At 44.0% G+C, this 57,614-nt stretch carries 48 protein-coding genes, 1 tRNA gene, 1 pseudogene and 1 other annotated feature (1 of these 51 only partly in view); of the genes and pseudogenes, 8 read left to right on the top strand and 42 right to left on the bottom strand.

Translation table 11 applies throughout. The features are described from left to right. Positions 1-600: 600 nt before the first annotated feature. The 9 genes and pseudogenes from EAI83_RS08480 to EAI83_RS08440 all read right to left on the bottom strand — a co-directional run bounded on the left by EAI83_RS08480 (position 601) and on the right by EAI83_RS08440 (position 6,540). Positions 601-1,731 (bottom strand): DUF2971 domain-containing protein, encoded by a 1,131-nt coding sequence (locus EAI83_RS08480; protein WP_118514559.1) that lies wholly within the window; start codon positions 1,729-1,731, stop codon positions 601-603. Positions 1,732-1,825: 94 nt separating this feature from the next. Then, positions 1,826-1,975, bottom strand: a complete 150-nt coding sequence (locus tag EAI83_RS18015) for a DUF1810 family protein (protein WP_161206353.1) — start codon at positions 1,973-1,975, stop codon at positions 1,826-1,828. 29 nt (positions 1,976-2,004) lie between these two features. Then, positions 2,005-2,979 (bottom strand): bacteriophage abortive infection AbiH family protein, encoded by a 975-nt coding sequence (locus tag EAI83_RS08470; protein ID WP_129975082.1) that lies wholly within the window; start codon positions 2,977-2,979, stop codon positions 2,005-2,007. 41 nt (positions 2,980-3,020) lie between these two features. Continuing rightward, positions 3,021-4,373 (bottom strand): DUF3800 domain-containing protein, encoded by a 1,353-nt coding sequence (locus tag EAI83_RS08465; RefSeq protein WP_129975080.1) that lies wholly within the window; start codon positions 4,371-4,373, stop codon positions 3,021-3,023. 200 nt (positions 4,374-4,573) lie between these two features. Beyond that, a pseudogene (locus EAI83_RS08460) lies at positions 4,574-4,795 on the bottom strand (tyrosine-type recombinase/integrase); the annotation flags it as partial. 376 nt (positions 4,796-5,171) lie between these two features. After that, entirely contained in the window at positions 5,172-5,714 is a 543-nt protein-coding gene (locus EAI83_RS08455) for a YARHG domain-containing protein (protein ID WP_129975078.1), read from the bottom strand. Beyond that, the gene (locus EAI83_RS08450) at positions 5,707-5,991 is read right to left on the bottom strand and encodes a hypothetical protein (RefSeq protein WP_129975076.1); all 285 of its coding nucleotides are present in this window, start codon (positions 5,989-5,991) and stop codon (positions 5,707-5,709) included. The genes EAI83_RS08455 and EAI83_RS08450 overlap by 8 nt, the downstream gene beginning before the upstream one ends. After that, positions 5,939-6,193 (bottom strand): hypothetical protein, encoded by a 255-nt coding sequence (locus EAI83_RS08445; RefSeq protein ID WP_129975074.1) that lies wholly within the window; start codon positions 6,191-6,193, stop codon positions 5,939-5,941. The genes EAI83_RS08450 and EAI83_RS08445 overlap by 53 nt, the downstream gene beginning before the upstream one ends. Positions 6,194-6,207: 14 nt before the next feature. Further along, the gene (locus EAI83_RS08440; RefSeq protein ID WP_129975072.1) at positions 6,208-6,540 is read right to left on the bottom strand and encodes a hypothetical protein; all 333 of its coding nucleotides are present in this window, start codon (positions 6,538-6,540) and stop codon (positions 6,208-6,210) included. Between the two features lie 270 nt (positions 6,541-6,810). On the opposite strand from EAI83_RS08440, the gene EAI83_RS08435 reads away from it, so the two are divergent. After that, complete coding sequence (locus EAI83_RS08435; protein WP_129975070.1) at positions 6,811-8,199, top strand: helix-turn-helix domain-containing protein; 1,389 nt, start codon at positions 6,811-6,813, stop codon at positions 8,197-8,199. Positions 8,200-8,468: 269 nt separating this feature from the next. Here the strand turns inward: EAI83_RS08435 and EAI83_RS08430 are convergent, their stop codons facing one another. Continuing rightward, complete coding sequence (locus EAI83_RS08430; protein ID WP_161206352.1) at positions 8,469-9,755, bottom strand: recombinase family protein; 1,287 nt, start codon at positions 9,753-9,755, stop codon at positions 8,469-8,471. On the opposite strand from EAI83_RS08430, the gene EAI83_RS08425 reads away from it, so the two are divergent. Further along, on the top strand, positions 9,717-9,902 hold the full coding sequence (locus tag EAI83_RS08425) for a cyanase (RefSeq protein ID WP_330490083.1): 186 nt from the start codon (positions 9,717-9,719) through the stop codon (positions 9,900-9,902). The genes EAI83_RS08430 and EAI83_RS08425 overlap by 39 nt on opposite strands. Positions 9,903-9,951: 49 nt before the next feature. Here EAI83_RS08425 and EAI83_RS08420 read toward each other — a convergent pair whose 3' ends face one another. The 10 genes from EAI83_RS08420 to EAI83_RS08375 form a co-directional block, all read right to left on the bottom strand. Further along, positions 9,952-11,760 (bottom strand): Na/Pi cotransporter family protein, encoded by a 1,809-nt coding sequence (locus EAI83_RS08420; RefSeq protein ID WP_118608070.1) that lies wholly within the window; start codon positions 11,758-11,760, stop codon positions 9,952-9,954. 374 nt (positions 11,761-12,134) lie between these two features. Further along, complete coding sequence (locus EAI83_RS08415; protein WP_129975066.1) at positions 12,135-13,865, bottom strand: DNA cytosine methyltransferase; 1,731 nt, start codon at positions 13,863-13,865, stop codon at positions 12,135-12,137. 383 nt (positions 13,866-14,248) lie between these two features. Beyond that, a complete protein-coding gene (glmS, locus tag EAI83_RS08410; protein WP_015525228.1) occupies positions 14,249-16,087 on the bottom strand; it encodes a glutamine--fructose-6-phosphate transaminase (isomerizing) in 1,839 nt (612 codons plus the stop codon). Between the two features lie 107 nt (positions 16,088-16,194). Then, positions 16,195-17,406: a threonine ammonia-lyase gene (ilvA, locus tag EAI83_RS08405; protein WP_015525229.1), complete on the bottom strand. Its 1,212-nt coding sequence runs from the start codon at positions 17,404-17,406 to the stop codon at positions 16,195-16,197. Between the two features lie 6 nt (positions 17,407-17,412). Then, a complete protein-coding gene (ftsY, locus tag EAI83_RS08400; RefSeq protein ID WP_015525230.1) occupies positions 17,413-18,351 on the bottom strand; it encodes a signal recognition particle-docking protein FtsY in 939 nt (312 codons plus the stop codon). Between the two features lie 18 nt (positions 18,352-18,369). Next, entirely contained in the window at positions 18,370-21,930 is a 3,561-nt protein-coding gene (gene smc, locus EAI83_RS08395; protein WP_092069922.1) for a chromosome segregation protein SMC, read from the bottom strand. A 13-nt stretch (positions 21,931-21,943) separates the two neighbouring features. Continuing rightward, positions 21,944-22,624, bottom strand: a complete 681-nt coding sequence (gene rnc, locus EAI83_RS08390) for a ribonuclease III (RefSeq protein WP_022427036.1) — start codon at positions 22,622-22,624, stop codon at positions 21,944-21,946. Further along, positions 22,614-22,862: an acyl carrier protein gene (locus EAI83_RS08385; RefSeq protein ID WP_021652554.1), complete on the bottom strand. Its 249-nt coding sequence runs from the start codon at positions 22,860-22,862 to the stop codon at positions 22,614-22,616. The genes rnc and EAI83_RS08385 overlap by 11 nt, the downstream gene beginning before the upstream one ends. A gap of 48 nt (positions 22,863-22,910) precedes the next feature. Further along, complete coding sequence (gene plsX / locus EAI83_RS08380; RefSeq protein WP_092069919.1) at positions 22,911-23,957, bottom strand: phosphate acyltransferase PlsX; 1,047 nt, start codon at positions 23,955-23,957, stop codon at positions 22,911-22,913. A 230-nt stretch (positions 23,958-24,187) separates the two neighbouring features. Continuing rightward, positions 24,188-26,023, bottom strand: coding sequence for an ABC-F family ATP-binding cassette domain-containing protein (locus tag EAI83_RS08375; protein WP_129975064.1), 1,836 nt, complete (start codon positions 26,021-26,023; stop codon positions 24,188-24,190). Positions 26,024-26,520: 497 nt separating this feature from the next. Between EAI83_RS08375 and EAI83_RS08370 the strand changes: the two genes are divergently transcribed. Further along, positions 26,521-27,249 (top strand): LytR/AlgR family response regulator transcription factor, encoded by a 729-nt coding sequence (locus EAI83_RS08370; protein WP_129975062.1) that lies wholly within the window; start codon positions 26,521-26,523, stop codon positions 27,247-27,249. Here the strand turns inward: EAI83_RS08370 and EAI83_RS08365 are convergent. The 7 genes from EAI83_RS08365 to pta all read right to left on the bottom strand — a co-directional run bounded on the left by EAI83_RS08365 (position 27,188) and on the right by pta (position 34,589). Continuing rightward, a complete protein-coding gene (locus EAI83_RS08365) occupies positions 27,188-29,122 on the bottom strand; it encodes a GHKL domain-containing protein (protein ID WP_161206351.1) in 1,935 nt (644 codons plus the stop codon). The genes EAI83_RS08370 and EAI83_RS08365 overlap by 62 nt on opposite strands. Beyond that, positions 29,097-29,699, bottom strand: coding sequence for a hypothetical protein (locus tag EAI83_RS08360; protein ID WP_129975058.1), 603 nt, complete (start codon positions 29,697-29,699; stop codon positions 29,097-29,099). Before EAI83_RS08360 ends, EAI83_RS08365 begins: the two co-directional genes overlap by 26 nt. 235 nt (positions 29,700-29,934) lie before the next feature. Beyond that, on the bottom strand, positions 29,935-31,302 hold the full coding sequence (locus EAI83_RS08355; protein WP_129975056.1) for an MATE family efflux transporter: 1,368 nt from the start codon (positions 31,300-31,302) through the stop codon (positions 29,935-29,937). A 96-nt stretch (positions 31,303-31,398) separates the two neighbouring features. Next, complete coding sequence (gene rpmF / locus EAI83_RS08350) at positions 31,399-31,581, bottom strand: 50S ribosomal protein L32 (RefSeq protein WP_015525241.1); 183 nt, start codon at positions 31,579-31,581, stop codon at positions 31,399-31,401. A 3-nt stretch (positions 31,582-31,584) separates the two neighbouring features. After that, a complete protein-coding gene (locus EAI83_RS08345) occupies positions 31,585-32,112 on the bottom strand; it encodes a YceD family protein (RefSeq protein ID WP_129975054.1) in 528 nt (175 codons plus the stop codon). Positions 32,113-32,363: 251 nt separating this feature from the next. Next, the gene (locus EAI83_RS08340; RefSeq protein WP_118369303.1) at positions 32,364-33,554 is read right to left on the bottom strand and encodes an acetate/propionate family kinase; all 1,191 of its coding nucleotides are present in this window, start codon (positions 33,552-33,554) and stop codon (positions 32,364-32,366) included. Positions 33,555-33,581: 27 nt separating this feature from the next. Beyond that, positions 33,582-34,589 carry a phosphate acetyltransferase gene (gene pta, locus EAI83_RS08335; RefSeq protein ID WP_015525244.1) on the bottom strand — a complete coding sequence of 336 codons (1,008 nt, stop codon included), beginning with the start codon at positions 34,587-34,589 and terminating at the stop codon, positions 33,582-33,584. 399 nt (positions 34,590-34,988) lie between these two features. On the opposite strand from pta, the gene EAI83_RS08330 reads away from it, so the two are divergent. After that, entirely contained in the window at positions 34,989-36,263 is a 1,275-nt protein-coding gene (locus EAI83_RS08330; RefSeq protein ID WP_129975052.1) for a tRNA(Met) cytidine acetate ligase, read from the top strand. A gap of 75 nt (positions 36,264-36,338) precedes the next feature. Here EAI83_RS08330 and EAI83_RS08325 read toward each other — a convergent pair whose 3' ends face one another. From EAI83_RS08325 to EAI83_RS08280, 10 genes are all read right to left on the bottom strand, one after another. After that, positions 36,339-37,499, bottom strand: a complete 1,161-nt coding sequence (locus EAI83_RS08325; RefSeq protein WP_110103264.1) for a pyridoxal phosphate-dependent aminotransferase — start codon at positions 37,497-37,499, stop codon at positions 36,339-36,341. A 218-nt stretch (positions 37,500-37,717) separates the two neighbouring features. Then, positions 37,718-38,506 (bottom strand): ABC transporter ATP-binding protein, encoded by a 789-nt coding sequence (locus EAI83_RS08320; protein ID WP_015525247.1) that lies wholly within the window; start codon positions 38,504-38,506, stop codon positions 37,718-37,720. Between the two features lie 3 nt (positions 38,507-38,509). Then, a complete protein-coding gene (locus tag EAI83_RS08315; RefSeq protein WP_110103268.1) occupies positions 38,510-39,421 on the bottom strand; it encodes an ABC transporter permease in 912 nt (303 codons plus the stop codon). Between the two features lie 72 nt (positions 39,422-39,493). Next, entirely contained in the window at positions 39,494-40,522 is a 1,029-nt protein-coding gene (locus EAI83_RS08310; protein WP_021652537.1) for an ABC transporter substrate-binding protein, read from the bottom strand. A gap of 132 nt (positions 40,523-40,654) precedes the next feature. After that, positions 40,655-40,905, bottom strand: a binding site (T-box leader). A gap of 58 nt (positions 40,906-40,963) precedes the next feature. Then, complete coding sequence (locus EAI83_RS08305; RefSeq protein WP_129975050.1) at positions 40,964-42,328, bottom strand: PFL family protein; 1,365 nt, start codon at positions 42,326-42,328, stop codon at positions 40,964-40,966. A 70-nt stretch (positions 42,329-42,398) separates the two neighbouring features. Continuing rightward, positions 42,399-42,671 (bottom strand): ACT domain-containing protein, encoded by a 273-nt coding sequence (locus EAI83_RS08300; RefSeq protein WP_015525249.1) that lies wholly within the window; start codon positions 42,669-42,671, stop codon positions 42,399-42,401. 13 nt (positions 42,672-42,684) lie between these two features. Continuing rightward, positions 42,685-43,482: an MBL fold metallo-hydrolase gene (locus EAI83_RS08295; RefSeq protein ID WP_129975048.1), complete on the bottom strand. Its 798-nt coding sequence runs from the start codon at positions 43,480-43,482 to the stop codon at positions 42,685-42,687. Next, a complete protein-coding gene (gene coaE, locus EAI83_RS08290; RefSeq protein WP_129975046.1) occupies positions 43,469-44,068 on the bottom strand; it encodes a dephospho-CoA kinase in 600 nt (199 codons plus the stop codon). Before coaE ends, EAI83_RS08295 begins: the two co-directional genes overlap by 14 nt. After that, positions 44,069-46,708 (bottom strand): DNA polymerase I, encoded by a 2,640-nt coding sequence (polA, locus tag EAI83_RS08285; protein WP_129975044.1) that lies wholly within the window; start codon positions 46,706-46,708, stop codon positions 44,069-44,071. A gap of 2 nt (positions 46,709-46,710) precedes the next feature. Beyond that, positions 46,711-47,094: an anti-sigma factor family protein gene (locus EAI83_RS08280; protein ID WP_022427101.1), complete on the bottom strand. Its 384-nt coding sequence runs from the start codon at positions 47,092-47,094 to the stop codon at positions 46,711-46,713. Between the two features lie 194 nt (positions 47,095-47,288). Between EAI83_RS08280 and EAI83_RS08275 the strand changes: the two genes are divergently transcribed. After that, positions 47,289-48,158, top strand: coding sequence for a DegV family protein (locus EAI83_RS08275; RefSeq protein ID WP_129975042.1), 870 nt, complete (start codon positions 47,289-47,291; stop codon positions 48,156-48,158). A gap of 267 nt (positions 48,159-48,425) precedes the next feature. On the opposite strand, the gene ftsH is transcribed toward EAI83_RS08275, so the two are convergent. Then, entirely contained in the window at positions 48,426-50,291 is a 1,866-nt protein-coding gene (ftsH, locus tag EAI83_RS08270; protein ID WP_015525255.1) for an ATP-dependent zinc metalloprotease FtsH, read from the bottom strand. Between the two features lie 221 nt (positions 50,292-50,512). Between ftsH and EAI83_RS08265 the strand changes: the two genes are divergently transcribed. Then, positions 50,513-50,594: transfer RNA gene (locus tag EAI83_RS08265), tRNA-Leu, on the top strand. A 77-nt stretch (positions 50,595-50,671) separates the two neighbouring features. Beyond that, positions 50,672-52,048, top strand: a complete 1,377-nt coding sequence (locus EAI83_RS08260) for an MATE family efflux transporter (protein WP_118608058.1) — start codon at positions 50,672-50,674, stop codon at positions 52,046-52,048. A gap of 126 nt (positions 52,049-52,174) precedes the next feature. Here the strand turns inward: EAI83_RS08260 and EAI83_RS08255 are convergent, their stop codons facing one another. The 4 genes from EAI83_RS08255 to EAI83_RS08240 are packed head-to-tail and all read right to left on the bottom strand — an operon-like array spanning position 52,175 to position 56,843. Then, on the bottom strand, positions 52,175-53,464 hold the full coding sequence (locus EAI83_RS08255; RefSeq protein WP_059085911.1) for a diaminopimelate decarboxylase: 1,290 nt from the start codon (positions 53,462-53,464) through the stop codon (positions 52,175-52,177). A 52-nt stretch (positions 53,465-53,516) separates the two neighbouring features. Continuing rightward, entirely contained in the window at positions 53,517-54,953 is a 1,437-nt protein-coding gene (pyk, locus tag EAI83_RS08250) for a pyruvate kinase (protein WP_129975040.1), read from the bottom strand. Positions 54,954-54,980: 27 nt separating this feature from the next. Beyond that, positions 54,981-55,871, bottom strand: a complete 891-nt coding sequence (locus tag EAI83_RS08245) for a hypothetical protein (protein WP_059085913.1) — start codon at positions 55,869-55,871, stop codon at positions 54,981-54,983. A gap of 30 nt (positions 55,872-55,901) precedes the next feature. Continuing rightward, a complete protein-coding gene (locus EAI83_RS08240; RefSeq protein WP_129975084.1) occupies positions 55,902-56,843 on the bottom strand; it encodes a magnesium transporter CorA family protein in 942 nt (313 codons plus the stop codon). Positions 56,844-57,069: 226 nt separating this feature from the next. On the opposite strand from EAI83_RS08240, the gene aroC reads away from it, so the two are divergent. Then, a protein-coding gene (gene aroC, locus EAI83_RS08235; protein ID WP_129975038.1) for a chorismate synthase crosses the window boundary here: on the top strand, positions 57,070-57,614 show its 5' end (the start). 550 nt of this gene lie beyond the right edge of the window; only the first 545 of its 1,095 coding nucleotides appear in the window; it begins with the start codon at positions 57,070-57,072; its stop codon lies off the right edge, out of view.

Genomic DNA, 57,614 nt, shown 5'->3' with positions numbered 1-57,614 from the left:
AGAAAACGCATACCGCTAAATCAGAATGGATGTACCGCTAATTTCAGAATAGGCGTACCGTTCGAGCAGAATTTGCAGTTTCGTTCCGTCAAACGATGTGATCATACTTTCACCCATAATAAAAACCTCCCTTTTCTTGCTGCGAGATACATATCCCCATTATATGTCTCACGCTATCTGATAGGTTTATCATATCATGAAATCTGTATTTTGATAACTCCTATTACTAATTATCAGCAATTATATGATTTTTACAAAAAGTAATGAAAAATAGAGGAGTGACATATTTTGTTCTCTGAACTATACTCATCTCATATTGCGTAATCAAATTGATACAATTTAAAAATCGGAGCTATCGTTTTTTGAGTATACGAAAACGCCCATGGTTAGGGCGTTTTCTGTAATGCTGGATGCATCCTCGTAGGTGCGGTTATCGTTTTTCGAGTAGGGATTGTACCTTTTTCGTGAGTAGGAAGGCAAAAATTTAACGATACTATCGTTTTTTGAGTAGGAATCGTTAAATTTGCACCCTTGGAGTTGAAAATGCACCCTACCGTTAAATTTTAGAGTGGTAAATATTCCTCACTGTAAACATAGAACTCATTTATCGTGAAAATTGCTATTTACTACATCAATGATTTTCTCATAAGGTTCAGCACGTACTATAAACTCTTTTCCATGAAAATCTTGAAGCATTTTAAAACATTTAATTCCTTTATTCTTGCAAACCTCATATAGTACACTCTCATTTTCCTTAGTTATTTTTGCTCCCATATACAACGCTACTGGTCTAAGAGACGCAATTTTTCTATATGGTTTATACTCATCATTAAAATTGGGTGTAAATAATCTCCATTCATTTTCATACTCCCAATCTATTGATTTTGTAAGCATACATTTCGATACAATTAATATATCCTCATAATATAGATCCATAGGAATTTGATTTTTCTCATATAATAATGCTTGCATCACAGTTGAAAAATAAGCCGTTGCGTCAAAACGCTCTTTCGTATAAATAATTGGTGCAAGTGAATAATTCAACATAAAATTATTACAGCATCTAATATCTATACAATTTTGGGTACACTCCTTAAGTATTGACTGAAAATCATATTCTAAACAAAAACCCTTATGGCTATCTGCATAATGCCCCCACATAAGCGTTGAATTATTTTGTTCTGAGAAACATGCTATTTGCTTTTGTGCTTCTTCTGCCTGAATGCCAATATAAAACCTATGTACCATTTCCTCAAAACTGGTCCCTATAAATATACTCAAATATTTTTTTAATATATCTAATTTTTCTTTCACATCCTTTTCATCAATAACATCTGGAATATTTTTAATCATCTGTTCTATATCTATTGATGGATATGCCCTTTTAATCTCTGGCAGAATCCCCCCTTCTTTTAAAACGTTAATTAATTGAAAAAATTTCTGGCTTTCCAATGACTGGGTAATTTTTCCCCAAAGCGTTTCAAAATTGTAACAAGGCACACATTCATATGGATCGTTAAACTCCCAAATACTGGTCCCCCAGATTTGATCTTCTTTCAATGCTTCTATTGAATATTCATTACATCTTCTAAACCGGAACAATCTTTTGGGAGTATTTGCTAAAAGCCAGCCACGTATTTTACTCAATTTTTCAAACGCATTTTCCTTTGAATTTGTACTATTGATTATTGTTCCATATAATAATTCAGCAAATTCTTTTCTATCAACCATATTATAAATCCTCTTATACTCAAACTTTACCTCCAGCAAAACCTCCGGAATTACTACTTAGAGTATAATCTTCCATATTCTTAATAACATAATACTAAACAATCTCACTGTATCCATGCCCTACTTTGTGTGGAAAAACAAACCATCTCCAGCAGTTTCTTTTCTGCCCGGACTTTATCTCCTGAAAAGCAGTCTGATAATAGGTCTGTTGTACTATTGAAAAACATTCTAAATCATCATTCATTTTAGCTCCCATCTAAATATACCATCACTTTATTGCCAAAAACAGTCTGAGAGCAGTATTTCATAATCCCTTATGTCCAGTTCCAATTCATTAACCGCTTTTTTTGCAGCGTTATAATCTTCCGAACTGTGATAATAAAATTTCCACTTTGCATTCTTTGAAATACAGCATTTCAAATATGTAAAATATGGCATATCTACCTCTCCGAAAGAATGTCCAATAATTTCAACATTATTAACTCCCGTTAGTTGCCGAAAAAATTTTCCTCTGAAGGCCATACATTCATTTGTATTCTTAAAAGTTCGCTCATAATAGTTCGCAACTGCATTGTATATACTTTCTTTTCCTTCGTCATATTCTTCAGCAGCCCTTTCAGCTTTCTCACGATATTCTTCTATTTTCTTCACATTTCCATGTCCCAGAATTGGAGGTTCATCACAATATGGATATAATCCGCCATGAATATGTAATATATGGTTAGACGGTACACGATATATACGTTCCAATACGCTGGTATAATTAAATGTAAAAAAATAATCCTCGGAGTTATCAATAAAAGTAGCCTTCATTGGCGCTGCTTTGAATAAACGTACCTGCCTAATCCATTTGCCTACATATTCATTAAGTCCCTCAATAAATCTATATTGTTCTTCCCAATAATCATCCATTGTGTCTTTTATTCCAACCGGACCTCCATCTAAGTCCAAATCATCTACTATTGATTTAGAAAAGTCCAACATCTCTGCTTCATTCGCTTCGCCAAGCCCATATTCAAAATTTTTCCACAGTGTTTTATATATAGCGTCATCCCGGCGATTTTGAATGTTTTTATTCTTTTTGAATCGCTTATCCAGCCTTTCAAAAGGAGCAATACTATACAAATTCTCCATCTGTACGAGAAAATCTTCTGCATATTTTTCGAGATACTTTCTAAAATCCCAATACGATGTCTTCAACCCATGTGCTCTATCAAATCCATTTCCTATTACAAATAACGTAGACATCCTATCCTCCTTTCCAACCGATAAATCTAAATCATCATAATTTATAAATTACAATACTCCATCAAAAATTGTATACGTTCTATCTGCTGTAAATTCTTGCTCATATTATCAAAATACTTATTTTTTCTACTACTTATTTTTCTTAACTTCATAAACATTACTAAATTTCGATTTTGAGTTTCATCAAAATATCTAAGCCTTTCACGAATACTTCTAATATCATGAAGGTTAACATATGCCATAAGTGCACCGTTAATTCCTGAAACCATATCAGATAATTGTATCCATCTACTATTTTTAGAATTTAAAAAATCATAATTAGGGGCCTTATTAACGCAATATGTATCTATGTATGTTTGAATATTGCTCTCTACTATTCCGCATTTATCAAAATGAATATTAGAATTTGGAAAAGCAACTGCCCTCATTGCATATATGGGAACAAAATTTTCAATAAGTAATTTATCTGTATTATCTTCTAAAAATAACAAATGATTTATTCTGCGCGATGTTTTTGTTCCTTGTCGCAGCAATTCAAGCGCAAAATCTTCTTCTATACTTTGAGGAGTTAATGATTCAATCCAACAGATAAGTTGTTCACAAAAACTCGATATTTTATCTTCTTTTATATTGGGGTAATCATACTGAGCCAGCAAACTAAGTAATCCTTCTTGGTCATTTACAGCATAATTATATAATATATTTTTAACTTCATCATGTATAAACGGCAATTCTAAAACTGAATCCACAATGTCTACTAAAGAATAATAAAGAAGATTTTGTGTTGCCCAATGAATATAAACCCGATTAGACTGAAGTAAAGTTTCCAATAAAATCGAAACCTTGTCTGATTTTAATATATCAACAAAGCGTTCACTATCCTCTCCATTATAATTTGCGATATGCTTTAGCTTTACATCCGTAATATTTTTTTGAAGTTCAAATTTACGAAAAAGTTCTTCTATTCTAATCGGGTCAGAATCACCCTCAAAGGCTATTCCTGATAAAACAAAATCATTGTACCATTTTACATTTGTATTTCCTTTAATATCCTTGAAACGAAATTTTACACAGTTATTGCTTTCATCCAGATAAATCGTATAGCACTTAAAAAAAGAATCTATTATCCAAAGCAATTCTTGATCGCTTTGCCCGGAAAAGTCTTTAATAAACCAACTTATTACATCATATGAAATGCCTGTTTCCAACGCCCATATTAAAAAATCATTCGTTATAATTCCTTTATTACGATTATTATAATTCACAATTTTCTTTATATCTTCTGATTTTTTTAATTCATCTGGGATATTCTCAAAATATAGTGGAGCATTTCCAAATGTAAAATCTTGTGATGTCAAAAAGCTAAGTTGATTAAATTCATTTTTTTCTTCCAATTTTCAATCTCCTTAATAGTATCGTATCCGTCCTATCTAATTTGTAAATTAATTTTGGGGAATTATCATATACTACACGATTATACCACAGTTCACAGGCCATTACTATATAATGTCTTTCTGCCATTTAATCGCTATTCGTTTTCCTTCACACCCCAAAACGCTCTGCTGAAGCAGTGCGCCAATGTGTTTCTTTCATATTAAATTGCCCGGAACATTTTCTGTGTGGCAGGGGCACATTCTCTTGGCCTGCTCAGTTCATCCGCCGCATCCTCCAAACCAAGATGGGTATAGGCGTTGAGCATCACCTCGATGTCTGAATGCCCCATCAAATACTGAGGCGCCTTCGGATTCATGCCTGATTTTGCCATGTTGTTGCAACAAGTGTGGCGACAGACGTGTGGACCTGTCAAGTATGGAACAAAAAAATAATTCTTTTTTTCTTGCTAGAAAGTACCTGATCATTTCACTCAGATACCTCAGCACTTTGATTATTTTCCACAAAACCGCAGTTGTCCAGAACATTTTATCTCTACAAAAAAAGAATACGCTCCTCAATGGACCGTATCCCAGATGCATATAAGTATTCATCGTTACACTGATGACAGAATGACCCAACAGATACTGGAGTGTCTTTGAATGAGACAGCCATTAATAATCACATACATGAAGTCTTCCCTTACCTCATAAACATCTCTCCATATCTATAATTTTCATCATTTTCTCTATATATTACACACAAAAAAAGAAGAAGCTGTCCACACCGCGATAGCTTCCTCTCACTCATGCTGTTCTATTTTATCTGTATCCATACTCTTCTTCAATCGAGATTAAGAATCTCAGATTTGCTTTTTCAATATCGTTAAATTCGTCCCACTCAACGACGTGTTTATTAGTTTCTCTGTACCAGTTATATTTCTGGTAATGTATGTCATTTACCTCTCCAGCATTAAACATCTGACCATGTCTTGCATAGATTTCATTGATAGACATTCTTAAAAGCCTCTGAAATCCTACTGTCTCGTCATTGCTCAGAGCCAACACCATTTCTTCCGAAAGCACTTCGCTGCTACTCTTAGCAAATACAAAGCCTTCATCATCGACTGGGGATTGCATTTCATTCTGAGTAACTGTATCCTGTACCTCAGCTACGTTCTGCTCTGGATATACACTACTATAATAGCTTGTTCCACCCATGATTGCTACAGCACAAATAATTACTACAATCACGTACTTAAACTTTATTGTAACGTCAAGACCTACAAAAGCACCTTCTTCCTTCTGGAAAGAAATGCTTCTACCATCCTCACTTCCAACAGAATACCTTTCGCTACTAATCATCAAAGATCCCCCCTCTCGGAGTGAGCTTGGTAACTGTAGTGGTCTTCCAAGTGAGTCCCAGCTTAAATTTAATGCCAGTCGGTCCAACCTTTACGGAAGCCTCTGGTGATCTTTCCTTGCATACAGCCTGCTGCACTTCGTACTCAATTCCATTAGCAACAAACATATCTTTAACTGTCTGTGCTAATGCATATGCTTCATTCTTTGAAACATACGCTCCCTGATTATTCTTTACGATCCCGCATCTTGAAGGATCGATTAAGGATGTATTCTTCAACCTTGTTCTCTCCTTTTTCTTGATTTGATACCACGGACATAAAGAAGGCATATCTCTCTGGTGTCAATTCACCGAACTGTGCAAGAGACATCATAGTCTCAAACACTTTTTTGTTCTCATGTTGTTTCAAGGCCTTCTGGTATGATGCCAGATTGGATTCAGCCTTCTTTACACGCCGTCCAGTTGTCAAGCCAAATTCCATATAGCTACCTCCATTTAAATATTGGGATTTGCGTATGCAACCATAAACATCTGGAACATCTCTTTATCAAGTGCCTTATTCTTGGCAAGCTCAACCATAGTATCGCAAAGTTTGTCACGATCCATTGTACGATGCTCCAACTCTTTTGCGCGGTACTCCAATGTTTTGAGCGCCACCTCTTTTTTTACCTCCACTTCATGATATCTCTGAAATGGTGCTGCAACTGCGTTAGGAATTACAGCAACAAGCTGAGTAGCAATCTCAGTACCAGAAATCTGAATGTCATTAGATCTGGTATCAACAACTTCATAATCCATGATGTTCATAATCTCGTTCTTTTCTGCCATTGTTTTCTCCTCTCGTCAAATCGGTGTAATACCATTTGCTGTTACAAACATTAGTTGCTCATATCTGCCCCCCTTTCCGAGCACTAACATTCATACTATTCACATTATTTTCATACCAATATCCTACCATTTTTAAGCATTTTTAACAATAACAAGTCAAAATCACAAACTGCTTTGAAAATTGCGTTTTTGACATAATAGTATTTGTTTTCATTGAGTTTTTGACAAAGTTGGAATATACTATAACTATAATAGGAAGGGGGAGCCGTTATGGATAACAAGATTGAAAAAGATGTGCTGAAAAAATCGTTCACACAAATTTTCGCCTACCAACTGGATGAAGTGAATAAAGATGCAAGATATAACGCTTATCTTGTTCCTTTACGTTGGTTTGTGAAACTTTATACAAGAAGAACTCATAAAATAACGATGGGGGATATCGCTATGCAGATGGGGACCGACTTGGCCACATTTTCAAAAATGCTACATCATGGCGTTACCAAAGACAATCGTCGGATCACAGCTGAACATATTAATCGCATTTGTGAGATAATTGACATTCCTCTTTCGTCAATTCTTTTTTTATATGAATATAAGGAAGATGTTGAAAAAAAATTATGGCGTGATGACTTTGAAAAATTGACAAATTTACTCAGAGGAAATTTTGATGAAATCCTTTATCCAGCGATATTTTATGATATTAACAGTGGGAAAAAAGTGTCAAAACCAGCTAATACGAAGGACTCTACCAGCTCCTCAGTCTCTAAAAATTCTATCCTAGAACCGATTAGAGGGAAATGGTACTTTTATTTTCCAAGTAGCGACTCTGAAATAAAAAACCAGAGAGAAAAGACCCTAAAAAAGAATCCAAACCATGTACCGGAAAGTCCGGAGTTGGCTGAGCTATTTGACCTTTACTTACCAGACCATATTTATTGTGGTATAGTAAATATTGAATCCAAAAATGGCGAATACTATGCAGTACTAAAATACATGACAAATCCTTCCAAGCATAGAATACTATGCTATGAAGGCAGTGTCTCTTCTCCGGTCGATAACACTTCCATCTTCTGTTCCTTAACGAACCAGAGAAATGGTGATATCATGTACATGATAATGTCCAAACCTTCTGCTGAAATGAGACTGCAATACCTTATGGCTTCCGTTTTAACTTTATCTCATCATCAAGATGAAGAAAAACATCGTCCTTGTTCATTACGTATGGTTCTTAGCCGTAGACCAATCGAATTTGATTCGAAAGCTTATAAAGTAATGATCTCAAATTTAATGATGAACGAAGCGGTCATTTCGATAGACGATTATGGTTACAGCCAACTAAAAGAAAAGCAAAAAGAGTATGATTCATCTGCCCTTGACTACTTCCTTGAGAAATATCCGACTATTGACAGCCTTCCTAGAATACCAAAACGTTTGACTGTACGGGATTGTGCCTACATCAATGAAAAGTTTCTTGATAGTTTCGAAGATTCTTTTGAAGAAATAGATATCCTATATCTTGAGGCTCTACTGCGACGTCACTCCACTGCACTTTGGTATTCAAAAACTAAAGCCACGAAAATCAACAAGGTTCTAAAAAAGATTTCTGCTAAAAACATTAGCTTCAAAAAGAAGGGGCTGTCGGGAAATCAATGTCAATAAGTTAAGGACATTGCAATAGACTCCCGTATGAAATTTCAAATGGTTGAGAGCAAGAATTTCTGCTTTCAACCATTTTTTCGTATAGCAAATAAAGCAGTCTTATTTGACTGCATGATTCTATGCCTTTACAGTATTTTTTATAGTATCATAGAAGACCTTTTAAATCTTTATTTACAGAAAAACTTCATAGTCTCGGTTATTTTTATTGCAAATAAAATAAGCCCCGGAACCAGCATCTCCACACTGAATTCCGGGGCATCCGTCTCTTTCTATATTATTGTCTCAATCTCCGTACCGTTCCTGAACCGGAACACTATCCTTCCATCGTGGTACACCGTCGCATAATCCACCAGGCTGTGGAATAGCTTCACATCAAACTCCAGCGGTAACTCCTCCAGCTCACTCAGTTCAAACAGGAACCCGCTGAAAATATCAAACTTGATTTCCCGGCTCTCCCGGTCTTTCTTCAAACTATCCATCCGGCTCTCCAATGCCGCATACTTATTGACATATCCCTCATACTTCCTTCGGTAATCGTTCTGGTCCAGTTTCCGGGTTGCGTTCTCCACCACCAGCTTCTGGATCAGCCCGGTGACTACCTCCATCTCGCCGCTGACCGTTTCCAGCTCTTTTTCAATGGAACTGCAATCCCCAAGCACATCCATCACCGCCCGGCAGTCATCGATAATCGTCTCCCGGTTTTCCAGTAACCGCCCTAACGCCTCCAGAAATAATTCCTGTATCCGTTGTTCATACAAATGCGGGGTGGTACACTTGCTCTCGCCCTTAAATTTGGCATTGCACTGCCAGATAGTGCGTTTATACTTGCTGTTGGAATGCCAGACCTTGGAACCAAAGAATTCCCCGCAGTCCCCGCATTTCAGCTTTGCAGAAAACGGCCCGCAGCAGTTATGGCTCCGCCCCATATTCCTCCTGCGTTCCATCTCCAGCTGTACCATCTGCCACTCTGCAGGTGCGATGATGGCGTCATGGCTGCCTTCCACATAATACTGCGGAACCTCGCCCTCATTCACCTTCCGCTTCTTGGAAAGGAAGTCCACCGTATAGCACTTCTGGAGCCTGGCATCGCCCTTGTACTTTTCATTGGTCAGTATGTTCTCAATCGTCCGGTGCTGCCACCGCTGTTTCCCGGTCGGTGTGGGGATCTTCTTTTCCATCAGGTACTTGGCAATGGCGTAAGGCGTCTTTCCCTGCATGAACATCCGGTAAATAAGCCTTACAATTTCTGCCTCCTCCGGCACGATCTCCATCTGCCCGTCCTCCCCTTTCTGGTAGCCGAGGAAAGAACTGTAGGCGATGCTTACCTTGCCGTCTGCAAACCGTTTTCTTTGTCCCCAGGTCACATTCTCTGAAATGGACCGGGATTCTTCCTGCGCCAGGGAGGACATGATGGTGATCAGCAGTTCCCCCTTGGAGTCAAGGGTGTAAATGTTTTCTTTCTGGAAGTACACCTCCACGCCCTTTTCCTTTAGTTTCCGCACCGTAGTAAGGCTGTCATTGATACCTACGGTCCTGCTATCAAAGACATCATTCACGAACAGGGCGGAAACGCAATCATGAGCGCAATCGATTTCGGACTGGATGTAGATGTAACCGAAGATGCAGAAGGAAATCATCGTGTCATCATCAAATTCGATGGTAAACTTCTACCTTATGCCAAAAAGGGAAAATACCCGTGGTAGAAATAAAAAAGAAGAGGCTGTCAATAATCAGCCCCTTCTTTTTCATTTCTTATTCTACCTCTTCCGGCTCCATACTGAGCATATGGCCTTCCTGATTTCCAATATCATATTTCTGTCCGTATTCCTTGAAATACTGGTAGTAGTCCGCACTGTTTGTGGGATAGATCTTGGAATCGTGAATATGAAGATCAGATCCTGTCTCTCCGCTCTTCATAAGTGCCACCATAGCACTTGCACAGTGAGTTGCGATACGACAGAAACTGTTAAGGATATCACTAAATACCGTTCCCTCTTCCAGTCCGCATTTGCCCTGGCTCAGTCGCTCTGCATGACGCATCTTCAGTACATCACAAAGTCCTGTGATCACAGCTCCGAGAGGTGCTACTCTCTGTGCCATTTCTTTATCATCTTTCATGAAAGCATTGCAGGTTATATTGATATCCTCACGAACTGCCTCCATAACAACATTCAGCTCATCCCAGGCTTCCTGTGAAAAATTCGTATGGTTATCATGCATTTCATTGGACATATGAGCAATGTAAGAAGCATGATCACCGATACGCTCAAAGTCATTGATCGTATGCAGATACAGTGAAGTCTGTCTTGTCTGTGCAGAATTCATCTCTCTCTTTGTCAGCTGGATCAGATACTCTCCTAGACGACTTTCATACTTGTCGATCAGATCCTCTTTTCGCTGAACCTTATCATACTTATCCTGCTGATAATCATTCAGAAGATTCATGGCTCTGTTGACATTCTTACGGAGCTTCTTGGACATTCCGTTCATTACACGGTGACACTGTGCGATAGCAAGGGCCGGGTAATTCAGAAGACGCTCTTCCAGAAGATCAAAGTCTGCCTCATCTTCCAGATCTTCTTTGTCATCCTTCACAAGCCAGCATACCAGCTTCTCGATCTTTGGAATGAATGGAAACAGCACGATAACCGTTGCCAGACGGAAAACTGTGTTCAAAAGTGCGATCGCTACCGGTGTCATGGTCATATCCATAAATGTAAAATGTACAAACGCATTCACGGTATAAAAGATCACAGACCAGAGAATCAGACCAAACAGGTCATTGATCAGATATACAAGAGCCGTTCTTTTACCGTTCTTATTTGCTCCGATGGCTGAGATCAGAACTGGACATGCAGCACCAACACCGATACCAAGAACGATCGGAAATGCACTTGCAAATGTCAGGATACCGGTTACGGAAAGAGCCTGGAGCACACCGACTGTTGCAGACGCACTCTGGAGTACCGCAGTAAAAGCGATACCTACGAGAATACCTGCGATCGGATTGGAAAACATAGTCAGCATCTTGATGAACATCGGACTCTCACGCAATGGAGATACCGCACCACTCATCATCTGCATACCTGTCATCAGGATCGCAAAACCAAGCATGATATTTCCCACGTTCTTATGTAAGGTACGCTTACAGAACATACGGAAAATAATACCAACTACAGCCACAACAGCAGAAATAGTTGCTGTGGAAAGAACACTAGCGATTCCATTAGATCCTTCAATATAAGAAAGACATAAGATCCAGCCAGTAATACTGGTTCCGATATTGGCTCCCATGATGATACCGATCGCCTGTTTCAGTTTCATCATACCGGAGTTTACAAAACCGATCACCATAACTGTCGTCGCAGAAGACGACTGGATCACACTGGTAACACCAGTACCAAGTGCGACACCCTTCAGCGGAGTATTGGTCATCTTATAAAGAAATGCTTCCAGCTTATTACCTGCTGCCAGCTTCAGACCATCGCCCATTAGGGACATACCAAACAAAAATAATGATACTCCACACAACAAAGATAAGATCATTGAAAAAATTGCCATAATTTTCTCCTTTGTCATACTCGCTTCCTGTCATAACCTGTCAGGAGCCATGTTATCCTGAAAATGCGACTTTACATTTCCTTAATCTGGATTTTTCTTATTTTTAACATTTTCCCATTTATTATGCCACATCAATTTCCATATTACAACAACAGATTTATTTCGAAAATAAAAAAATTCGAAGGCAGCGGATTATCTTCCAAAACTCTGCCCTCGAAATGGGGATTTTTGAGTGATTTTTCACAAAATTTTCTATTTTTCCAGGCGCATCAGCATATCATCCAAAATATCTTCCAAATACCCTCCCGTTGTTTTTTCCCCTTCTTTTTTTATCTGGAGCATCGCTTTCAAATCTTCATCGGACAGGCAGATGATCAGTTTCCCGCTTTCCCGTAGACTTCCCCGTGCAGCCATTTTCGCATGTTTATCCGCTCCTTTTCTGGAAATAATGATCGCAACTTTACGGAGAGCTTTTCGTACAGATATTTTTCTGTAGTGTAAATTTCCCTCTGAGTAATAGGCTTTTCATAGTTTTTAAACTCGAACACGATATACTTCGTAGAAAAATACTTACAGATCGTGTCAAAAAAATCCTGTGTCACCCCGTTTTTGATCTTACAGCACATGTCAAAACGATACAGATCTTCCTCTGTTGTCTTCTGCTGCTCCCACAAAGTCAGATATTCTCCAAGGATATATTTCAGAATAGAAACACAAAGTTCCTCATATTTCTTGAAAGCTGCACTACCGGTCTCCAACACTTTTAACTGCGCTATATAGCTGTCAGCAACCGATTCCGGATCCGTATTCTCCATCTGGCTGCTTTCCTCAAAGATAAAAGGCTCCGGTCTCTCCGGTTCTATGTTTTCCACCGAATAATTCAGAATCGAGATCAGTTCGTTCTTCAGTTCCGGATAGTCCTCAAAGAGCCACAGCACATTTCGGATGTCCCAGACATATCCAAGCTTCGCCTCTTCGTACTTTCTCTTAGTCTCATCAGAGACCAGATTCGCCACTACACAGATATTTTGTAATGGCAGATCCTTTTTCTGATCTGACACTGCTTTTCCAACCAGACGGCTATAACTCTGCAACCGTTTAAGTGTAGCGATTTCTTTGGAATCACTGTACATTCTGGTCATAAAGACCCATTCATCGCTTTGGAAAGAAACCCCTTTATATGTAAGGTATTTTTCAAAAAGCTGCTTAAAGCGGGCCATATTTTCCCAGTTTTTCATCTGCACATCACCCTCTGAATTTATATAGGGTTCTACGCAGAGATTGCGAACGACCTGTTCTGTCACTTTTATGTTCGGCGCATATATCAGGCTTCTGTACATCCGGCTTTTGTTTGGCACAGAACGTGGAAAATCTTCCGGAAATCCCTTTAATCTGGCTATTTCTTTGTGTGTGATCTTATGATAGACGCCATGGATACGGATCAGCGGCATTTTTATCAGATTCAGACGAACCTGCCCGGATTCCCGATAACCGCCTTTTTCCCAACACAAAACGCTGTCACCGGCATGCGAAGCATCAATCTTCTCTTTCGCAAAATCAATTCTGTAATACCAGGAATCCTGTGGATTCATTTCCACCCAGCCATCCAACAGGATACTACTCTTATGGACCTGCACCGGCATGATCATATCCGAAGCATTCACTCTTTTTGAAACAATATATGCAAATTCTTCCCGCAGCGGAAATGCAGTAACCTCCGAACTCTGGATATTTTTATGCGTGATATGGTATCCATATTCTTGCAGCTGAAAAATGTGCTCCTTTATGAACCCTTTCCATAATTGCTTTTTCATAACAAAAAGAATGGCCGGCGGTCGTCTTCTTTGCACCAGGGTCAAACTATAAAACACCTCTTCTGCTTTCGACTGCGTCAGATCAAAAGCCCAGACATCACTGTCCGGAACTGTGGCAGGATCTATGGAAGAAAGGCTGCATGCAGTTACATTTTGACTTATATTTTCCTGATAGATCTCTATCACTTTTCTGTCCGGCTCATATGCTTTCAAAATCTCATAACCGGCATTTTGAAAACCAAGAGTCAGCGCACCGATACCGGCATTAAAGATCACCACTGTATTCTTCATATATTTTTTCCTATCTTATTATTTGTACTGTGACAGCAGCTCCAAAAGCTTACCACTGTTGATTGGTTTGTTATAATTGATCCCCACAAGCCAGGATATTCCCTGTACATTTCTGTAAAGACTCCGGATAATTTTTCTCCTTTATCTGCTCTATGGCTGTCCGGGCACTCTGGTTTCAGTTCAATCTCCTCTCTGGCACTACCGGCATAAGCATGTACCCGTCACCCCTTCTTAATATCCCCTGAAAAGCAAAATAATTTCACAGCATCATATGTCTATATGATACCATGAAACTATTTTTGCGTAAAGATTTTATAAAAAAGCCTCAGAGTATTTTCGCATATACATACTCTGAGGCTTTCTCTATAGTCCATATATATTTTTTACTCCACTGTCACGCTCTTCGCCAGATTTCGTGGTTTATCCACATCCAGTCCTTTGGCTACGCTTACGTAGTAGCCCAGAAGCTGAAGCGGGATCACTGCCAGGGATGTTGCAAAGTGCGGGTCTGTTTTCGGGATGTAGACGGTGAAGTCTGCGGTATCCTCGATATTGTAATTACCAAATGTGGTCAGGCCCATAAGGTAGGCGCCGCGGCTCTTACACTCAACCATATTGCTGACTGTTTTTTCGTAGAGATCCGGCTGGGTCAGCACACCGATCACAAGAGTCCCGTCTTCGATCAGGGAGATCGTTCCGTGTTTCAGCTCTCCGGCAGCATAGGCTTCAGAGTGAATGTAACTGATCTCTTTCATCTTCAGACTGCCCTCCAGGCTGATAGCGTAATCAATTCCTCTTCCTACAAAGAAAGCATCTTTTACATTTGCCTGTTTTGAGGCAAACCACTGGATACGTTCCTTATCTTCCAGGATCTTACAGATCTTATCCGGAAGTGTCTGCAGTTCACTGATATAATTGCTGTAGGCTTCTTCTGTGATCGTTCCTCTTACCATTGCAAACTGGATCGCCAGTGTATAAGCTGCGATCAGCTGTGTGCTGTACGCCTTGGTAGTAGCTACAGAAATCTCCGGTCCGGCCAGAGTATAAAATACATTATCAGCCTCACGTGCAATGGAAGATCCCACTACATTAACGATTCCCAGTGTACGAATACCATTTTCCTTGCATTTACGAAGTGCTGCAAGACTGTCTGCTGTTTCACCGGACTGGCTGATGATCACTGCAAGGCTGTTGGTGTTAAGGGCCATTTTTCGGTAACGGAATTCGGAAGCGAGCTCTACCCTTACCGGGATCTGTGCAAGATCCTCGATCACATACTGTGCTGCCATTCCTACGTGATAAGCGGAGCCGCAGGCTATGATATAGATCTGCTGGATGTTCCGGATGCTTTCTTCTTCCAGGCCAACTTCACTGAGGTCGATCTTTCCATCCTTGAGCACGGAATTCAACGTATCCAGTACTGCCTTTGGCTGTTCATGGATCTCTTTCATCATGAAATGCTCATATCCGGCTTTTTCCGCTGCTTCTGCATCCCATTCAATGGTTTTCAGCTCTTTCTCGATCTCATCTCCATCAAGATTGTAGAAGGTGACTTCGCCTTTTTTCACACGCGCCATCTCCAGATTGCCGATATAATATACATTGCGGGTGTATTTCAGGATCGCCGGTACGTCAGAAGCGATAAAGGATTCATCTTCTGCCACTCCAAGGATCATGGGGCTGTCTTTTCTGGCTACATATATTTCACCCGGATAATCCCTGAACATGATCGCAAGGGCATAGGAACCACGGATACGTACCATGGAATGTGTGATGGCATCCACCGGTGTTCCCTCATATTTCTTGTAATAATAATCGATCAGCTTGACTGCTACCTCGGTATCGGTCTCAGAATAGAAAGTATAGCCTTTACGGGCGAGCTTATTTTTCAGTTCCTGATAGTTCTCAATGATGCCGTTGTGGACTGCTACGATATTACCGTCGTCTGTCATATGCGGATGTGCATTGTTCTCAGAAGGTTCACCATGAGTTGCCCATCTGGTATGACCGATACCACAGGTTCCCGGTACAGTCTCTCCGCCGTTTGTCTTTTCTGACAGAACTTTCAGTCTTCCCTTGGCTTTGATCACTTCCGTCTCGCCCTCGCCGTCACGTACGGCGATTCCAGCGGAATCATATCCTCTGTATTCCAGCTTGGAGAGCCCATCTAAAAGGATCGGAGCTGCCTGGTGTCTACCTGTAAATCCTACAATTCCACACATATTTATCTGTCCTTTCTGTCTATGCAGGTATTTTCGCAAAAGACCGGGCTGTTACATCATATGCAACAGTCCGGTCAGAAGTTTCAGTTATTGCAATATAACATGTCCTACAGTATAGCACGTACCACTCTCGGTTTGCAACCCGCTTTTTCCAGAGCTGCAACGATCTGATTCTTATGATCTGTTCCGAATGCTTCCATAGTGATCCGAAGTTCTACGGCTGCATTTCGGTTGGTACTTACAAACTGGTTATGATCCAGTTTGATAACATTACCCTGATTTTCAGCGATCACACTTGCAACACGTACCAGTTCACCTGGCTTATCCGGAATAAGTACGGATACGGTAAAGATACGGTCACGCTGGATCAGTCCGTGCTGTACAACCGATGACATGGTGATCACATCCATATTTCCACCGCTTAAGATGGAAACGATCTTCTTATTCTTTACATCCAGATGACGGAGAGCTGCTACAGTAAGAAGTCCTGAGTTCTCTACGATCATCTTGTGGTTTTCTACCATATCCAGAAAAGCCACGATCAGTTCATCATCATCGATGGTAATGATATCGTCCAGATTTTCCTGGATATATGGGAAGATATTTTTTCCCGGAGTCTGTACTGCAGTACCATCTGCGATAGTATTTACGTGAGGAAGCGTTACGACCTCCCCTTTCTCCAGGGATGCCTTCATACATGCTGCGCCTGCCGGCTCAACACCGATGACTTTGATGTGTGGGTTCAGAAGCTTCGCAAGTGTGGAGACACCTGTAGCAAGTCCGCCCCCTCCGATCGGTACCAGAATGTAATCTACAAGCGGAAGTTCCTGTACGATCTCCATGGCGATGGTTCCCTGACCGGTTGCTACTGCCGGATCGTCAAATGGATGGATAAAGGTATATCCTTTTTCTTCTGCAAGGGCAAGTGCGTGTGCGCAGGCTTCGTCATATACGTCGCCGTGAAGGATAACCTCCGCACCGTAACTCTTGGTGCGCTCTACCTTGATCAGTGGTGTGGTAGTTGGCATGACAATGACTGCTTTTACTCCATATTTATGTGCAGCATAAGCAACACCCTGGGCATGATTTCCTGCAGATGCAGTGATCAGACCTTTGTTCCTCTCTTCGTCAGAAAGTGTGCTGATCTTGTAATATGCGCCACGCACCTTATATGCACCGGTACGCTGCATATTCTCTGGCTTCAGATAAACCTTATTTCCCGTCATATCTGAGAAATAACTGCTGTATATCAGCTTTGTTTCCTGTGTCACTTCTTTTACTTTTGCTGCCGCTTCCTCAAAGCTCTCTAATGTAAGCATTTGTATTTAGCTCCTTTCTTCTACGTCAAAGAGGGCGTTTACAAATGCGTCTGCATCAAATTTCTGCAGGTCATCGATACTTTCGCCTACTCCGATGTATTTTACTGGTATGTCAAGCTCAGACTGGATCGCTACTGCGATTCCGCCCTTGGCTGTACCATCAAGTTTGGTAAGAATGATTCCGGTAACGTTTGCGACCTCGGCAAACTGTCTTGCCTGGGAAAGCGCATTCTGGCCCGTGGTTCCGTCAAGAACTACCAGCGTTTCCAAATATGCTTCCGGATACTCACGTTCCAGAATACGGTAAATCTTGCGAAGCTCTTCCATAAGGTTTTTCTTATTATGAAGTCTTCCTGCGGTATCGCAGATCAGAATATCTGCATTTCTGGCTTTGGCTGCTGCCACGGCATCATAGACAACAGATGCCGGATCTGCTCCGTCCTGGCCGCCGATGATCTCAACGCCTGCACGGTTGGCCCACTGTGTCAGCTGCTCCCCGGCTGCCGCACGGAAGGTATCTGCTGCCCCGAGGATGACCTTTTTTCCCTGATCCTTTAATTTACCGGCCAATTTGCCTACGGAGGTAGTCTTGCCGACTCCGTTGACACCAATCACAAGGATCACGGATTTCCGATTCTCAAACTCATATTCTGTGCTTTCTACCTGCATCTGTTTTTTGATGCTGTCGATCAGAAGCTGTTTGCACTGGGACGGCTCCTTGATATGCTGCTCAGCAACCTGCTCCTTTAAATGCTCCAGAATGGAGGTGGTTGCATTAATACCGATATCTCCCATGATCAGGATCTCTTCCAGTTCTTCATAAAAATCATCATCAATACTGGAAAAACCGCTGAAAATGGAATCAAATCCGGCAACGATATTGTCTCGCGTTTTGGTAAGTCCGCTTACCAGACGTTTAAAAAATCCTTTTTTTTCTTCTGCCATACTGATTCATCCCCTCTGCTACTGGGTAAGCTGGTTCTCTACTAAATCTACGGATACCAGCGTGGATACCCCTTTTTCCTGCATGGTAATTCCATAAAGCCTGTCTGCTGCATTCATGGTACCACGTCTATGTGTTATTATAATAAATTGTGTGTTCTTCGTCAACTTCTGAAGATATCCCGCAAAACGTCCTACATTGGAATCATCCAGTGCAGCCTCGATCTCATCCAGAAGACAGAATGGTGAAGGCTTCAGATTCTGGATCGCAAAAAGAAGTGCAATGGCTGTCAGTGCTTTTTCTCCACCGGAAAGCTGCATCATGTTCTGAAGTTTTTTTCCGGGCGGCTGGGAAATGATCCGGATCCCTGCCTCAAGGATATCCTCGTCTTCCGCAAGTTCCAGAGTTCCCCGGCCTCCGCCGAACAGTTCTTTGAAGGCTTTGTCAAATTCTTTCTGGATCTCTCCGAATTTTTCGCTAAACTGCTTCCGCATGCCCTCATCCAACTCCTGGATGATCTGTTCCAGCGTTTTTTCCGCTTCCAATAGATCGTTGTACTGACCGCTTAAGAACGTATGCCGTTCCAGAAGTTCTTTGTAATCCTCAATGGCATTGACGTTGACAGAGCCAAGAGCTCGGATCTCGTCCTTTAATTTATGGATCTGCTGCTTCATCACATGCCTGTCATTCATTTCTTCTTTCCTGTACTGCAAGGCATTATTCGGAGTGATCTCGTATTCTTCCCACATATAGGAAATCCTTGCTTCCCGGTTCTCTTCGATCTTTTCTGCCTGAGTCTTCAGTCGGAAGCATTCTTTGTCCAGAAGACTGATCTGGCCGGACAGCTCATCACGCTTTTCAAAAAACTCCTTATGGCTTTTTGTGCGCTCTTCCTTTTCCTGCTGCCATTTTTCCAGCTGTTTTGCAGCCGCCTCTTCTTTTGCGGCAAAGCCTTCGATCTCCTTACGGACCTTGTCGATCGTCTTTCTCTTTTCTGCAGTTTCCTGGCTGCCTTTTTCCAGAGAATCCAGAATTTCTTCCCTCTCTTTCGAAAGAACTTCGATCTCCTCTTTCAGGCGCCGCAGATTTTCCTTTATGAAGCTTTCCTTCTGCTGGGATGCAGATGCGTCAAGACGGATCCTTTCCAGCTTCTCTGAAGTCTCCGCTTCGTCCTTTTTCCAGTCCTCCAGCTCCTTCTGCCGGGTCTCGATAAACGTTTCCAGCTCTTCCTCATCCCTTTTGGATGCTTCAAGTTCCTGCGTGATCTTTATGTTATCTGCCTGCATGTCTCTTGCCTGAAGACGGATCTCCTCCTGCTCCCTCTCGATCCTGGTATAACCGCCGCGGATCTCCTCCGCTTTTTTCTCCAGCTGTTCAATGTTCAACCTGGCTGTATTCTGCTGAATGGATTGTTCCTGAAATTTCTGCTGCAGCGCCGCCACAGTATCACGCATCTCATTTCTTCTGCTGCGGTTATCTTCCATGGACTGTCGGATCTCATGATACCCGGCTGCCAGCTCTTTTACCTTCTTTTCCAGTTCCTCGATCTCACGACGACGCCCAAGAAGATTGCTGTTGTTCTTAAAAGCTCCACCGGTCATGGAACCGCCTGGACTTAAGGATTCTCCCTCCAACGTTACCATACGGATACTGTGTCGGTATTTTCTGGCAATGGCAATAGCATGATCGATATGATCCACCACCAGCACTCTGCCAAGAAGATAACCGATCAGACCGTCATATTCCTTCTCTGCAGTTACCAGGCCACTGGCAAGACCAATAGCTCCCGGTTCGTTCAAAGCACCTCTTTGATTAAACTCGCCTCTTGAAGAAATGCTGTTTAACGGGAGAAAAGTCGCACGACCATACCGGTTTTTTTTCAGGAATTCGATCATCTGCTTGGCAGTCTGCTCGTTATCCGTAACGATATTCTGAATACTTCCGCCAAGAGCTGTCTCAATAGCGATCTCATAATTTTTTTCAACGTGAATGATATCCGCCACTACGCCACGGATCCCAGGAACATGATTCTTCTGTTCCATGACACGGCGGATACTGTTTCCATATCCATCATAACGTTCTGTGATATTGCGGAGGGATTCCAGTCTGGATGCCTCTCTATGATAGGACGTCTGTTCCTTTTCCAGCTGTGTATTCTGCTGTTTAAGGGTTTCCTGGATGGCATGTATCTCTTTTGTAAGACGGCTGCCTTCTTCTCTGGTTTCCTGAATGGCCTTCGTGATAGTGTCGTATTCCTTCTGTGCCTGATCGATCGCTGACTGCTGCTCCTCTTCCTGGGTTTTCAGGGAAAGGATCCTCTGACTGATCCCTGCTTTCCGGATATCCAGCTGCTCCTTCATGGCATCAAAACGCTGTGCCTTACCTTTGGTGTTTGCACGGGAATTAAGGATCTCAATGATCTCATTCTTACCATCTTCCACTGCCTGGGTGCATTCTTCGATGCTGCTCTGGATATTGTCCATTTTTTTCTGCTCGTCAGCAAGTTTTCTATCGATCTCCCGTAAATTTGCCTGAAGATCTGCTTTTTGCTCTTCCAGAGCCTCCTGGTCTGCAGATTTTTTCTCCGTATCTTCCTGAACTGCTAAAAGACGGCTGCGATAATGACTATCATTCTGCTCTCCTGCCAGGATCTGTTCATGAAGAACATTGATCTCACCGGACAGCTGTTGTTTACGGATAGCACGATCCCGGCTTTCTTCCCGCAACGCCTCCATCCGCTCATTCAGCTCTTCCAGTATTTTTTCCAGACGTTCATATTCATCCTTGGTACGACTATGAGCATCCTGGGCTTCTTTTAACTGATTTTCTGCGATCCTGGTTTTTTCTTCCAGCTCGCGGATCAGATTTCCGGTGTGTTCATATTCCAGGAGGAACATATTTATATCCAGCTCTTTCAGATTTTCTCTTTTTGCCAGATATATTTTTGCAGTCTCAGACTGACGTTCCAGCGGTTCCAGCTGCTTGGTCAGCTCACTTAAGATGTCCGTGACACGGACCAAATTCTGTTGTTCTTCCTCAAGCTTCTTCAGTGTGGTATTTTTTCGTCTTTTAAATTTGACGATCCCGGCTGCCTCGTCAAAAAGCTCTCGGCGTTCTTCGGGTTTTCCACTTAAGATCTTATCGATCTGACCCTGTCCGATGATGGAATATCCTTCTTTTCCGATACCGGTATCATAGAACATCTCATTGATGTCCTTTAAACGACAGGAGCTGCCGTTGATGCGGTATTCGCTCTCACCGGAACGATACAGTCTTCTGGTAACGGTTACTTCTTCAAAATCCACCGGGAGCTTGTGATCACTGTTATCAAGTGTAATAGCCACGGACGCAAAGCTCAGAGGCTTGCGAAGCTCCGTTCCTGAAAAGATAACATCCTGCATATTCCCGCCTCGAAGCTGCTTGGCGCTCTGTTCTCCCAGAACCCAGCGGACTGCATCGCCAACATTACTTTTTCCGCTGCCGTTAGGTCCTACGATGCCGGTGATCCCGTTATGAAATTCAAAATTTATTTTCTGTGCAAAGGATTTAAATCCCTGCACCTCTATATTTTTCAGATACATTGGCCACCTGCTGTTATTTTATACTGCGTATTGCCTCTAGAGCTGCAGCCTGTTCTGCTGCCTTTTTTGTATGGCCGATTCCGGTTCCCATACTTTTTCCATTGATCAGCGCCTCCACAGTAAAGCTCTTGCTGTGGTCCGGTCCCTCTTCTTTCAGAAGACGATATTCCACCGGATGATTTCCGCCTTCCTGTACCATTTCCTGAAGCACTGTCTTGCTGTCATAAAAAATCCTCTTATCCTCCAGATCGTTCAGGATAAATTTCATAACAAAAGCCTGTGCCGGTTCAAATCCACCGTCCAGATACATAGCCCCGATCAGAGATTCCAGGGCATCAGAAACGATGGAATCTCTTTTACGACCGCCCATCATTTCCTCACCTCTTCCAAGGAGGATAAACTCCGGAAGCCCGAATTCTCTTGCACAGTAGGCAAGACTCTTTTCACATACCATGCTGGCACGTTTCTTGGTCAACTCACCTTCCTGATTATTCCGGAATTTTTTGTACAGGAAATCACTGCTGATCAGCTCCAGCACCGCATCTCCAAGAAACTCCAGACGCTCATTGCATCCAAGCTTTCCAAGGTGTTTTTCGTTGGCATAGGAGCTGTGTGTCATTGCCTGCTCCAGTAAAGATTTTGCGGTAAACTGGTATCCGATAGTCTGCTCCAGCTTTTTTAAATTATTTTCCATTTCTTCTTCCCTTCGTTACCCGGCGAAGAGTCTCCACTGCATCGCCGACAGTAACGATCTCCTCGGCTTCCTCCGGGGCGATACGAACATCAAAAGTTTCCTCCAGATCAATAAGAATCTGAAAAAAATCCAGAGAATCCACTCCCAGATCATCCACAAAGGTAGTTTTTTCTGTAATGGCATCCATATTTCTTCCCAGAGTTTTTTCGATGATGGTCTTCAGCATTTCCAGTTCCACGACTGTTCGCCTCCTGTTCTGTCTGTAATATTTCCGGCAATCCCGGTTTTATTTTTTTTCGCTTTTTTCTTCTGCCTGTGCTTTCTGCTCGGCTGCTATAAACTCCTCGATCTTTTCATTGATTTTCTCTTCCTTAAACTGCTCGCACTGAAAGATCGCATGACGGATTTCTACGCTTTTGGCACTTCCGTGGCTTTTGACCACAAGACCTTTCAGACCAAGAAGCGGTGCTCCGCCATATTCACTGGCATCAAATGATTTTAAGGTTTTCTTAAGAGCAGGTTTTACCATCAGAGCTCCCATTTTACTGCGAATGTTTGTCATCATACCTTTTTTGATCATAGATATCAGAGTAGCTCCAACACCTTCATAAAGCTTGAGGATCACATTTCCTACAAAAGCTTCACAGACTACTACATCTGCATAACCTGACGGGATATCTCTCGCCTCAATACTTCCGATGAAATTGATATCCTTACATGCTTTTAACAGAGGGAAGGTAGCCTTTACCAGCGCATTGCCCTTTTCTTCCTCAGCACCGTTATTAACGATAGCAACTCTTGGTTTCTTAATACCCACTACATTTTCCATATAGATGGAACCCATCTGCGCAAACTGTACCAGATGATCTGGTCTCGCATCTACATTGGCACCACAGTCGATCAAAAGGGAAACGCCCTTTGCCGTAGGGATCAGCGGAGCAAGAGGTGGTCTCCGGATCCCTTGGATCCTGCCTACGATCACCTGGCCTCCTACCAGTACCGCACCGGTGCTTCCGGAGGAAACAAAGGCATCGGCCTCCTGTTTTTTTACAAGATTTAATCCCACTACAATAGAGGAATCTTTCTTTTTCTGGATAGCCATGACCGGAGGTTCCGCAGTCTCGATCACCTGAGACGCATGCACCACACGGATCCTGTCCTTAGGATAATCCGGGTATTTCCGAAGCTCTGCTTCGATCACATCCTGTACTCCTGTAAGGATGACCTGGATGTTCTCTTTTTCTTTCACAGCTTCCACTGCGGCTTTTACCGGTTCCTCGGGAGCATTGTCACCACCCATTGCATCTACAACGACTTTTACCATTTCTGACATATGTTGTCCTTTCTCTGTCCGAAATCTTTTCGGAATGCATATGGTACACTGTAGTGAAAATCCTCATACACATCCGTATAAGGATTTTCATTGCAGAGTACCAAAAGTTAAGCGGATATTCGAAATCCGCATTCGCTACCTACTCATAACCGAATAACTGCTTCGCAGTTTATCCGGTTAACGTACCGTTATTTATGATACTAGAGTTTTGCCTGAGAAGTCAATATCTTTTACTCTTTCTGATTTTCAATCTGCTCTGCAAGATCATTTAAATATACCCAGCGATCCATTTTTTCGTCCAGCTTCTGCTGGATTTCCTGCTGCTCGTCGGAAAGCTCCCGGAGTTTTCCCGCATTTGTGGCATTGGCAGCCATCTCTTTGTCAATCTGCTCCAGACGTTCTTCCAATGCTGCAATGTCATCGTCAATAGTGTCAAATTCTTTCTGTTCTTTATAGGTGAATTTCAGTTTCTGTTTCCGGTTCTGTTTCCAGGTATCTGCAGCAGATTTCTTTTTCTCAGGCTCAGCTGTTTCTCCCTGTACTGTACCGCCATTCATATCTGAACGCATTTCCAGAGACTGTCCCTTTCTTTCCTTTGCTTCCAGATAATCCGTATAACCGCCCTCATACTGGACAAGCCGGCCATCTCCCTCAAATGCCATAATACGGTTCACCACATTATCCAGGAAATAGCGGTCATGGGACACCGTGATCACGATGCCGGAAAAAGAATCCAGATAGTCCTCAAGAATGGTCATGGTGGGAATATCAAGATCATTTCCGGGCTCATCAAGAAGAAGAACATTTGGCGCCTCCATCAGAACCTTCAAAAGATACAGTCTTCGCTTCTCACCTCCGGAAAGCTTCTCCACCGGGGTGTACTGCATGGCCGGATCAAAAAGAAATCTCTCAAGCATCTGGGAAGCTGTGATCCTTCCTTCTTTTGTCGGAACATATTCCGCCACCTCACGGATATAATCGATCACTCGCTGTCTTCCATCCATATCCGGAACGTTTTGGGCAAGATACCCGATACGGATCGTTTCTCCGATCTGAATCTCTCCGGAATCCGGCAAGATCAGTCCATCTGCCATTTTAAGAAGTGTGGACTTACCGCAGCCATTTGGTCCGATGATCCCGAGACGCTGATCACGAAGAACAATATGATCAAAATCATTGATCAAAAGACGACCTTCGATGGTTTTACTTACATGATGAAACTCTATGGTTTTCTTTCCCATACGGGTCTCAATGGAATCCATTTCCACATTCTGCTCTTTCAGCGGGGTTTTTCCCGCCTTCAGTGCTTCCAAACGGTCAAGCCTTGCTCTCTGTTTTGTACTTCTGGCACGACAGCCTCTTGCTGCCCATTCCAGTTCCATCCGAAGTACACTGCGGCGCTTCCGGTCACTGGCAAGCTCCATTTCCTCTCTCTGCGCTTTCAGCTCCAGAAATCTGGAATAATCTCCTGCATAGGAATATAATTTTCCGTGGCTGATCTCCAGGATCCGGTTTGCCACACGATCCAGGAAATAACGGTCATGAGTGACCATGATCACCGTCCCACGAAAATTCCGGAGAAAATCTTCCAGCCATATGACCATTTCTCCGTCCAGATGGTTGGTAGGCTCATCCAGGATCAGAATGTCAGCCGGATTTAAAAGCATCCTTGCCAGCGCCACTCTTTTCTTTTCACCACCGGAAAGATTATCCATATTGATATTCTGATCGGTAATACCAAGTGTATTCAGCATGCGTCTGGCCTCACTTTCGGTACTCCAGTCCTTCTGCCATTTGCCTTCTGCCACATAATCCAGAATGGTCATATGCTGCGGAAATTCCGGAGTCTGGGGAAGCCAGCTGATCCGGATCCCGTTCTGGGTGATCACCTGCCCTTCGTCCGGTTCTTCCTCTCCGGCGATCACGCGGAGCAAAGTAGTCTTACCGGTTCCGTTTACACCGATGATACCTATTTTTTCTCCCTGATCGATGCCGCAGGAGATATCATCAAATATCACCTTATCTCCAAAAATTTTGTGGATATGTTCTATATTAAGAATGTTCATGCGCATTTTCTCCGTTTTCTTCCAAAGTATATAAAAATCATTTCCATGATAGCGAATTTCCACGATTCCGTCAAGAATCACTGTTATGACAGGGGAAAGGGCTGTACCTCAAATCTAGAAGTACAGCCCTCTTGGGGGATTGTTTTTTATCTGGATCTTGGTCAACAGTTTCTGGTGTCGCCAGCTGCTGCCCTTATTTTTCGTATATCCACCGCCTTTCGTATCTTTTGACGCTATTGTAAAAAAATTATCAGGAAATGACAACAGACCTGTGACAAAATGACAGTTTCCATGAAATATGACATTTTTATGGTCAAACGGATATTTTCAATAAAAACAGGTGACTTGATCTATTTGATCAAATGATCCTCAATTTTTTATTTCTGATAATTTTCTACATAATACGTCATTTCGGGCAAAAAACCGACATTGGATATGCGCCAAAATTATGATATACTATTTTTACTACTCTTTTATAAACCGGAGGTTATATTGTTTTGAATATTGCAATTATTGATGACATCTCAACGGATGCAGAAGCCCTGAAGAATATCGCTGTTTCCTATTTTGAGAAAAAACAGATCCGGGCAGAAATCTGTCATTTCTTCAGCGCAGAAGAATTTTTTGAAGATTATCAGCCCGGAAAATTTCAGATCCTGTTCCTGGATATTTATATGGACGGAATGACAGGTATGGAAGCTGCGCGCAGGATCCGAAGACAGTCCGATAGCTGCATCCTTGTTTTTGTCACTACCAGCAGTGATTTTGCTGTGGAAAGCTATGATGTAGGAGCCTCCTATTATCTTCTGAAACCATTTCAGCCAGAAAAACTCTGTTCCATTCTGGATTCCTTTCAATCCAGGCTTTTACTGGCATCCCGTTACATTGAAGTCGTTTCTGACCGGGTTCCCATCCGGGTCCCTCTGCGCAGTATTTTATATGCAGATACATTCCGAAATGCAGTGTGCCTTCATACCGACGCCGGTCCGGTCCGTTCTTATCTTACCTTTCACAAATTTGAGGAGCAGATCCGGGACTGTCCTAATTTTCTCTCCTGTTATCGTGGCTGTGTCGTCAATATGGATCGTATACAGGAAGCTTCTGAAGAAGGCTTCCTTCTGGACAACGGGGAGGTCGTCCAGATCCGGAAACGTGGCTCTTCTGCTATCCGTAAAGCCTATCTTCAGTATCTCTTTGCGTCAGATGAAGAAATATCTCAGCTTTGAAAATGCCATTTTCAGACTGAAAATCCGCAAACCCTCCATAACGTGCCGCAATTTCCATGATCGACGCAGTTCCGATCCCCTGTCCGGAATGCTTACCTGAAAAAAATCCTGTTTTATTTCTGCGTAAGGGATCTGTGCAGCTGTTTTCTTCTTTTATAAGAAGTTTATTATTTCTGGTACGTATCTGTACACGGACAAATCTGGAACTGCCTTTCGGACAAAGCTGTGCCGCTTCTATGGCATTTTCCAGAAGATTTCCAAAGAGACGACAGAAATCTGTATCCTGGATCCCTGTTTTTTCCGGTGCCTCTACCTGACACTGAAAAACGATCCCGTTTTTTCTGCATAGTTCTTCATAATAATGTAAGATCGCATCGGCAACCTGATTTTTACAGTAAGAATGATAGGTCAAACGTTCCTGGAATTCACGGGTATACCGGCAAAGGTATTTCTGCATTTCTCCATACTGCTCACGTTCCAGTAATGCAGACAGAACACGAAGGTGCTGACGCATATCATGACGGACACGGCTGGTTTCTTCCATCTGTTCTTTTAATCGGTCGTAATGATTTTTCTGGGCAAGGAGACGAAGTTCAGTCTGATGACTATATACCTCATAAGTCAGACTGATCTTATATGCTTCTGACAGATCTCTCCACAGAACACAGCCAAACGCAGCTGTCAGTATCAGCCCACCTGTCTCCGGGAAACCTCCTCCCAAAATCGGCTCATAAAGATACCCTATCCGATCTGCCACAAGGGAACAGGCATAAATCGTTGTTCCCACCAAAACGATCTTTCCATATCTGCAATCTGTTTCTCCAAAAGTATTGAGCAGCATATAGATCGCTGCCACCCATTTGACTGCCTCCCTGATCCAGACAACATCATAAAGAAGCCTGGCTGAAGGAAGTATATCCGCAAAAATCTCCAGAAAGAAAGCTACTACGATCCAGAGATCGATCAAAAGAAACAGATATATGCCCCTTTTTTTTCCTATAATACAATCCTCAAGCCGGATCATGCAGGAAAGGATCAGATAATAGATCATAGTTTCCAGGGCATACCAGGGCCTTGTGGGAAGAAGAAAAAAATTATGTACCAGGGAGCATAATGAATATCCTGCCACACAGAGACAGACCAGATTAAAAATAGCAAATTCTTTTGTCCTGGTTCTGACATGTACCATAAGAGTCCCAAACATGATACAGATACAGAACGCAATGGCACAGCCGCTTCCGAGTACCCGCAGTCCTCTCTGTATGCTTACACGGACCGGAGATCCCAAAACCGGAATAGCCTGGATTCCGGATCTGATATGGCTTTTGTCTGCTACTGCTATGACAATCTCTACAACCCCGGATCCCTGAAACGTAAAAACACGGTTCATGACCCGGTCCATATAGGTTTTTTCGTCAGGATCCCCCACTTCCCCGGCCAGTTCTCCATTGATATAGATTCGGTATGCGGAAAAAACCTCCGCCATAGATATCGCCCAGATTTTTTCCTCTTCGGGCAGGATCAGAAACATCCGGTATGTCCCACATCCATACGTAGAAGCCTCTTTATTCCCCAGTTCCATTTCATTACGTTCTCCGATCGAAATATAACAACTGTAATATCCTGGATCCTTTTTCAGCATCTCAGGTGTAAGCAGCTTTCCCGGAAAATATTGCCATTCCCTGGCAAGATAATGTAGCTTTGCCGCCGCATCTTTATCATCCAGACAAAGGATTCCCTGAATGGGCTGCTCGCCTTTCGCTGTATATTCATTATTTATGAGATACATCATAAAAAAAGCAGTCATAGATAACACCACAGTAAGTCCAAAGATCAGGGTCCATTGCCTACTTTTCTCCTTTATGACTGTCACCTCGCTTTCCGGATCTGCTTCGGATTCCTACGATCAGCACTGTTATCATTGTTGCTGTCGTCAGGACTGCCACTGCAAAAGGATTCTCTTCTATATCATCTATTTTCCGACCTCTTACGCAGAAGATTCCTGTCTCGTCCGTGTCAACGATCAGAAGATCCTGCTTTTTATCCAGGAATGTCTTTAGTTTTCTTCCTCGGGAATCCGTAATTTCCATAGTTTCCGGATCTCCGTTGGGAAACATCTCTTTTACCGGTATCATGATCCGGCTCCCCGGAATATCCGTGATCTTCTGAGTGCCTTTATAGATCTTTATTTCATATGAATGATTGGAAACCTTTTGTACCAGTGCCTGTATTGTACCATTCTCTGCTACCTTCCAGCTTTGTGCCACAGAAGCAGGGATACGAAGACTGATTCCTTCTTTTTCAAAATTTATATCTCCCATATATTTCAGGATAAGATCCAGACGTTTTCCACTGATCACAGTCCATTTTTCAGTAACAACTTCTGTTACTTTTCTGGCCGGCTGCTGTACTTCAGGTTCAGCCCGTACAGTCCTCGTGCTATAAATCATACCGACACACAGCGCAATAACTTCAAGTATCAACCAAAAACCATATCGTATTGTTTTTTGCAGATTATACATATCTGGTCATCCCCATTACATATGTTTCATCTATCTGCATCCAGAATACCTCTTTTTCAGCTTTCAGGCAATCAAATCTATACGTAATAAATCGACATCTTTCGAACAAAACAAAGGTGCTGATCACTGCTATTGCACAGAATCAGCACCTTTTCATATATCGTTATTTCTTTTTCTGCATACCTGGAAATCGCCGAAAATAATAGATGACAAACAGTACCGCAGTAATTATCCAGGACACCGGATAACTGAGCATGATACTGTCGATCCCCGGATGAGATCTTACAAAAGCAAACAACCAGATGATACGTAAAAGACAGACTCCTCCACAGGTCAAAATCATAGGAACCAGTACTCTTCCGGCACCACGCAGCGCTCCGGAAAGAATTCCGATCACAACATAAATAGCATAGGACGGAATCAGGAAACGGATCATATGCACCCCAATGTCTACAACCACCTGATCTGTTGTAAACAAATGGTAGATCGGATTTGCGAACAGAATAAGTGCTCCGCTTACAATAAACGCCGAAATGTATGCCATCACCATACAGACGCGGACACTTTTTCGCATGCGGTGGTATTTTCCGGCACCATAATTCTGTCCCACAAAGGTGGTAATTGAGATGGCAAAAGCATTGCATACCATCCAGAACACCGCATCAATCTTTCCCATAGTTCCCCAGGCTGCAACTGTGTCAGTCCCCAGTTCATTGACAAAAATCTGAATGGTGAGATTGGCAATATTATACATCACCGATTCCAGTCCTGCCGGAAGTCCAATCCTGAGAACTGCCCCAAAAGACCGGAGATCAAAACGAATCTCATGAAATTCCAGACGATAAATATCCTCTGCGCGCATCAGGAACCAGGTTACAAGGATGGCACTGACTGCCTGGCAGCTGACTGTTGCAAGTGCAACACCGAGGACTCCCATATGGAAGATCACTACAAATACAACATCCAGCAAAATATTCAACAAACAGGTAATGATCAGCACATAGAGCGGTCTTTTGGAATCCCCCACTGCTCTTAAGATACTGGATACCATATTATAGACCAGATTAAAAAATGTTCCCGCAAAATAGATATGCAGGTACAACACAGAATCCGGTATTACTTCTGCCGGTGTTTTCATCAGGTGAAGGATCGGCTCAGCCAGGATAAAACCTGCTGTTCCCACAATAATACTGGCAGCCAGGCAGAAGATCATGGATGTGTGAAGTGCTTTTTTAAGGTTTTTGTGGTCTTTCGCTCCGTAAAACTGAGAAATCACTACAGACGCACCGGAACATAAACCTACAAAAAAACCTACGATGAGATTCACGATCATACTGGATGAGCCTCCTACTGCTGCCAATGCTTCTTTTCCCACAAAGCGGCCTACTACAACTGTATCGGCAGTATTGTAGATCTGCTGGAACAGAGTTCCAAACAAAATCGGAAAAAAGAATATCAGAAGCTGCTTCCAGATCACACCCTCTGTGATCTGGTTCACGGCGGTATTTTTCTGATTCTTGTTCTGTTTCATATTTTTTTATTTCCCCCCAGAGTATAAAAAAAGCCGGTATACTTATCTCAGCATACCAGACTCTTTTCGCATCATATATTGACTGTCTAATTAAAATTAGTCCTCAACTTTGATGATTTCCTTCTTATTGTAGCTTCCGCAAGCTTTGCAAACTCTGTGTGGCATCATAAGTGCTCCACATTTGCTACATTTAACAAGGTTCATAGCGCTCATTTTCCAGTTCGCTCTTCTCTTGTCACGTCTAGCTTTGGAAGATTTGTTCTTAGGACAAATGGACATAGGTTACACCTCCTTAAATTTACTGAATATATCACTGATAGCTGCCATGCGGGGATCCTTAGGCTCCTCCTTGCATCCGCAGGGACCTTCGTTTAGGTTCTTCCCGCAGCGGCTGCAGATACCTTTACAGTCTTCTTTACATAAGACCTTTAAAGGCCAGCATATCAATACCTCAAGATAGACCAACCGGTCCACATCCAGGTTCATACCTGTGAGATAGCTGCTTTCATCCAGATCATTGACACGCTCTTCATCAGAAAGCTTCATATCAAGCTTCTTCTTAAATTCCAGCGGTATCTCGACGACTACTGTCTCAAGACAGCGGTCACAGGGAATGCCCACTGTAATCTTACCGGTTCCTGTAAGCTCAAGAACCTTATCACCGGTATTGGTGATCGTAAGCTCTACCGGTTCCTTCGCAAGTACCGGAAAACTTCCCATCTGAAAATCAATCTTCTCCAGTTCAGGAATAACTGATTCCTGGATCGTCTTGCCATCACAGGAAGAAATGTCTAATAAATGAATCTGCATAAGTCTCTCCTATCCACACTCAATCCATTATACATATGGTCTTGTGATTTGTCAACGTTATTTTCGGGAAAATATTACATTTTTTTAATTTTTTATTACTGTTGGCTTAATCAGAAATTCGGGGTAAATTACGGGGGTGGACCTTTAATTGTCCGCCCCCCGAATGTATACTGCTGATCCACAGTAATATATAATTCTGCCTGATTACCGATCATGCCCGAACGGTTCTGTACCGGTACTGAAACAGCTGATTATACCAGTGCTACAGTCTCACGGCAGATTGCAAGCTCCTCGTTTGTCGGGATAACTGCAACCTTAACCTTGGAATCCGGTGTGGAGATCACGATTTCCTCGCCACGATGTCCGTTAGCATCTTTGTCAAGTGTTACGCCAAGGTATCCGAGATAGCTGACAACCTTCTCACGTACCGGGATCGCATTCTCACCGATACCTGCTGTGAAGACGATCGCGTCAACACCATTCATTGCTGCAACATATCCGCCTACGAATTTAGCGATGCCATAGCAGAGAACGTCGATGGCATTAGCTGCATCCTCGTTTCCGCCTTCAGCTGCCTCGTTGAGGTCACGGAAGTCGCTGGAAAGTCCGCCGGAAAGTCCGAGAAGACCAGATTTCTTGTTGAGTACGTTCATAACGCCCTCAATGTCCAGGTTCTCTTTCTTAGCAATGAACTCCATGATAGCCGGATCGATGTTACCGGAACGAGTTCCCATAACAACACCTTCAAGTGGTGTAAGACCCATTGTTGTATCTACACATTTGCCATTTACAACTGCGCTGATGGAAGATCCGTTTCCAAGGTGGCAGACGATAACTTTGGAGTTGTCTTTGTCAAGGCCAAGGAAATCAACAGCTCTCTTGGATACGAAGCTGTGGGATGTTCCGTGGAAACCGTATCTTCTTACTTTATATTTCTTGTAGAAGTCAAGCGGAAGTCCATAGAGATATGCTTTAGCAGGCATTGTCTGATGGAAAGCGGTATCAAATACGCCTACCTGCGGTACGCCTGGCATAAGCTCTGCACATACACGGATACCAATGAGGTTAGCCGGGTTGTGGAGCGGTGCAAGGTCATTGCACTCTTCTACTGCTTTGATCATCTCGTCTGTGATCACTGCGGAAGAAGCAAATTTCTCGCCTCCGTGTACGACACGATGTCCGATCGCATTAACCTCTTTAAGGCTTCCGATTGCACCTGTCTTATCGTTTGTAAGAGCATCCAGTACCATCTGGATTGCTTCTTTATGTGTTGGCATAGCTGCCTCTGTGATCTCTTTGTCACATCCGGCTTTCTGGTATACCAGTCTTCCGTCAATACCGATTCTCTCGCAGAGACCCTTTGCAAGTACATTCTCTGTCTCAGAATCGATTAACTGATATTTTAATGAAGAACTTCCACAGTTGATAACTAATACGTTCATGATTTAACTCTCCTGATCTTTTAATAATTATTTATCCTCTGCCTGGCACTGTACTGCTGTGATCGCTACAACACCTACGATATCATCTGCAGAGCATCCGCGAGACAGGTCATTTACAGGTTTTGCGATACCCTGTGTAACAGGTCCGTATGCTTCTGCTTTACCAAGACGCTGAGCAAGCTTGTATCCGATGTTACCTGCATCAAGGTCAGGGAATACCAGTACGTTAGCTTTACCTGCTACTTCGCTTCCCGGTGCTTTGGATGCGCCTACGCTTGGAACGATAGCTGCATCAAGCTGGAACTCTCCGTCAAGTTTAAGCTCCGGATGCTCCTCTTTGGCAATTCTTGTAGCCTCTACGACTTTATCTACGTCAGGATGCTTTGCACTTCCCTTAGTGGAGTGGGAAAGCATAGCTACGATCGGCTCCTCCTGAACAAGAAGCTTAAAGGACTCAGCAGAAGATGCTGCGATCGCAGAAAGCTCATCCGGAGTCGGGTTCTGGTTCAGACCGGAATCAGCAAATACGAATGCACCGTTTGCACCATACTCGCAATCCGGAACAACGATCAGGAAGAATGCGGATACAAGCTTGGTTCCCGGTTTTGTCTTCAGGATCTGAAGGCATGGACGAAGTGTATCTGCTGTAGAATGGCATGCACCGGATACCATACCGTCTGCATCCCCCATCTTAACCATCATTACGCCATAGTATGGGTACTGAGTATGAAGGATCTCTTTCGCTTTCTCAGGTGTCATTCCCTTCTTTGCTCTCAGCTCTACAAATTTATCAATATATGCCTGAGTTCTGTCAGATTTCTCCGGATCTACGATCTGTGCACCGGAAATATCAAAGCCGCCCTCTGCAGCTTTCTTGTTGATCTCTTCCTCATTACCGATGAGGATGATCTTTGCAACTCCCTCTTTCAGAATCTTGTCAGTTGCCTCAAGAGTTCTCATATCCTCTGTCTCTGGCAGTACAATTGTTTTTACGCTTTCTTTTGCTCTTTTTTTAAGCAGTTCAACAAATCCCATGATTAAATGGCTCCTTTCTTGATGTAACAAAAACGCTAGTGTCTGTTCGGGCACTACACTATGTTTATTATACCCCCTTACCCTTTTCTTTTCAAGCGTTTCATTGTCAGAAAATGGCTATACTGCGTATTTTTTGAAGTGCAATTGTTACTGTTTACCGACAATGTTCTGCGATGTGTTTTTTGTGGATAAAGATCACAGATGGCCCGAGGATTTCGGCGCATGATCATAAATTTGCGTGATTTCTGTATCTCACAAAGGGTGTTGCCGGGCCCAGAGCGGACAGCAACATTCGGTTTTATGGCAGCAAAACAGATTTCGAATGCCGCTTAACTTTTTACATTGCTTATGTTAAAATAGCACCATTATAATTTTCAGAAACGGCAGGTACTTTTTTATATGAAAGTTGTTGGAATCATTGCAGAATATAACCCATTTCACAAAGGTCACGAATACCAGATCCGCTATGCCCGGGAGATCCTTGGTGCCGATTATATTGTGATCGCCATGAGCGGAGATTTTGTCCAAAGAGGGGCTCCTGCTCTTATGGAAAAACATCTCCGGGCTGAGATGGCTCTTCTTGGAGGCGCCGATCTGATCCTGGAAATGCCGATACAGACAGCAACGGCCAGTGCGGAAGGATTTGCCGCAGGTGGCGTAAGCCTTCTTGACGGGCTTGGTGTTGTAGATGAGCTATGTTTCGGAAGTGAATGCGGAGATACAGAGACTCTTATGAATATTGCACAGATTCTTGTAAAGGAACCGTTTGAATACCGCAAACTCCTTCAGCAGAATCTTCGTACCGGAATGAGTTTTCCTGCTGCAAGAAGCAGTGCTTTGATCCGTTACATGCGAGAAAAAGCCACTTCCGTGCATAACACATTCGGCGTTTCATCAGAACATATTGAACTCATTCTTTCTTCTCCCAATAACATCCTGGGAATCGAATACTGCAAAGCGCTTCTCCGTCTTAACAGCCATATCCTTCCTCATGCACTTTTAAGAAAGGGAAGTGGTTATCATGATACGGATTTTTCTCTTCTTTCCGACGAAGAATTTCCCTCTGCTTCCGGCATCCGGAGCCTTATGAAAAAATCCGAAGGAACTGTGCAGTCTGCTGATCTTTCCCGGTTGATCCCTTCTGCTTCCCTTCCCGGATTCCTGGATTCTCTCAAAAAAGGAGCATGGCTTTCTGACTCAGCACTGGATCTTCCTCTGCATTACAAACTGCTTCTGGAATCCGAAGAAACTTTAAAAATGTATCCGGAGCTTTCGGATGCACTGATCCGGCGTATCCTGAAATCCCGAAATCAATATGAAGGTTTTTCCCAGTTTGCGGATCTTTTGAAAACACGGGATATTACCCGTTCTGCTATCTGCCGCAGCCTTGTCCGGATCTTTCTTGACCAAAAAACAAAAGCACCCGGACACATTCCCTATGCCCGGGTACTTGGCTTTCAAAAAAACAGCGCTCCGCTTCTCAGCCAGATCAAGAAAAACTCCTCGATCCCGCTGATCACCAAAGCCGCCGATGCATCTGCGATCCTCGATGAAACTGCGCTTCGACTTTTTAATGAAACCTGTGCGGCTTCCAATCTTTACGAAATGCTTCTCTGCCACAAAACAGGTCAACCTTTCATCCACGAGATGAAAAAGCCGCTGCGGATCATTTAAGATCCACAGCAGCTTGAACGCTGATAAGTAATCTTTTCATGGCTTGAGATCGGATTTTGAACAACTTTCAGTTATTCAGTTTAATCCGCTTTTTCGGATCGCTTCCACTGCTTCCCGGATCTTCTCCGGCGGAAGTACCAGGGCGAAACGTACGTAGCCCTCTCCATGGGGACCAAAGCTTGCTCCCGGAGTCACGATGACGCCGGCCTTTTCCATCAGTTCCATACAGAATGCCATGCTGTCGGTGCGGCCACCCGGGATCTTCGCCCAGACAAACATGGTGCCTTTTCCATTTGGAAGTTCCCATCCGATATCACGAAGTCCCTGGCAGAGAGCATCTCTTCTCTCCTGGTACTTCTGACACTGTTCTTTTACGCTGTCCAGCGGTCCCTGAAGTGCTGCAATAGCTGCTTTCTGAAACGGCAGGAACATGCCGAAGTCGATCTGGCTTCTCAATTTGCGGAGCGCTGCGATCACATCCGACCGGCCTACCAGAAAGCTAAGTCTTGCGCCTGTAACATTGAAGGATTTGGAAAGACTGAAAAATTCCACTCCAATATCTTTCGCTCCCGGAGTGGCCAAAAAACTTCCTCCAAATGCCCCGTCAAAAATAATATCGCTGTACGCATTATCATGAATGATCAGAATATCATATTTTTTCGCAAATTCCACGATTTCTTCGTAAAGTCCCGGAGTGGCAATGCTTCCTACCGGGTTGGACGGCAGGGATACTACCATATATTTAGCCTTATTCGCTATTTCTTCCGGAATTCCCTTTACATAGGGAAGGAAATCATGCTCTGCAACCAGCGGATAATAGTAAGGAACTGCTCCTGCCATCAGACTTCCTGCTGCAAATACGGGATAGCACGGATCCGGAAGAAGTACTGTATCTCCCTCATCACAAAGCGCCATGCCAAGATGCCCCATTCCTTCCTGGCTTCCATAAACAGTCATTACCATGTCCGGTGTCAGTTCCACATCAAAACGTTTCTTATAATAAATACAGACTGCATCCAGAAGCTCCGGCAGATCACGGAGACTGTATTTCCAGTTGTTGTCATCCATAGCTGCTTCCGCTACAGCTTTCTTGATATATTCCGGAGTCTTGAAATCCGGAGTTCCCACACTCATGTTATAGATCTTCATGCCCTGTGCTTCCAGCTCCATACGTCGGTTGTTCAGAGCAGCAAAAATTTCATCTCCAAATCGGTCCAATCTTTTTGAAAACTGCATATCATTCGTCCCTCTTCCATAATAAAATCAAACGGATATTCGCAATCCGCTTCGCTACTTGCTCATAAATGAAATCACAAAGTGATTTCATTTATTTTATCACGGTAACGTGACATACTCAAGAATTTTCATAAAAAAAGAACCATCACCTGTGTAAAGCAGCTATTCATTTTCCACTTTACACATGATCGGTAACGGTTCTTCATTATTTATTCCGTTTATTCAGACAAAAGAATACGGTCATTATCCAAAGCCTTGCCCACTCCCGTTTTAAATTTCTCAAGAAGGCCATCCACGGTCATATCCTTCTTCTCTTCCCCTCCGATATCCAGCACGATATTGCCGGAGTCCATCATCAGGATACGGTTACCAAGATCAATTGCTGACTGCATATTGTGTGTGATCATCAGACAGGTCAGCTGATTTTCTTCCACGATCCGTCTGGTGAGATTAAGGACTTTCTCAGCAGTTCCCGGATCAAGGGCTGCAGTATGCTCGTCCAGAAGAAGTAATTTCGGCGGATTCATGGTTGCCATCAAAAGCGTCAGCGCCTGTCTCTGTCCACCGGAAAGGAGACCTACCGGATGACTCATCCGCTCTTCCAGTCCAATGTCCAGCTTCTTCAGTTCTTCCCGGAAACGTTCTTTTTCCTGCCGGGTCGTGCGGGAAAGCCACCCACCCTTGCCGGCTGCAAGTGCAAGATTCTCTTCGATCGTCATTCCCGGTGCAGTACCACGCATCGGATCCTGATAAAGACGTCCGATCTCTTTTGCGCGTGCATGCTGCGGCATAAATGTGATATCCCTGCCATCCAGCTCGATCGAACCGGCATCTGTAAGAAAATCACCGCAGATTGCATTAAAAAGTGTTGATTTTCCTGCACCATTGGAACCGATGATCGTAGCAAAGTCGCCTTTTTTCAGTTCCAGGGAAAGATCTGTGATTGCCTTTTTTTCGTTTACGGTTCCCGGATTAAATGTTTTTGAAATATGGCTGATTTTTAACATAGATCATCTTCCCCCTTTTGCATGAGTCATTCTTCTTCGGATCTGCGGCCACTGTTTCTTAAGATACGGACCGGAAATTGCAAGAACAACGATCACAGAGGATACCAGCTTCAGCATAAATGCCGGCATATTGAACCGAAGTGCGATGGTATACACAAGGCGGAAGATAAAGGAACCAAGCACCATTCCCACCGCTCTCACAAAAATTCCTCCATGTCCGAGAAGGGTACCTCCGATCAGCAAGGATGCCAGTGCGATGGTGACCATACCCTGACCGATGTTGATATCTACGGATTTCTGTGACTGAGACAGAAGGCATCCGGAAAGTGCGGTAAATGCATTTGCCACGCAAAGGCCGATCACCGTTGTAAAGACCGGATTGATGGAGGAAGATTTTACCATATCGGAATTATTTCCGGTTGCCCGGATCGCAAGACCAAGTCTTGTTTTCAGAAAGAATACCAGAAATACGATCACGAGGATCACTGCGATAGCTGCAATGAGGATATCTTCCCTACCTTTTAACGCTGTACCTGCAAGCGCATCCTTCATCATGGTAAATACTGTGGTCGTCCGATTCATATTGATCAGGGATGACCCTCCCATGACCGCGATATTTACGGAATATAATGCAGTATTTACAATAATACCTGCAAGCAGGCTGTCTACCCCCAGCTTCGTCTGCAGGATAGCCGTTACAAATCCTGATGTAACACCTGCTGCCATGGCTGCCGCAATGGACAGAAACGGATGTCCGCTTACAGCAACTACGGCTCCTACAGCGGCCCCGAAGGTAAAGCAGCCATCTGTAGAAAGGTCGCAGACATTCAGCATGGAATAACTAAGGAACAAAGCAAGAACTGTCAGAGAACAGATCAGTCCAAGCTTCAGGGCAGTCTCCCCGAGGGAGAGCATAGTTGCAATCGTCACAGTGATTTCCTCCAATTGGATTTATTTCATAACTGCTCACAAAAGTGAGCGGTTAATTTATTTTGATTCTACTTCATCAAAGCTTTCTGCAGTTGTGATCTCATTTACCTGTGTGCAGAGAGGCTCAAATGCCTTCTTTACGGTATCGAAATCAAGTCCAAGTGCCTTGCAGGTTTCTGTATTAACTGTTGCAGTACCATTGTCAAAGGTTTCAACAGCTGTCTTAGACGGATCCGCATTATCTATCAGGATGTCAGCGATCATATCGGCTGTTTTCTGTCCCAGATTTGCATAATCAACACCATATCCTACAAAGGCACCATTTAATGCAAAGGAGTCGGCACCTGTGTAGTGCGGGATTCCTGCGTCGATGAATTTTTCATAAATAGAAAGCTCTGCTGTCATGATGGTGTTGTCCGTAGGTGTAAATACGGCATCCACACCGTCAGCGATCAGTGCATCTGCTGCGAGCTGGACTTCATCGGTAGTGGTTCCGGTACGCTCTACATATTCGATTCCCTCTTTATCCAGATAATCTTTTGCTTCCTGGATCGCTGTTGTGGAGGAATCCTGTCCGACATCATAGAGAAGACCGATCTTCTTTACATCCGGATTCTGTGCCTGGATCAGCTTCATGATAGAAGAAGTATCCAGGTAATCGCTGGTTCCTGTGATATTTGCACCAGGAGCATCCAGAGAATCTACAAGACCGGAGCCAACCGGATCAGATACTGCGGAGAAAACAACCGGTGTATCGCTTCCCTCTGTAGCGGACTGCATACGCATTGCCACCGGTGTAGCCACACCAACCATCAGGTCAACCTTATCCGCCTGAAAATCTGAAATGATCTGTTCCATAACACTGGCATCTGCATTACAGTTATCATAAGACACATCAAATGTGACACCCTTTTCTTTGCCAAGCTCCTCCAGACGGGACTGGATGTTGTCTACGATCTGGTTCAGGGAAGCATCATCTACATAATTGCAGATGCCCACTTTAAAATCCTCCGCCATAACCGGGCTTGTCATCATCATAGTTGTTGCTGCTACTGCTGCTGCGATCACTAACATTCTTTTTTTCATGGTTTTGTTCTCCCTTCTTATTTCCGCTTATGATTACCTTTTGTACACCTTGCGGTCTGCTTTTCCGGAACAACTTTCATGCAACAGAATCGCTTTTCCTGTAACACAAAAACCGTCCCAAGCTTATATCATGCTTGAGACGGTAATAAAAGTTCTTTATTATCGCGGTACCACTCAAATTGACGAATCGTCCACTTTCCGGTGTACTAACATACACTCCTCATTGGTAACGGGTTCGGTTCCCGTCGGCGCCTACTGTACAGATAAATAGTTCGGGCCGCCCTCGAAAGTCCATTCAACATCTGGTCCCCTGCGGATTTCCACCATCACCGCTCTCTGTGAAGCTTCCTGAAATGTTTACTTCTCTTTCTCACTGGTTTGTTTTTTAAGTTGTGTTTACTTTAGCACATCAACGTGAGTCTGTCAAGTCCAAAAATAAAATTAATTCTTAAAGCTGTGGATTGGTGCCGGGATCCTTCCACCTCTCTGTACAAATGCATCACAGGAGAAGGAATTTACTGGCATGATCGGAGCATAGCCAAGAAGACCTCCGAACTCAACCGTTTCGCCCACACCCTTACCGATAACCGGGATGAGACGTACTGCAGTTGTCTTCTGATTTACCATACCGATGGCAGACTCATCTGCGATGATACCTGCCAGTGTAGTCGCCTTGGTATCTCCCGGAACTGCGATCATATCCAGACCAACAGAGCATACACAGGTCATGGCTTCCAGCTTCTCCAGAGTAAGAGCTCCCTCGTTTACCGCATCGATCATTCCCTGATCCTCGCTGACAGGAATAAAGGCACCACTTAATCCGCCCACAGCAGCTGCTGCCATAACGCCGCCTTTCTTCACCTGGTCGTTGAGAAGTGCAAGCGCTGCAGTTGTTCCAGGTGCACCGGCTCTCTCAAGGCCGATCTCTTCCAGGATCTCAGCTACGGAATCACCGATAGCCGGTGTCGGTGCAAGAGAAAGATCCACAATACCAAACGGCACGTCAAGACGTTTGGATGCCTCACGTGCAACCAGCTGTCCAACTCGTGTAACTTTGAATGCGGTACGTTTGATCATCTCGCAGAGAGTTCCGAAGTCCTCGCCACGAACCTGCTCCAGAGCCTTCTTTACAACTCCGGGGCCACTGACACCTACGTTGATGATGCAGTCCGCCTCTGTGACACCGTGGAACGCGCCTGCCATAAACGGGTTATCATCCGGTGCGTTACAGAATACTACCAGCTTGGCACATCCAAGAGAATCCTGGTCCTTAGTAGCCTCTGCTGTTGCGAGGATGATCTCGCCCATCAGCTTTACGGCATCCATGTTGATACCGGTCTTGGTGGAACCAACGTTTACAGAACTGCAGACGCGCTCTGTTTCTGCCATTGCCTGAGGAATGGAGCGGATAAGAAGCTCCTCTGCCGGAGTCATTCCTTTGCTTACCAGTGCAGAATATCCGCCGATAAAGTTAACGCCAACTTCCTTGGCACATTTATCCAGCGTTCTTGCGATGGTCACAAAATCCTCCGGTTTCTTACATGCAGCCCCGCCAACCAGAGCAATGGGTGTTACGGAAATTCGTTTATTTACAACCGGGATACTGTACTCGGTTGCGATCTCATCACCGGTAGCTACCAGATTTCTGGCCTTTGTGGTGATCTTTTCGTATATTTTCTGATTCAGTGCATCCAGGTCAGGATCGATACAGTCCAGAAGGCTGATCCCCATGGTGATGGTACGCACATCCAGATTCTCCTGCTCGATCATTTTATTTGTCTCGTTTACCTCAAAAATATTGATCATTTTATTTTCTCCCTGATGATTGATGTAAAGTAGATATCATATGCATTGGCAATCCGCATTCGCTGCTTGATCATACTCGATGCATCATGTTAAAAATATCTTCATGCTGGCAGTGGATCACAACACCGATCTCCTTACCCAGATTTTCAAGCTCTTTTGCAAGTTCACCGCCATCCTTTTCACATTTTGCTGTGTCTGCGATCATCATCATGTTGAAGTAACCCTGAACGATGGTCTGAGAAATATCCAGAATATTAACCTGATTCTCTGCAAGATATGTACAAACCTTTGCAATAATTCCTACTGTGTCATTTCCTACTACTGTGATAATTGTCTTCTTCATCGTTTTTTCCTTTCTACACTGTGATTATTTCTGATATGTGATCCCTCTTCGCTACCTGGATCTTAAAATCCCTAGAACGGTACGGGTTGTCACCAAGTGTCACCTCCGAGCACACAGTCTCGTAGGCAAGTTCTTCATAGTTGTTTTCTCTGCTTAAATGGCCAAGAAAAACCGCCTTCAAATTATCATGGAGGATCCGACAGAGCAGACGTCCTGCATTCTCATTGGAGAGATGCCCACGATCTCCCAGAATCCTCTGTTTGAGATAATAAGGGTATTTTCCAACCTGAAGCATGCGGATGTCATGATTTGCTTCCAAAAGCACCGCATCCAGATTCTCCAGATTTTTTACAATGTAATCATTATATTTTCCAAGGTCTGTGGCAATGCCCACAGAATGCTCTCCGCATTCCAGGCGGTAACCCACCGGCTGTGCAGCATCATGGGAAATGGTAAAAGGATTTACCGTCAGGTCCTTGATCCCAAAAGGCTCATCCTCCCGGATCTCGTGGATCAGTCCCTCCGGCATTTTTCCAAGGGATTTCATACGAAGCATGGCATCTGCGGTTCCACCTGTGGTATAGATGGGAATTCCATATTTTCTGGAGATCACTCCCAGTCCCTTGATATGGTCGGAATGTTCATGTGTGATCAGGATACCGTCCACATCTTTTCCGGTAAGATCCAGGGAATTCAGGCCTTTTTCAATACTCTTCCCGCTGATCCCCACATCTACCAGAACATGTGCCTCCTCAGATCCCACATAAATACAGTTGCCGCTGCTTCCGCTGGCAATACTACAAAGTCTCATTTCTCTCTATCCCTTCTCTGATCTGTCTCCGGGTATCCTTCAGATCTCCATTATTCTCGATCACATAATCCGTATGTTCTCTGAAAACCTGGTCAGATACCTGGTTTCGGATAATGCCAAGAGATTTCTCTCTGGAATAGCCACGGCTTTCCATCAGACGACGGATCCGGATTTCCTCCTCTGTATACACATACCAGACTTCATCACAGAATTCCTGATAATTCTCTTCCAGAAAAAGAGCAGCTTCCACAACACAGATCTCTCTTCCAGCTTCCTTTTGTTCTCCAAGAAGATCCAGGATTCTCTGCTTTACAGCCGGATGGATGATCCCGTTTAATTTCAAAAGCATATCCTTATCTGTGAATACTACATCAGAAATCCGTCTCCGGTCAATAGTTTTATCTTTTTTTATGATTTCTTTTCCAAACAATGCGATCACCGCATCGTAACATTCTTCCCCCGGTTCCATCAGAATGTGACCAAGCTGGTCTGCCTGGATCACATATGCCTGGAAATCTTCTTCCATGATTCCAAGTACTGTACTTTTTCCGGCCCCTACTCCGCCGGTTACTCCGATCACTCTCATTTATTTCGCCTCATACCAGCTGTCACCCTGGTGCATATCTACGTCAAGTTCCACTGCAAGGTCTGCAGCTCCCTTCATCTCTTCTTCCAGAATACGGGAAACTTCCTCGATCTCTTCTTTCTTTGTCTCGATCAGAAGCTCATCGTGAACCTGCAGCACCAGTCTTGAACGCAGTCCCTCTTTTTTCATTCGTTCATAAACATGGTTCATGGCTATTTTGATGATATCTGCTGCAGTACCCTGGATCGGAGAGTTCATGGCTACACGTTCTCCGAAGGAGCGCTGCATGAAATTACTGGATCTCAGCTCTGGCACAGGCCTTCGTCTGCCGAACATAGTTGTCACATAACCGTGTTCCTTGCCATCCTTTACCAGACCGTCCAGAAAGCCCTTGATCTTCGGATAGGTCTCGAAATATTTCTCAATATAGGCAGCTGCCTCTTTTCTGGTAATACTCAGATCCTGGCTCAGTCCAAAGGAACTGATCCCATAAACGATTCCGAAATTTACCGCCTTGGCATTTCTTCGCTGAAGAGATGTCACTTCATCCAGCGGCACATGAAACACCTGGGATGCGGTGAGCCGGTGGATATCCTCCGCCTCACGATAAGCCTGGATCAGTTTTTCATCACCGGACATATGTGCCAGCACACGAAGCTCGATCTGGGAATAATCTGCATCCAGAAATACAAATCCCTCCTCCGGCACAAAAACCTTACGGATCAGCCTGCCCAGCTCCATGCGGACCGGTATGTTCTGAAGATTCGGATCTGTGCTGCTGATACGACCGGTTGCTGTGATCGTCTGATTAAAAGTAGAGTGGATCCTTCCATCTTCTCCGATCACATTTCCGAGACCATCTGCATAAGTGGATTTCAGCTTGGTCAGCTGGCGGTACTCCAGGATATCTTTTACGATGGCATGATCCGGCGCCAGCTTATCCAAGATATCCGCCGCTGTGGAATAGCCGGTCTTGGTCTTCTTTCCACCTGGAAGTCCCAGCTTTTCAAAAAGGATCACACCCAGCTGTTTCGGGGAATTGATATTAAACTCCTCCCCTGCTTCCTGCCAGATGGTTTTTTCCAGCTCCTGGATACGGACTTTAAGTTTTTCACCATAGTTCTTAAGCTCTTCACCCTTAACGGAAATCCCCCATTTTTCCATGGAATCCAGGGTAAAGACAAGAGGAAGCTCGATCTCATCATAAACCTTACGCATGCCTGTTTCATCCAGTTTTTCAAGAAGAACCTTTCGGGCCATGCAGGGCACAAACGCCTGATAGCAGGCATAATTTCCAAGGCATTCCAGTTCCTCTTCCCAGGCCTTTTTCAGAGAAGTCTTTCCAAGAAGGTCTTCCTTTGAGGGGAACATCATACCATCCAGATATTCTTTGGCGATATCATCATGGGAATAGGAAGATTTCAGCGGGTTCAGAAGATATGCAGCAACCCCCGCATCAAAAACCTTCTTCGGATCATCAAGGGAAACATGTTTGAGAACTGATTTAATATCCATAGCACAGAGCACCGTACTGTCCGCCAGAGTTTTCAGTTTTCCGCAAAGGTAATCCCCTGTGAGAAGTCCTCCCACCGGAATCTGATAGATTTCTTTTTCATCCAGGACCAATCCCACGGTATACACCTGATCCGGATCTGCAAGAACAGAAATACCCACCTGATCTTTCTGCGCTGCTTTTTCAAACAGTGCCTCCACACCGGAAAGATCATTACAGGTAAAAAATTCCAGTTCCATGGAGGAATCTGCTGTCGTAGCCGGATCAAAACGGTTCAGCATGTTCTTAAATTCCAGGCGTTTACACAATTCATATGCCTCCGGAGTATAGGGATTTTCCACTTTCGCTTTTTCGTAGGAAAATTCCAGCGGACTATCTGTGTTGATGGTTGCAAGCTCTTTGGAAAGCTGTGCCAGATCATAATGCTCACGAAGAGATTCTTTCGCCTTATTAGGCTTTACTTCTTCCAGATGCTCATGAGCATTCTCAATGGAACCGAACTGCACGATCATCTTGGTCGCGGTTTTCTCTCCAACGCCCGGGATTCCCGGAATATTATCGGAGCTGTCGCCCATCAGCGCTTTCAGTTCTATGATCTGCGGCGGCGTTACCTGATATTTCTCAAGAACTTCCGCTGTATGGTAATTTTCAACGGTTGTCTTTCCCCGGACAGTCTTCGGAAGCCGGATCAGCACCTTATCTGTGGCAAGCTGAAGAAGATCACGGTCTCCGGAAAGAATGGTAACATCCATACCCTTTGCTTCACTTCTTCTGGCGACCGTGCCAAGAAGATCATCTGCTTCATAGCCTTCCAGGGACATGATGTTGATTCCCATGGCAGAAAGCATCTCCTTGATCAGCGGAACCTGTTCCCGAAGCTCCTCCGGCATGGGTTTTCGGGTACCTTTATAAGCTTCATATCTCTTATGCCGGAACGTAGGTGCACTCAGATCAAATGCAACGGTAAGATACTCCGGCTTCTCTTCCTCCATGATCCTGAACATAATATTCAGAAATCCATATACCGCTCCTGTATGGCATCCTTCTGCATTGGTAAGATCCGGCAGACCATAAAACGCACGGTTCAGGATGCTGTGACCATCGATCAGTAATATTTTTTCACTCAAAATCAAATTCCCTCCTTCAGTTCCAGGATCACAAAAACAAGAAAGACCACCAGTGCCGCGATCAGAACGCAGACTGCCACTGCAGCGATCGCTCTGTGAAATTTCTTTTTTCGGATATACCTTCTGGATTTTCGGATATCCTCTTCCAGAAGCTCCTTAAAATCCAGAACAGTATCTTCCTGTTTCTCATCCAGCTGCTGCATGGCCTTATGTACAATGAAATATGTGGCAAGCTCATCGTAGCAGGAGGAACACTTCTCAATATGCTCTAGAAAATCCTCCAGATCATTCAACGGCAACGTATGATCGATATATTTATTAACCATTCCCTCTGCAATACGACAGTTCATATTTTCCCTCTCTTTCAAAGCAGCGGATTCTCCCATATGATAAGCCTCTTCTGAGATCCCGCTTCACAATTTGCCCCAGACTGGGGAAATATTTCCCAGAATATTATATCATTATAGCGAATTAAACGTTGAATGACAAGGGCGGTTTCCTGTGGTATACTTGAGATATCCCGGTCAGAAAACAGAAAAACTGACCAAATATGAAAATCCAGGCAAGGAGGATCACCATTATGAAATCTATAGCAATCGTTACAGACAGTAACTGCGGCATGTCTCCCGCTCAGGTAAAAGACCTTGGCATCTACATGCTTCCAATGCCGTTTTTTATAGATGATAAGGAATATCTGGAAGACATTGACATGAACCAATCAGAGTTCTTTCAGCATCTTGAACAAAATCCAGGCTGCAAAGTTTCCACATCCCAGCCCACACCGGAATCCGTCACTACCCTCTGGGACAAGCTGCTCAAAGACTACGACGAGATCGTACATATCCCCATGTCCAGCGGTCTCTCCAGTTCCATGCAGACTGCCCGCATGCTTGCAGAAGACTATGATGGCCGTGTACGTGTCGTAAACAACCAGAGGATCTCCGGAACCTTACGTTACTCTGCCATCGAGGCTATCCAGCAGGCTAAAAACGGTCTCTCTGCCGATGAGATTGGAACTTGGCTGGAAGAAACCCGCTTCGACTCCAGCATCTATATCACTGTAGCTACTCTGAAGTACCTGAAACAGGGCGGCCGCATCACTCCTGCAGCTGCAGCCATCGGAACCATGCTCCGTCTGAAACCGGTTCTGCAGATCCAGGGCGAAAAGCTGGACGCCTTCTCCAAGGCCCGCACCATGACCCAGGCAAAAAACACTATGACTAAAGCCATCAAAGATGACATTGCAGACCGCTTTGGAGAAAAGATCAACCTGGATGTCATCCACTCCCACAACCTGGAAGCAGCCGAAGAATTCCAAAAAGAAGTCCTCACCACCTTCCCGAATATCGGTGAAGTCAACATCTTCCCTCTCTCCCTGAGCGTCTCCTGCCACATCGGCCCCGGAAGTCTGGCACTCACCTGTTCCAAGGTACACCCGGAAATATGGTAAAGACTAGTCAGAAGCAATCCACATGGCCAGAGCACAGCCGGAGGGAATACTTCTGTATGGCTCTGTCTCTGGAGGAGGGCTGCTAGTCCTTAGGTTCTGGAAATCTGCGTTATAAAAAAAAGTTCGGCTGTCTGAGCGGCAACAAGCCGCGAGTTCCGAACTTTTTTTAATGGTTTTAGCAGATTTTCAGGGCCTTAGAACTAACGCCCAACGGAAGCCGAAGACCTTACAGAAGTATTCCCTTCGGCGTCCCTCCCGCCAACATATTTAATTTTCCTGTGTATTCTCAATCTCCACCGGCGCTTCATTCAAGATCTTCATAAACTCCTCACCGGTGATCGTCTCATGCTCATACAGATACTTGGCAATCTCATGGAGCTTTCCGATGTTATCTGTCAGGATCTTCGTAGCCTTTTCATGCTCCCGTCTTACAAGCTCCACAACCTTCTTATCCAAAAGCGTCTGCGTCTCAAAGGAACAGGTTAGACTTGCATCTCCGCCAAGATACTGATTGCTTACATTTTCCATGGCAACCATGTCAAAATCATCACTCATACCATACCTGCTGATCATCGCTCTGGCAATCTTAGTCGCCTGCTCAATATCATTGGAGGCACCGGTAGTAATGGAATGGAAGATCAGCTCTTCCGCTGCACGGCCGCCTGTAAATGTAGCGATCTTATTCTCCAGTTCTTCCTTAGTCATCAGGAAATGTTCCTGCTCATCTACCTGCATGGTATATCCCAGTGCACCGGAGGTACGTGGAATGATCGTGATCTTATGGACCGGTGCAGAATCTGTCTGCTTGGCAGCAACCAGTGCATGACCAACCTCATGATAGGAAACGATCAGCTTTTCCTTATTGGAAAGTACACGGTTCTTTTTCTGATATCCGGCAATAACAACTTCGATGCTTTCTTCAAAATCCGCCTGTGTGGCAAATTTCCGTCCGTCGCGGACTGCACGGAGAGCTGCCTCGTTGACAATATTGGCAAGCTCCGCACCGGAGGCACCGACTGCCGCCTTGGCAATTTCATCAAACCGGACTGTATCCGCAATTTTGATCTTCTTGGCATGAACCTTCAGGATTTCCTCACGCCCCTGAAGATCCGGAAGCTCAACCGGGATCCTTCTGTCAAAACGTCCCGGACGAAGAAGTGCAGGGTCAAGGGAATCCGGTCGGTTGGTAGCTGCCAGGATCACAACACCCTTGGAACCGTCAAAACCGTCCATCTCTGTCAAAAGCTGGTTCAGTGTCTGCTCACGCTCATCGTTTCCGCCGCCCATTCCGGAGCCGTCACGTTTCTTGCCGATGGTATCGATCTCATCAATAAATACGATACATGGTGCCTTCTCATTGGCCTGTTTAAAAAGATCACGGACCTTGGCAGCACCCATACCCACAAACATCTCCACAAATTCCGAACCGGAAATTGAGAAAAACGGAACCTCCGCCTCACCGGCAACTGCCTTGGCAAGAAGAGTTTTACCGGTTCCGGGAGGGCCTACAAGAAGGGCACCCTTCGGCATGGAAGCACCGATCTCTCTGTATTTCTCCGGATTATGAAGGAAATCTACAATTTCCGTCAAAAGCTCCTTGGCTTCATCCTCACCGGCAACATCTGAAAATTTGATTCCCGTAGAGGATTTCACATAAACCTTGGCATTGCTTTTGCCAAAGGACATCATTCCTCCCGGTCCTCCGTTTCCCATGGAACTCATCATCTTCTTGCTGAGCCAGCGTCCCAGGAGAATAAAAATTGCGATCGGGAGTACATATCCCAGGATCAGAGATAAAAGCAGGGACTGTCTCTGAGGTGCAGTACCCTCTATACTTACGCCCGCATCGTAAAGATGGGATACAAGATCCTGATCCTCTACAGATACCGTCTTACAATAGACATCATTTCCATCTACCTTCATCGTATAATAGATATAATCAGAATTAATAGTTGCTTCATATACTTTTCCTCTGTCTACAGCTTTCAGGAAGGTGGTGTAATCGGTCTCTTTTACACTTCTCTCAGAAAGAGCAGGAAGAGCAAAAACATTCAGCAGAACAATAATTACGACCGCAATAATGTAATATACATACAGTGGCCGCTTCTCTGGTTTTTTTGAATTCAGATTCATGCAGTCTCCTCCGTTATCTTATAGTATATTGCTATATCCACAGTGCTATATCAAGTGGTACAGCCTTGTAGTACACTCTACCACTTTTTTCAGTCAATTTCAAGGATGCCTCATCCGATTTCATAAACTTTTTAGAATTAAAAATATTTCCAAATAATACCTTTATTCTGAAAAAATCCTTGCAAGCCACCTGATACTGTGCTATTATAATAAATGGATATGCCGCTGTGGCGGAATTGGCAGACGCACTTGACTCAAAATCAAGCGGAGCGATCCGTGCCGGTTCGAGTCCGGCCAGCGGCATTCGCATAAAAGACCTGACGGAGAAATCTGTCAGGTCTTTATTATATACTATCAAAAAACACGAAAGGAATAAAAAAATGGAAAAAGACAAAAGCTTTTTAGGAACCGAGTCTGTCGGAAAGCTTCTTCTGCAGCTTGCACTTCCTACCGTTGCCGCACAGCTCATCAATATGCTCTACAATATCGTCGATCGTATCTATATTGGTCATATTCCCGGAGAGGGTGCTCTTGCCCTTACCGGTGTAGGTGTATGTATGCCGCTTATTATGGTCGTATCTGCCTTCGCTGCTCTTGTCGGAAACGGAGGCGCTCCCAGAGCCAGCATCTTTATGGGTAAAAATGACACGTCGAAAGCCGAACAGACTCTCGGAAACTGCTTCACCATGCAGATCATCATCTCCCTGATCCTGACTGTTATCCTGTTTCTCGGAAACCGCAGCCTTCTCCTTGCATTCGGCGCCAGTGCAAACACCATCGACTATGCGGTGGGTTACATGAATATCTATGCAGTAGGAACTATCTTTGTACAGCTGACTCTTGGCATGAATAATTTCATCACAGCCCAGGGATTCGCAAAAACCGGAATGCTCTCCGTATTGATCGGTGCGATCTCCAACATTATTCTGGATCCGGTTTTTATTTTCGGATTCCACATGGGTGTCCGGGGCGCTGCTCTGGCAACAGTGATCTCCCAGGCATTTTCCTGCATCTGGGTCCTCTCCTTCCTCTTTGGAAAAAAGACCTTCCTGAAGCTTCGGAAAAGCACCATGAAACTGAAAGCCGATATCATTCTGCCCTGTATGGCTCTTGGCTCTTCTCTCTTTGTCATGCAGCTCAGTGAAAGCGTTATCTCTGTCTGCTACAACTCCTCCCTCTTAAAATACGGCGGGGATGTTGCCGTAGGAGCCATGACCATCCTTACCAGCGTCATGCAGTTTGCCATGCTTCCTCTTCAGGGACTTGGTCAGGGTGCACAGCCTATCATCAGCTACAACTATGGTGCACGTAACGAAAAACGTGTACGTTCTACATTTAAGCTTCTTATAAAAACAAGTGTTTCTTATTCCGTGATCCTGTGGCTGATCATTATGATCTTCCCGCAGATCTTTGCCGGAATGTTTACTTCGGACAGTACATTACTTGCTTTCACAAAAACAGCGCTCCGGATCTATATGGCAGTTGTGTTTATCTTTGGTATCCAGATTGCCTGCCAGATGACCTTTATCTCCCTTGGCAGAGCCAAAGATTCCATCATTGTGGCTATTGTCCGGAAATTTATTCTGGTCATCCCGCTGATCTATATCCTGCCCAATATTTTCCGTGCTGACCGGACAAATGCAGTTTATATGGCCGAGCCGGTTGCGGATATCCTGGCCGTTACATTTACTGCCATCCTGTTTTTCTTTGAGTTTAGAAAAGCCTTGGCAGAAATCTCCGGCAGCCGGAAGCAGTAACCCTGCATTTGACCACCTTCCGCCCTGCTCGCGATCTTATGCCTACCAGATACTTAAACATAAAACAGCCCTCTATGCATCATTACCAAGATGCATAGAGGGCTGTTTTTATATATTTCCGCTATTTTATTTCAGTTCGTCTTCATCCTGAAGAAGTTTCTCAAAAACAGGGAAGCAGTCAAAGGTTGCAAAATAATCTCTCGGTGTCTCGGCACGACGGATCATCTCAAAGCTGCCGTCCTCATGAAGAAGGATCTCTGCAGATTTCAGTTTACCATTGTAGTTATAACCCATTGCAAAACCATGAGCACCTGTATCATGGATCACAAGAAGATCTCCCTTGTCGATTTTCGGAAGCATACGGTCAATGGCAAATTTATCATTATTCTCACAGAGGGAACCTGTCACATCATATTTATGATCGCACGGCTCGTTCTCCTTACCCATAACCGTAATGTGATGATAAGCACCATACATAGCCGGACGCATCAGATTTACTGCACAGGCATCTACGCCGATATACTCTTTATGTGTATGCTTCTCATGGATTGCTTTTGTGACAAGGCAGCCATACGGTCCCATCATGAAACGGCCAAGCTCTGTATAGATCGCAACATCACCCATTCCTTCCGGAACAAGTACTTCTTCATAAACCTTGCGGACACCCTCACCGATCACACGGATATCATTTGGCTCCTGATCCGGTTTATAAGGAATTCCGATACCACCGGAAAGGTTGATGAATTTAATGTGTGCACCTGTCTCCTTCTGAAGCTTCACGGCAAGCTCAAACATAACCTTTGCAAGCATTGGATAATAATCATTGGTCACTGTGTTGCTTGCAAGGAATGCATGGATTCCAAACTCTTTGGCACCTTTGGATTTCAGGATACGGAATGCGTCAAAGATCTGCTCGGTAGTCATTCCGTATTTTGCATCTCCGGGATTATCCATGATACCGTTACTGATCTTAAATACTCCACCTGGATTGTAACGGCAGCTGATCACTTCCGGGATTTTTCCGAGAGCTTTCTCTACGCTCTCAATATGTGTGATGTCATCAAGGTTGATGATCCCACCGATCTCATCTGCATATCTGAACTCTTTCTCCGGTGTGTCATTGGAAGAAAACATGATATCGCCCTTTTTGCAGCCTACTGCCTTGGCCATCATAAGCTCTGTTTCTGAGGAGCAGTCGCAGCCACAGCCATACTCCTGCAGAATATTGATCAGATATGGATTCGGTGTTGCCTTTACCGCAAAAAATTCCTTGAATCCTTTGTTCCATGCAAAGGCCTCTTTCAGGGCTTTTGCATTCTCACGGATTCCCTTCTCATCATAGAGATGGAAGGGTGTCGGAAACTTTTCAGTAATTTCGTTGAGTTTCTCAAGTGTCACAAATGGTTCTTTTTTCATAATAACTGCATCTCCTGTTTTTCCGACTGCTGTTCCCGAAGAAAACTCAGTCTTATTCTGCCTCGATCACGTGCATCATATTTGTCACTGCACCACGACCGTTTGTCATGTTGGTCGCAGGGTCTCCTGCTGTAAATACAACAAGGTCTCCTTTATGTATCAGATGACGGCTGCGGACAACATTCATAGCCTGAGACATGATATGGTCCGTGGTATCTCTCTGATATCCTTTCAGAGGTGTTACACCCCAGATCAGCTGAAGTTTATGCTGGATGGTTGAGTTTGGTGTGATCGCATAGATCGGAACCTTCGGACGGAAATTGGAGATCAGTCTGGCTGTATTTCCACTCATTGTCGGTGTTACGATAGCGTTCGCCTTCAGGTTCTTTGCAGTACGCACCGTTGCAAGTGCCACTGCACTGGAGATCTTCTCTCTTCCGTCCATGGAACGATGTTCAATAAACACTTTATAATCCAGATGCGGCTCTGTCATCTCTGCGATATCTGCCATCATCTTAAGAGCATCAACCGGATATTTACCAGCTGCTGTCTCTCCGGAAAGCATGATCGCATCGGTTCCGTCGTAGATCGCATTGGCAACATCAGCTACCTCTGCACGTGTAGGACGCGGATTACGGATCATGGAATCAAGCATCTGTGTTGCTGTGATAACCGGTGTATAATGTTCATTACACTTACGGATGATCTCCTTCTGGATGTGAGGTACCTGGCTTGCAGGAATCTCCACACCAAGATCTCCTCTGGCAACCATGATACCGTCAGATGCTTCAATGATGGAATCAATATTCTCAACACCCTCTGCATTCTCGATCTTCGCGATAATACCGATATCCTTTCCACCATTATCATTCAGAAGCTTACGGATCTCACGGATCACCTCTGCGGAACGAACAAAAGATGCCGCGATGAAATCAAATTTCTGCTCGATACCAAAGATAATATCCTTCTTATCCTGCTCTGTGATTCCCGGAAGATTTACTTTTACATAGGGAACATTTACACCCTTCTTCTCTCCCAGCTCACCACCGTTTAAGATATCACAGACAATATCGGTTCCCTTGATCGCCTTAACCGCCAACTCGATCAGACCATCATCAATGAGGATCCTGTTTCCCGGTTTTACATCCTTGTAAAGTGTCTCATATGTGATAGCAACCTTTGTGCTGTCGCCTTCAAAATCGCCAATTCCAAGTACAAACTGTTTTCCCGCTTCCAGCTTAACCTTCTGTCCGTCCTTTAAAAGTCTGGTACGGATCTCCGGGCCCTTTGTGTCAAGAAGCATGGCAATAGGCATATCAAGCTCCTCACGAAGCTCCTTGATCATATCCACACGGCCCTTCTGCTCCTCGTGATCTCCGTGAGAAAAGTTGAATCTGGCAATATCCATTCCATTCTCCATAAGAGCCTTCAGAGTTTCCCTGTTATTGCTGGCAGGTCCAAGTGTACAGATAATCTTAGTTTTTTTCATAATAATGTTCTCCTTCGTTTGTGCGTTTTACTGCACGTGTTTATGTGTAAATAAATGATCCTGACAATATTCATAATTTCCGTTGCACTTTGAGCAGAAACGAAACTCCAGGTTTGGGTCATCCTTTTCGGTACGTCCGCAGATCGCACATTTATGCTTGGCGATCCCATTCGGACCGGACCCTGTTCTGGAAGGAGCCACAGCCTTCTTAAACTGCTGCCTCCTGTGGATCTCCTTCGGATTGTATCGGTTCATATCACGGGTACTGAAATAAAAGATCACAAAGTTTAAAAGTGATGCTACGATCGGTACTACACCTACCCAAAGCCCGACTCGAAGATAAGATACGATATCCCACGCAATGAACAGTCCGTATACAAAGGCCATCCATTTCATCCTGATCGGGATCACAAACATAAGAAGCAGCTGAAGATCCGGATATGTGACTGCATAGGCAAGGAAAATAGAAAGACTGATATAATATGTGGTAAAAATATTTCCGCCAAGAGAATAGGCGATCCCGTTCATCACCACATAACCACCTGTAAATACATGTAAAAGCACTGCTGCGATCACAGTAAACAAAACACCTGAAAAAATATACAATGTGTACCGGAAAGTTCCCCAGGTACGTTCCAGTGAAGTACCAATCGGATAATAGAAAAAAAAGATTGCGAGAAGGAACATCACAAGATTGCCGGTTCCTCCCACACTGGACGGCGGATAGATCACCCATGTCACCAGTCTCCAGATCTGTCCCTTCATGACCATGGACATATCAAGACTCAGCATATTCAAAACTCCTGGAGCAAACATAGCCAGAAAATACCCCAGCACATAACATCCGATGATGTAAACAGTCAGATTCGGAACCCCGAATCTTCCGAATTTACGTTCCAGTTTGTCGATAAATTTCATTAAAATCTCCTTTCAGAAAACTTTTGAAAATCAGAAAAATCGCTTCTTGGAAAGAATGATCGCTGCCACAACACTGATTGCCACAGAAATCAGGATAATGATCAGAAATCCCAATGGACTCCTTGATAAGGGCATACCGGAACCAGCCACATTCATTCCGTAAGCACTGAACACAATAGTCGGAATACTCATGACAATAGTAATGATCGCCAGTACCTTCATAACGATATTCATATTATTGGAGATGATCGATGCAAAAGCATCCATAGTTCCGTTCAGGATACCGCTGTACACATTGGCCATTTCGATCGCCTGCTTATTCTCAGTGATGACATCCTCCAGAAGATCGGTGTCCTCCGGATATTTCTTGATGCTGTCTATCTTCAGAAGCTTCTCCAGCACAACCTCATTGGACCGGAGTGATGTGATAAAATAAGTCAGGGATTTCTGCAGCTCCAGAAGCTCGATCAGCTCTTCATTTCTTGTGGAAAGATGCAGTTTTTCTTCCACCTGCTCACTTTTTTTGTCAATGATACGCAGATAACGCAGGTACATGCTCGCATTTCTGTAAAGGATCTGAAAGATAAAACGGGTCTTCATATAGGTAAAAAAGCTCCGGACTCTTCCCTCCATAAATCTGGTAAGAACCGGTGTATCCTCCAGACAGACGGTAAAGATCATAGACCCCGTCACAATGATGCCAAGCGGTATTGTCCCATACCAGTCCTTGTCATTACGTTCCTCGATCATAGGAACATCAACCAGGATCAGTGTATAATTATCCTCAACTTCGATACGTGACCGTTCTTCCTCATCCAAAGGGGATCGTAAATCGTCAACCTCTATATCAAACTTCTCGGAAAATTCAAAAATCTCTGTTGCCGTCGGATTCGTCAGCGCAATCCAGCAGCCTTCCTCCGGTTCCTGTATCTGGTGGATGGCTCCGTCTATTGTCTTGTAAATCCTTACCACGATTCCCACTTCCCTTCTCTTGCTTTTCTTTTGCCAGGGCAAAATTCTTTTTTATTATAAATAGTCAAAATAGCTTTGTCAATTCATACCTTTTCTTTTTAAAAGAGCTTTTAAATAATTTCACATGATCTTTACATGAAAATTCATTCTGCCTTCCACGTTCTTTACATTTTTTCCGGCTTCCTATATAATGATTCCAGAATTCCAACGAAAGGAAGTTATACAAATGAGTCAGTCATCATTCGGAAAAAAATTCGTGGTTACCACCTGGGGAGAATCTCACGGCAAGGCTACCGGTGCCGTTCTCGACGGCTGTCCCGCAGGTCTTTCTCTCTGCGAAGAAGATATCCAGGTTTTTCTTGACCGGAGAAAGCCCGGTCAGAGCCGTTATACAACTGCCCGTAAGGAAGGAGATCTGGTGGAGATCCTTTCCGGAGTTTTTGAAGGAAAGACTACCGGTACTCCAATTTCTCTTCTGATCCGCAATACAGATCAGCGTTCCAGAGATTACGGAAATATCGCATACTCCTATCGTCCCGGTCACGCAGACTTTACCTTTGACCAGAAATATGGATTCCGTGATTACCGTGGAGGTGGACGCTCCTCCGGAAGAGAAACCGCCGGACGTGTGGCAGCCGGTGCCATTGCCATCAAGCTGTTAAACGAACTTGGCATTACATTTACTACCTACGCAAGATCCATCGGTCCTGTGGAAATCCGGTCCTTCTCAGAAGAAGAGATCCGAAATAATGCACTCTGCATGCCAGATGC

Source organism: Blautia sp. aa_0143 (genome assembly GCF_004167315.1).
GTDB classification, from domain to species: domain Bacteria; phylum Bacillota; class Clostridia; order Lachnospirales; family Lachnospiraceae; genus Blautia_A; species Blautia_A fusiformis.
The sequence above is the reverse complement of the archived record's forward strand: the minus strand, read 5'-3'. Positions and strand labels throughout refer to the sequence as shown.

Coding starts and splice junctions, on each gene's coding strand:
- ftsY (WP_015525230.1), bottom strand. CDS start 18,351: ATGGCAGAAGAAAAAAAAGGATTTTTTAAACGTCTGGTAAGCGGACTT.
- ilvA (WP_015525229.1), bottom strand. CDS start 17,406: ATGCTTACATTAGAGAGCTTTGAGGAAGCGGCAGCAAAAGTAAAAGAA.
- EAI83_RS08445 (WP_129975074.1), bottom strand. CDS start 6,193: ATGGAATTTGGCTTGACAACTGGACGGCGTGTAAAGAAGGCTGAATCC.
- EAI83_RS08310 (WP_021652537.1), bottom strand. CDS start 40,522: ATGAAAAAAAGAATGTTAGTGATCGCAGCAGCAGTAGCAGCAACAACT.
- EAI83_RS08455 (WP_129975078.1), bottom strand. CDS start 5,714: ATGATTAGTAGCGAAAGGTATTCTGTTGGAAGTGAGGATGGTAGAAGC.
- EAI83_RS08440 (WP_129975072.1), bottom strand. CDS start 6,540: ATGGCAGAAAAGAACGAGATTATGAACATCATGGATTATGAAGTTGTT.
- glmS (WP_015525228.1), bottom strand. CDS start 16,087: ATGTGTGGAATTGTAGGATTTACAGGTAGACACCAGGCAGCTCCGATC.
- EAI83_RS08300 (WP_015525249.1), bottom strand. CDS start 42,671: ATGAAGAAGACAATTATCACAGTAGTAGGAAATGACACAGTAGGAATT.
- ftsH (WP_015525255.1), bottom strand. CDS start 50,291: ATGAATCTGAATTCAAAAAAACCAGAGAAGCGGCCACTGTATGTATAT.
- EAI83_RS18015 (WP_161206353.1), bottom strand. CDS start 1,975: ATGAATGATGATTTAGAATGTTTTTCAATAGTACAACAGACCTATTAT.
- EAI83_RS08315 (WP_110103268.1), bottom strand. CDS start 39,421: ATGCTCTCCCTCGGGGAGACTGCCCTGAAGCTTGGACTGATCTGTTCT.
- EAI83_RS08360 (WP_129975058.1), bottom strand. CDS start 29,699: ATGATTTATAGCACGAGGACTGTACGGGCTGAACCTGAAGTACAGCAG.
- EAI83_RS08255 (WP_059085911.1), bottom strand. CDS start 53,464: ATGAAAAAAGAACCATTTGTGACACTTGAGAAACTCAACGAAATTACT.
- smc (WP_092069922.1), bottom strand. CDS start 21,930: ATGTATCTGAAAAATATAGAGGTGCAGGGATTTAAATCCTTTGCACAG.
- EAI83_RS08355 (WP_129975056.1), bottom strand. CDS start 31,302: ATGAAACAGAACAAGAATCAGAAAAATACCGCCGTGAACCAGATCACA.
- EAI83_RS08305 (WP_129975050.1), bottom strand. CDS start 42,328: ATGATCAATATTTTTGAGGTAAACGAGACAAATAAAATGATCGAGCAG.
- EAI83_RS08375 (WP_129975064.1), bottom strand. CDS start 26,023: ATGAACATTCTTAATATAGAACATATCCACAAAATTTTTGGAGATAAG.
- rnc (WP_022427036.1), bottom strand. CDS start 22,624: ATGGAAAATAATTTAAAAAAGCTGGAGCAGACTATCGGATACCAGTTT.
- rpmF (WP_015525241.1), bottom strand. CDS start 31,581: ATGTCCATTTGTCCTAAGAACAAATCTTCCAAAGCTAGACGTGACAAG.
- EAI83_RS08260 (WP_118608058.1), top strand. CDS start 50,672: ATGGAAAAAGACAAAAGCTTTTTAGGAACCGAGTCTGTCGGAAAGCTT.
- EAI83_RS08325 (WP_110103264.1), bottom strand. CDS start 37,499: ATGCAGTTTTCAAAAAGATTGGACCGATTTGGAGATGAAATTTTTGCT.
- EAI83_RS08295 (WP_129975048.1), bottom strand. CDS start 43,482: ATGAGACTTTGTAGTATTGCCAGCGGAAGCAGCGGCAACTGTATTTAT.
- EAI83_RS08340 (WP_118369303.1), bottom strand. CDS start 33,554: ATGAACGTATTAGTTATCAACTGTGGAAGTTCTTCATTAAAATATCAG.
- plsX (WP_092069919.1), bottom strand. CDS start 23,957: ATGTCAGAAATGGTAAAAGTCGTTGTAGATGCAATGGGTGGTGACAAT.
- EAI83_RS08470 (WP_129975082.1), bottom strand. CDS start 2,979: ATGTCTACGTTATTTGTAATAGGAAATGGATTTGATAGAGCACATGGG.
- EAI83_RS08480 (WP_118514559.1), bottom strand. CDS start 1,731: ATGGTTGATAGAAAAGAATTTGCTGAATTATTATATGGAACAATAATC.
- EAI83_RS08275 (WP_129975042.1), top strand. CDS start 47,289: ATGAAATCTATAGCAATCGTTACAGACAGTAACTGCGGCATGTCTCCC.
- EAI83_RS08320 (WP_015525247.1), bottom strand. CDS start 38,506: ATGTTAAAAATCAGCCATATTTCAAAAACATTTAATCCGGGAACCGTA.
- EAI83_RS08435 (WP_129975070.1), top strand. CDS start 6,811: ATGGATAACAAGATTGAAAAAGATGTGCTGAAAAAATCGTTCACACAA.
- EAI83_RS08345 (WP_129975054.1), bottom strand. CDS start 32,112: ATGCAGATTCATTTATTAGACATTTCTTCCTGTGATGGCAAGACGATC.
- pta (WP_015525244.1), bottom strand. CDS start 34,589: ATGGGATTTGTTGAACTGCTTAAAAAAAGAGCAAAAGAAAGCGTAAAA.
- coaE (WP_129975046.1), bottom strand. CDS start 44,068: ATGAGAGTGATCGGAGTAACCGGCGGAGTAGGGGCCGGAAAAAGTACA.
- EAI83_RS08415 (WP_129975066.1), bottom strand. CDS start 13,865: ATGAAGAATACAGTGGTGATCTTTAATGCCGGTATCGGTGCGCTGACT.
- EAI83_RS08420 (WP_118608070.1), bottom strand. CDS start 11,760: ATGGCAATTTTTTCAATGATCTTATCTTTGTTGTGTGGAGTATCATTA.
- EAI83_RS08280 (WP_022427101.1), bottom strand. CDS start 47,094: ATGGGAGAATCCGCTGCTTTGAAAGAGAGGGAAAATATGAACTGTCGT.
- pyk (WP_129975040.1), bottom strand. CDS start 54,953: ATGAAAAAAACTAAGATTATCTGTACACTTGGACCTGCCAGCAATAAC.
- EAI83_RS08330 (WP_129975052.1), top strand. CDS start 34,989: ATGAAAGTTGTTGGAATCATTGCAGAATATAACCCATTTCACAAAGGT.
- EAI83_RS08245 (WP_059085913.1), bottom strand. CDS start 55,871: ATGAAATTTATCGACAAACTGGAACGTAAATTCGGAAGATTCGGGGTT.